The 57,671-nt window shown below is 41.0% G+C and carries 56 protein-coding genes (1 of these 56 running past the window's edge); 50 read left to right on the plus strand and 6 right to left on the minus strand.

The window, feature by feature from the left end; all coding sequences use genetic code 11:
• Positions 1 to 341 precede the first annotated feature (341 nt).
• The 8 genes from AC5W14_RS14295 (at position 342) to AC5W14_RS14330 (ending at position 12,107) form a co-directional block, all read left to right on the plus strand.
• On the plus strand, positions 342 to 2,126 hold the full coding sequence (locus AC5W14_RS14295; RefSeq protein ID WP_496194848.1) for an N-acetylmuramoyl-L-alanine amidase: 1,785 nt from the start codon (positions 342 to 344) through the stop codon (positions 2,124 to 2,126).
• A gap of 80 nt (positions 2,127 to 2,206) precedes the next feature.
• On the plus strand, positions 2,207 to 4,351 hold the full coding sequence (locus AC5W14_RS14300) for a S8 family serine peptidase (RefSeq protein ID WP_496194849.1): 2,145 nt from the start codon (positions 2,207 to 2,209) through the stop codon (positions 4,349 to 4,351).
• Complete coding sequence (locus AC5W14_RS14305) at positions 4,326 to 6,629, plus strand: cell wall-binding repeat-containing protein (RefSeq protein ID WP_496194850.1); 2,304 nt, start codon at positions 4,326 to 4,328, stop codon at positions 6,627 to 6,629. Before AC5W14_RS14300 ends, AC5W14_RS14305 begins: the two co-directional genes overlap by 26 nt.
• 229 nt (positions 6,630 to 6,858) lie before the next feature.
• Positions 6,859 to 7,731 carry a glycosyltransferase family 2 protein gene (locus AC5W14_RS14310; protein WP_496194851.1) on the plus strand — a complete coding sequence of 291 codons (873 nt, stop codon included), beginning with the start codon at positions 6,859 to 6,861 and terminating at the stop codon, positions 7,729 to 7,731.
• A gap of 37 nt (positions 7,732 to 7,768) precedes the next feature.
• Complete coding sequence (locus AC5W14_RS14315) at positions 7,769 to 9,196, plus strand: oligosaccharide flippase family protein (RefSeq protein WP_496194852.1); 1,428 nt, start codon at positions 7,769 to 7,771, stop codon at positions 9,194 to 9,196.
• On the plus strand, positions 9,180 to 10,346 hold the full coding sequence (locus tag AC5W14_RS14320; RefSeq protein ID WP_496194853.1) for a glycosyltransferase: 1,167 nt from the start codon (positions 9,180 to 9,182) through the stop codon (positions 10,344 to 10,346). The genes AC5W14_RS14315 and AC5W14_RS14320 overlap by 17 nt, the downstream gene beginning before the upstream one ends.
• Before the next feature lie 12 nt (positions 10,347 to 10,358).
• On the plus strand, positions 10,359 to 11,306 hold the full coding sequence (locus AC5W14_RS14325; protein WP_496194854.1) for a glycosyltransferase family 2 protein: 948 nt from the start codon (positions 10,359 to 10,361) through the stop codon (positions 11,304 to 11,306).
• A gap of 6 nt (positions 11,307 to 11,312) precedes the next feature.
• Positions 11,313 to 12,107: a glycosyltransferase family A protein gene (locus AC5W14_RS14330; protein WP_496194855.1), complete on the plus strand. Its 795-nt coding sequence runs from the start codon at positions 11,313 to 11,315 to the stop codon at positions 12,105 to 12,107.
• Positions 12,108 to 12,142: 35 nt separating this feature from the next.
• On the opposite strand, the gene AC5W14_RS14335 is transcribed toward AC5W14_RS14330, so the two are convergent.
• Positions 12,143 to 12,511, minus strand: a complete 369-nt coding sequence (locus AC5W14_RS14335; RefSeq protein WP_496194856.1) for a hypothetical protein — start codon at positions 12,509 to 12,511, stop codon at positions 12,143 to 12,145.
• A 144-nt stretch (positions 12,512 to 12,655) separates the two neighbouring features.
• Here AC5W14_RS14335 and AC5W14_RS14340 point away from each other — a divergent pair, with 144 nt between their 5' ends.
• The 6 genes from AC5W14_RS14340 to AC5W14_RS14365 all read left to right on the plus strand — a co-directional run bounded on the left by AC5W14_RS14340 (position 12,656) and on the right by AC5W14_RS14365 (position 18,699).
• Entirely contained in the window at positions 12,656 to 14,053 is a 1,398-nt protein-coding gene (locus tag AC5W14_RS14340; RefSeq protein ID WP_496194857.1) for an O-antigen ligase family protein, read from the plus strand.
• A complete protein-coding gene (locus tag AC5W14_RS14345) occupies positions 14,050 to 14,964 on the plus strand; it encodes an NAD-dependent epimerase/dehydratase family protein (protein WP_496194858.1) in 915 nt (304 codons plus the stop codon). The genes AC5W14_RS14340 and AC5W14_RS14345 overlap by 4 nt, the downstream gene beginning before the upstream one ends.
• A gap of 28 nt (positions 14,965 to 14,992) precedes the next feature.
• Positions 14,993 to 15,514, plus strand: coding sequence for a hypothetical protein (locus AC5W14_RS14350; protein WP_496194859.1), 522 nt, complete (start codon positions 14,993 to 14,995; stop codon positions 15,512 to 15,514).
• A 26-nt stretch (positions 15,515 to 15,540) separates the two neighbouring features.
• Positions 15,541 to 16,302, plus strand: coding sequence for a glycosyltransferase family 2 protein (locus tag AC5W14_RS14355; RefSeq protein ID WP_496194860.1), 762 nt, complete (start codon positions 15,541 to 15,543; stop codon positions 16,300 to 16,302).
• A 66-nt stretch (positions 16,303 to 16,368) separates the two neighbouring features.
• Positions 16,369 to 17,403, plus strand: coding sequence for an acyltransferase family protein (locus AC5W14_RS14360; protein WP_496194861.1), 1,035 nt, complete (start codon positions 16,369 to 16,371; stop codon positions 17,401 to 17,403).
• Positions 17,404 to 17,643: 240 nt separating this feature from the next.
• Positions 17,644 to 18,699, plus strand: a complete 1,056-nt coding sequence (locus tag AC5W14_RS14365) for a glycosyltransferase family 4 protein (RefSeq protein WP_496194862.1) — start codon at positions 17,644 to 17,646, stop codon at positions 18,697 to 18,699.
• 49 nt (positions 18,700 to 18,748) lie between these two features.
• Here AC5W14_RS14365 and AC5W14_RS14370 read toward each other — a convergent pair whose 3' ends face one another.
• Positions 18,749 to 19,825 (minus strand): LCP family glycopolymer transferase, encoded by a 1,077-nt coding sequence (locus AC5W14_RS14370; RefSeq protein ID WP_496194863.1) that lies wholly within the window; start codon positions 19,823 to 19,825, stop codon positions 18,749 to 18,751.
• A 272-nt stretch (positions 19,826 to 20,097) separates the two neighbouring features.
• Positions 20,098 to 20,730: a YigZ family protein gene (locus AC5W14_RS14375; protein ID WP_496194864.1), complete on the minus strand. Its 633-nt coding sequence runs from the start codon at positions 20,728 to 20,730 to the stop codon at positions 20,098 to 20,100.
• Positions 20,731 to 21,008: 278 nt separating this feature from the next.
• On the opposite strand from AC5W14_RS14375, the gene AC5W14_RS14380 reads away from it, so the two are divergent.
• From AC5W14_RS14380 to AC5W14_RS14440, 13 genes are all read left to right on the plus strand, one after another.
• A complete protein-coding gene (locus AC5W14_RS14380; protein ID WP_496057507.1) occupies positions 21,009 to 22,157 on the plus strand; it encodes a sensor histidine kinase in 1,149 nt (382 codons plus the stop codon).
• A gap of 76 nt (positions 22,158 to 22,233) precedes the next feature.
• Positions 22,234 to 22,938, plus strand: coding sequence for a response regulator (locus tag AC5W14_RS14385; RefSeq protein WP_496057506.1), 705 nt, complete (start codon positions 22,234 to 22,236; stop codon positions 22,936 to 22,938).
• A gap of 102 nt (positions 22,939 to 23,040) precedes the next feature.
• Complete coding sequence (locus AC5W14_RS14390) at positions 23,041 to 23,889, plus strand: DegV family protein (RefSeq protein ID WP_496194865.1); 849 nt, start codon at positions 23,041 to 23,043, stop codon at positions 23,887 to 23,889.
• A gap of 344 nt (positions 23,890 to 24,233) precedes the next feature.
• On the plus strand, positions 24,234 to 25,637 hold the full coding sequence (locus tag AC5W14_RS14395) for an ATP-dependent helicase ComFA (RefSeq protein WP_496194866.1): 1,404 nt from the start codon (positions 24,234 to 24,236) through the stop codon (positions 25,635 to 25,637).
• Positions 25,627 to 26,385, plus strand: coding sequence for a ComF family protein (locus AC5W14_RS14400; RefSeq protein ID WP_496194867.1), 759 nt, complete (start codon positions 25,627 to 25,629; stop codon positions 26,383 to 26,385). Before AC5W14_RS14395 ends, AC5W14_RS14400 begins: the two co-directional genes overlap by 11 nt.
• Positions 26,382 to 26,792, plus strand: coding sequence for a TIGR03826 family flagellar region protein (locus tag AC5W14_RS14405; protein ID WP_496057502.1), 411 nt, complete (start codon positions 26,382 to 26,384; stop codon positions 26,790 to 26,792). The genes AC5W14_RS14400 and AC5W14_RS14405 overlap by 4 nt, the downstream gene beginning before the upstream one ends.
• Before the next feature lie 77 nt (positions 26,793 to 26,869).
• Positions 26,870 to 27,130, plus strand: a complete 261-nt coding sequence (gene flgM, locus AC5W14_RS14410; RefSeq protein ID WP_496057501.1) for a flagellar biosynthesis anti-sigma factor FlgM — start codon at positions 26,870 to 26,872, stop codon at positions 27,128 to 27,130.
• 28 nt (positions 27,131 to 27,158) lie between these two features.
• Positions 27,159 to 27,641: a flagellar protein FlgN gene (locus tag AC5W14_RS14415; protein ID WP_496057500.1), complete on the plus strand. Its 483-nt coding sequence runs from the start codon at positions 27,159 to 27,161 to the stop codon at positions 27,639 to 27,641.
• Positions 27,642 to 27,668: 27 nt separating this feature from the next.
• Positions 27,669 to 29,279: a flagellar hook-associated protein FlgK gene (flgK, locus tag AC5W14_RS14420; protein WP_496194868.1), complete on the plus strand. Its 1,611-nt coding sequence runs from the start codon at positions 27,669 to 27,671 to the stop codon at positions 29,277 to 29,279.
• Positions 29,280 to 29,300: 21 nt separating this feature from the next.
• Entirely contained in the window at positions 29,301 to 30,410 is a 1,110-nt protein-coding gene (flgL, locus tag AC5W14_RS14425; RefSeq protein ID WP_496194869.1) for a flagellar hook-associated protein FlgL, read from the plus strand.
• Between the two features lie 60 nt (positions 30,411 to 30,470).
• A complete protein-coding gene (gene fliW / locus AC5W14_RS14430) occupies positions 30,471 to 30,932 on the plus strand; it encodes a flagellar assembly protein FliW (RefSeq protein WP_496194870.1) in 462 nt (153 codons plus the stop codon).
• Positions 30,933 to 31,169: a carbon storage regulator CsrA gene (gene csrA / locus AC5W14_RS14435; RefSeq protein WP_496057496.1), complete on the plus strand. Its 237-nt coding sequence runs from the start codon at positions 30,933 to 30,935 to the stop codon at positions 31,167 to 31,169.
• Positions 31,170 to 31,536: 367 nt separating this feature from the next.
• Positions 31,537 to 32,262: a response regulator transcription factor gene (locus AC5W14_RS14440; RefSeq protein ID WP_496194871.1), complete on the plus strand. Its 726-nt coding sequence runs from the start codon at positions 31,537 to 31,539 to the stop codon at positions 32,260 to 32,262.
• Between the two features lie 75 nt (positions 32,263 to 32,337).
• On the opposite strand, the gene AC5W14_RS14445 is transcribed toward AC5W14_RS14440, so the two are convergent.
• Entirely contained in the window at positions 32,338 to 32,802 is a 465-nt protein-coding gene (locus AC5W14_RS14445) for a competence protein ComK (RefSeq protein ID WP_496194872.1), read from the minus strand.
• A 297-nt stretch (positions 32,803 to 33,099) separates the two neighbouring features.
• On the opposite strand from AC5W14_RS14445, the gene AC5W14_RS14450 reads away from it, so the two are divergent.
• The 22 genes from AC5W14_RS14450 to AC5W14_RS14555 all read left to right on the plus strand — a co-directional run bounded on the left by AC5W14_RS14450 (position 33,100) and on the right by AC5W14_RS14555 (position 55,359).
• A complete protein-coding gene (locus AC5W14_RS14450; RefSeq protein ID WP_496194873.1) occupies positions 33,100 to 33,933 on the plus strand; it encodes a flagellin N-terminal helical domain-containing protein in 834 nt (277 codons plus the stop codon).
• Positions 33,934 to 34,063: 130 nt separating this feature from the next.
• The gene (locus AC5W14_RS14455; protein ID WP_496194874.1) at positions 34,064 to 34,672 is read left to right on the plus strand and encodes a DUF8042 domain-containing protein; all 609 of its coding nucleotides are present in this window, start codon (positions 34,064 to 34,066) and stop codon (positions 34,670 to 34,672) included.
• Positions 34,659 to 36,539 (plus strand): motility associated factor glycosyltransferase family protein, encoded by a 1,881-nt coding sequence (locus AC5W14_RS14460; protein WP_496194875.1) that lies wholly within the window; start codon positions 34,659 to 34,661, stop codon positions 36,537 to 36,539. Before AC5W14_RS14455 ends, AC5W14_RS14460 begins: the two co-directional genes overlap by 14 nt.
• Positions 36,540 to 36,561: 22 nt before the next feature.
• A complete protein-coding gene (gene pseB, locus AC5W14_RS14465) occupies positions 36,562 to 37,545 on the plus strand; it encodes a UDP-N-acetylglucosamine 4,6-dehydratase (inverting) (RefSeq protein WP_496194876.1) in 984 nt (327 codons plus the stop codon).
• Positions 37,546 to 37,572: 27 nt separating this feature from the next.
• Positions 37,573 to 38,763 (plus strand): UDP-4-amino-4,6-dideoxy-N-acetyl-beta-L-altrosamine transaminase, encoded by a 1,191-nt coding sequence (gene pseC, locus AC5W14_RS14470; protein ID WP_496194877.1) that lies wholly within the window; start codon positions 37,573 to 37,575, stop codon positions 38,761 to 38,763.
• An 11-nt stretch (positions 38,764 to 38,774) separates the two neighbouring features.
• The gene (locus tag AC5W14_RS14475; RefSeq protein ID WP_496194878.1) at positions 38,775 to 39,506 is read left to right on the plus strand and encodes a cytidylyltransferase domain-containing protein; all 732 of its coding nucleotides are present in this window, start codon (positions 38,775 to 38,777) and stop codon (positions 39,504 to 39,506) included.
• A gap of 3 nt (positions 39,507 to 39,509) precedes the next feature.
• On the plus strand, positions 39,510 to 40,559 hold the full coding sequence (gene pseG, locus AC5W14_RS14480) for a UDP-2,4-diacetamido-2,4,6-trideoxy-beta-L-altropyranose hydrolase (RefSeq protein WP_496194879.1): 1,050 nt from the start codon (positions 39,510 to 39,512) through the stop codon (positions 40,557 to 40,559).
• Positions 40,560 to 40,606: 47 nt separating this feature from the next.
• Complete coding sequence (pseH, locus tag AC5W14_RS14485) at positions 40,607 to 41,137, plus strand: UDP-4-amino-4,6-dideoxy-N-acetyl-beta-L-altrosamine N-acetyltransferase (protein WP_496194880.1); 531 nt, start codon at positions 40,607 to 40,609, stop codon at positions 41,135 to 41,137.
• Positions 41,137 to 42,189, plus strand: coding sequence for a pseudaminic acid synthase (gene pseI, locus AC5W14_RS14490; protein WP_496194916.1), 1,053 nt, complete (start codon positions 41,137 to 41,139; stop codon positions 42,187 to 42,189). The genes pseH and pseI overlap by 1 nt, the downstream gene beginning before the upstream one ends.
• Positions 42,190 to 42,458: 269 nt before the next feature.
• Positions 42,459 to 42,662 (plus strand): YjfB family protein, encoded by a 204-nt coding sequence (locus AC5W14_RS14495; protein WP_496194881.1) that lies wholly within the window; start codon positions 42,459 to 42,461, stop codon positions 42,660 to 42,662.
• A gap of 176 nt (positions 42,663 to 42,838) precedes the next feature.
• Positions 42,839 to 43,189: a flagellar protein FlaG gene (locus AC5W14_RS14500; protein ID WP_496194882.1), complete on the plus strand. Its 351-nt coding sequence runs from the start codon at positions 42,839 to 42,841 to the stop codon at positions 43,187 to 43,189.
• A gap of 151 nt (positions 43,190 to 43,340) precedes the next feature.
• Entirely contained in the window at positions 43,341 to 45,359 is a 2,019-nt protein-coding gene (gene fliD / locus AC5W14_RS14505; protein WP_496194883.1) for a flagellar filament capping protein FliD, read from the plus strand.
• Between the two features lie 33 nt (positions 45,360 to 45,392).
• Complete coding sequence (gene fliS / locus AC5W14_RS14510; RefSeq protein WP_496194884.1) at positions 45,393 to 45,905, plus strand: flagellar export chaperone FliS; 513 nt, start codon at positions 45,393 to 45,395, stop codon at positions 45,903 to 45,905.
• Positions 45,902 to 46,258, plus strand: coding sequence for a flagellar protein FliT (gene fliT / locus AC5W14_RS14515; protein ID WP_496194885.1), 357 nt, complete (start codon positions 45,902 to 45,904; stop codon positions 46,256 to 46,258). The genes fliS and fliT overlap by 4 nt, the downstream gene beginning before the upstream one ends.
• Positions 46,259 to 46,500: 242 nt before the next feature.
• Complete coding sequence (locus AC5W14_RS14520; RefSeq protein ID WP_496194886.1) at positions 46,501 to 46,881, plus strand: DUF8042 domain-containing protein; 381 nt, start codon at positions 46,501 to 46,503, stop codon at positions 46,879 to 46,881.
• A gap of 242 nt (positions 46,882 to 47,123) precedes the next feature.
• Entirely contained in the window at positions 47,124 to 48,548 is a 1,425-nt protein-coding gene (locus AC5W14_RS14525) for an NAD-dependent succinate-semialdehyde dehydrogenase (protein WP_496194887.1), read from the plus strand.
• Between the two features lie 179 nt (positions 48,549 to 48,727).
• A complete protein-coding gene (gene hpf / locus AC5W14_RS14530; protein ID WP_496057481.1) occupies positions 48,728 to 49,315 on the plus strand; it encodes a ribosome hibernation-promoting factor, HPF/YfiA family in 588 nt (195 codons plus the stop codon).
• Positions 49,316 to 49,550: 235 nt separating this feature from the next.
• Entirely contained in the window at positions 49,551 to 52,085 is a 2,535-nt protein-coding gene (gene secA, locus AC5W14_RS14535; RefSeq protein WP_496194888.1) for a preprotein translocase subunit SecA, read from the plus strand.
• An 89-nt stretch (positions 52,086 to 52,174) separates the two neighbouring features.
• Positions 52,175 to 53,279, plus strand: a protein-coding gene (prfB, locus tag AC5W14_RS14540) for a peptide chain release factor 2 (RefSeq protein ID WP_496194889.1) whose coding sequence is annotated in 2 segments (ribosomal slippage) — positions 52,175 to 52,246 and positions 52,248 to 53,279 — 1,104 coding nt in all. Because the reading frame shifts where the segments join, the coding sequence is not laid out codon by codon here.
• A 15-nt stretch (positions 53,280 to 53,294) separates the two neighbouring features.
• Positions 53,295 to 54,074, plus strand: a complete 780-nt coding sequence (locus AC5W14_RS14545; RefSeq protein WP_496057478.1) for an SDR family oxidoreductase — start codon at positions 53,295 to 53,297, stop codon at positions 54,072 to 54,074.
• An 85-nt stretch (positions 54,075 to 54,159) separates the two neighbouring features.
• Positions 54,160 to 54,453, plus strand: coding sequence for a c-type cytochrome (locus AC5W14_RS14550; protein ID WP_496057477.1), 294 nt, complete (start codon positions 54,160 to 54,162; stop codon positions 54,451 to 54,453).
• Positions 54,454 to 54,705: 252 nt separating this feature from the next.
• A complete protein-coding gene (locus AC5W14_RS14555) occupies positions 54,706 to 55,359 on the plus strand; it encodes a M23 family metallopeptidase (protein WP_496194890.1) in 654 nt (217 codons plus the stop codon).
• A 188-nt stretch (positions 55,360 to 55,547) separates the two neighbouring features.
• Here AC5W14_RS14555 and AC5W14_RS14560 read toward each other — a convergent pair whose 3' ends face one another.
• Together AC5W14_RS14560 and AC5W14_RS14565 are read right to left on the minus strand one after the other, a co-directional pair.
• Positions 55,548 to 55,676, minus strand: a complete 129-nt coding sequence (locus tag AC5W14_RS14560; protein WP_496194891.1) for a hypothetical protein — start codon at positions 55,674 to 55,676, stop codon at positions 55,548 to 55,550.
• Positions 55,677 to 55,713: 37 nt separating this feature from the next.
• On the minus strand, positions 55,714 to 56,829 hold the full coding sequence (locus tag AC5W14_RS14565) for a cysteine desulfurase family protein (protein ID WP_496194892.1): 1,116 nt from the start codon (positions 56,827 to 56,829) through the stop codon (positions 55,714 to 55,716).
• Between the two features lie 212 nt (positions 56,830 to 57,041).
• Here AC5W14_RS14565 and AC5W14_RS14570 point away from each other — a divergent pair, with 212 nt between their 5' ends.
• Positions 57,042 to 57,671: the start of a S41 family peptidase gene (locus AC5W14_RS14570; protein ID WP_496194893.1), read on the plus strand. Its footprint extends 825 nt past the window's final position; only the first 630 of its 1,455 coding nucleotides appear in the window; the start codon lies at positions 57,042 to 57,044; its stop codon lies beyond the right edge, outside the window.

Consider the following 57,671-nt stretch of genomic DNA (forward strand, 5'->3'; position numbering starts at 1 on the left):
TCTACATCATTATAACGAAGAACGAATTCAACAAAAATTAGACTACCTTTCTCCCATGGAATATGGGAGAAAGGCAGCCTAAGAAGGTGTTTTATTAGTGTCTCATTTCGCTAGGTCAGTTCAGTAAAAGGTGGTTTTTTTTGTTTATTGGAATATTAATAGATTTAAAGTATTAGTAGTTTATACCTATCTTTGGAATGTAGGACTATGAATTAGTTTAAAATAGTTATATCTTCATAGTAGCTGTTTCATTTGTATCATTTATTAGTACATATACTCTACATTCCAGCTATTTCTATAATACTTATGAAGCAGACTATACATAAGAAATGGAGAAAAGTATGATAAGAAACCGTTTAAAGATTTTCCTTCCAGTTCTTGTTGCTCTCATTCTGTTCATTCTCGTTCCAATGCAGAGCTTCGCCCAGGATCAACGGCTTAGCGGTTCAGACCGTATTGGTACGGCAATTGAGCTTTCTAAACACGGTTGGGATAAGAGCAACAGCGTCATTATCGCCAGAGCCGATCACCCGGCGGATGCACTGGCTTCAGCAGGATTAGTAGCCAAAACAGGGGCTCCTATATTACTTACTAAAAATGGAAGTATTGATTCAAGAGTCACAAATGAAATTAAGAGACTCGGTGCAAAAGAAGTGTATTTATTAGGCGGTACTAGTGCAATTGGAACTAGTGTAGAAAATAGTTTTAAAAATCAAGGATTGAATGTTAAAAGAGTTGCAGGAAGTACTAGATATAGTACTGCTGAAGCTATAAATAAAGAAGCTGGACTATCTAATGCTTCTACTGCAATTGTTGTAAACGGTGAAACAGTAGCTGATGCTTTAAGTGCATCAGGAGTAGCTGCTAACAAAAATATGCCTATATATTTGGCTCAGAAAAATTGGATGCCTTCTAAATTGCCTTCATCAGTAAAGAATGTTGTTATATTTGGTGGGCCAGATGCTATTAATAATTCTATTGAACAAAATTTAAAAAATAGCGGTAAAAATGTAACTAGGATTCAAGGAGCAGAAAGATATCAAACTAGTGTCGAAGCAGCGAAATACGCTAATTTATCAGGATCTCACAACTTAATTGTTAGAGGAACTTCTGTAAAAAGTGGGTCTGAAGATTATCCAGATGCTGTAGCTGCTGCAGGATTATCTAATAAGTTAAATGCTCCTATTATCTTAACTCATCCAGATAGTCCGAGAAATGAAACAATCAATTATGTGAAAAACTCTAATAAAGGTAACCTTGTTTTAGGCGGACCACAAGCTATTTCAGATGGGGCACTTTCAAAAATGTCTATCTCTCCATCAAGTAACAGCGATTCATCAAATGAAGAAGTTCCAAATGATAGTTCGTTAACCTCAGCTACTGTTACTTCTCCTTATGAGATTAATGTTCGAAGTGTAGCGAATTGGAGCGCCGATATACTTGGTACAGTGAGAAACGGCCAAGGTATTGAAGTATACGAATTGAAAGATGGTTGGGCTAAAATCAAGTACAACAATTCTACTGGGTTTATTCCGGCAAACTATGTCAACCTTACTGGAGGGCAGCCGCAACCGGAACCTTCTATTTTAGCCGGCCAGGTCATCGCTATTGATGCAGGGCACGGTGGAAATGATCCCGGTGCAGTAGCTAATGGTCTTCAAGAAAAAGAACTTAATTTAAATGTAGCGCTTCGTGTCGAGAAAAGGTTAAAAGACCTTGGGGCAACGGTCATTATGACAAGAAAGACAGATACATTTATCGAACTTGGTCAGCGTGCCAGAATTGCAAATGACGCAAAAGCATCTTCATTTATCAGCATTCACGGTAACGCGGCCACTGCTGCGGCAAGTGGAACAGAAACGTTCCATCATCCAACAAGTACAGAAGGCAGAAAGCTTGCAACTGCTCTTCAAACAGAATTGATTGAAGAATTAAGCACTACAAACCGCGGTGTAAAAAACAACAATTTTGCCGTGCTTCGTCTTACAAACATGCCTGCAGCTCTTGTAGAATTAGGATTTCTAACTAACGCTGCTGAAGCACAAAGGTTAAAAACAAATGATTTCAGAGAAAAATCTGCTATTGCGATTGTAAACGGTCTTGAGACGTATTACGGAAGTAAATAAAAGGCAGGAAAAGAGAGAAGCTGTCTGCTTCTCTCTTTTTTTATAATCATAAAGGCAGTATTTAAAAGGGTGGTAATTTATTGAAAAAAACAACTTGGCAAATAAGCGCAGCACTAACGGCAAGTTTCTTTTTTTTCCTAGCGGCAGCCGACGCAGAAGAAAAAGAAATTTACATAGAATATGAAGATCATGGAATAGAAGAATCGATAGGACTTGAATCTGTAGAACAACAAAGAGTAGAAACGGTAAGTGTTCCAGAAGAAGAGTATGAAGAAACGCTGGAAGATTTCGAGAATAGTGAAGAAATAAAATTTGTCGAAGAAGAAATTTACTACGACTATACAAAACTACCCAATGATCCTCTTCTTTCAAAGCAGAAAATTAACTTTGAAAAAATAGGCGGATACGGATCCTGGAAGAACTATACGCCGGCATATACGCCTACAATAGCAGTGCTTGATTCAGGTCTGCAGATTACTCATCCGGATATTAGTAAAGCAGTAGTAAAGCCATTCAATGTGGTAGACCAGTCAACAAATGTTAAAGATTTAGTCGGTCATGGCACTCATGTAGCCGGCACGGCAGGAGCAGCTACTAATAATGGAGTTGGCGTTGCATCATTAGTAAAAAATGCAAAAATTATGCCGATAAAAGTAGGAGAAGCTACTAATATTACAAATATGAATATTGCAAGAGGTATTCACTACGCTATTGATAACAAGGCAGATATTATCAATTTAAGTTTAGGAGGGCCTACTTCATCGGTAGTTATTCAAGAAGCTATATCAAGAGCAAATAGCAAAGGCATACTAGTCATTGCAGCAGCGGGAAACAACAGTTCTTCTAACAAATTTTATCCGGCTGCAAATAAGGGTGTATTATCCGTAGCGGCAGTAGATGATAAAACAAACAACATTGCTGGTTATTCGAATTATGGATCCTGGGTCGACGTTTCAGCTCCGGGCACGAACACCTGGAGCACTTGTACGAAGGGTTCCTTGTTTCCATTTACAAACTGCAGCCAGTCTTCCCCATACATTCAATCCAGTGGAACCAGCATGGCTGCGCCAATGGTATCTTCCATGGCAGGAATGCTTAAATCACAAAACAAAAGCCTTTCAGCCCAACAAATGGAATATGTTATTGAAAATTCTTCTAATATAAATATAGGAAATAACAATAAAACAAAGTTTGGTTTAGTGAATTCTGCGAATCTTCTTGACGTGTATCATGATAATCAGAGGTTACATGGCAAAACCTCTGTTCAAACTTCTAATGCAATTGCAATAGAGGGATGGAGCGACATTCGTACTAATAATTTACAACCTGTAACGCCTGAATTAAATCCAACTTTAGAAAAAAAAGAGGGGAGGTTTGCAGTTCTAGCTAGTAACAAATCTTTTGCAGATAGTCTGGCAGCTAGTTCTTTATCAAGTAATATCGATGCTCCATTGCTATTAACATTTCCAAATTGGTTGAGCAAAAATACTATAGATACTTTAAAAGAATTAGATATAACAGATGTGATAATTTTAGGAGGAAATTCAGCTTTACCCAGTAAAATTGAACAAGATATTGAGAAAAGTGGTTTTAATACAATTCGCTTTCATGGAGATAATAGATATAGTACTGCCACAAATATAAATGAATACGTTGCTAAAGAAAAAGGTGAAGTGATTGTTGTCTCAGGTGAAAATTTCCCTGATGCATTGGCAGTTTCTTCCTATGCAGCCCGTAAAAAACTTCCAATAGTTTTTGTTAAAAAAAATAGTATTCCTCAAAGTACAAAAGACTTTTTGAATAAATATCAATTTAATAAAGTACACGTTATTGGAGGTCCAAATGCTATTGATGAATCAGTAGTTGAAGAGTTACCAAATTCTACTAGAATTTATGGCAATACAAGGTATGACACTACCATTGCTGTAAATAATTATTTTAGCGATACTAAATCAGAAGGTGTACTGGTAGCCACAGGGAGAAATTATCCAGATGCACTTTCTGGAGGTTTATTAGCAGCAAAGTCCAATAAATCTTTAATTTTGGTAGATGAATCATTTATTCCATCAAGTGTTTATAGTTATCTCGAAGATTATTCATATAGTAATAAAGGAGAACAACTTCAAATTTTAGGTGGAGAAATGGCAATTCCTTCTAAAACAAAATGGTTAATAGATAAAAAAATATATCAAAATTATTATGAAAATAAAAATTCAATTAATTGAAAAGGGGAAAATAATGAAAAAAATTTATATTATTTTAACAGTTATGTTTCTAACTTTGGTTGTCTTTCAACCTATTGCAAAAGCTGAAAGTGAAGTAGATGTTTTGGAATCAAAGGAGTTTGATATTGAGAAATCTGGTGAATTCAATACTTCCAGTATAAAAAAAATAGCAGTTGAAAATGAAAATTCAAACGGAAGCTTATATGTGGAAGATGAAGAGGTAATAACCATAGAAAATGGTTATATAGGAGAAGGTCATCTCATAAGTTTTCAAAATGAAAAATACTTTATCTTTTCTGAAGTATTAGATGGAAGTGGTAGTATTTCATCAATCAAAGTAATACATATTGATGAGAGTGGAAGTGACGTAGTTTTAGAAACTGAGAGTATGATAAAAGGAGAAATTATCATTAATAACAGTGAAGTACTATTATCAGAAGCTGTTTATAAAGAAACTGATAGTATGGCAGAACCCACATCTATTAAAATCAAAACATTGAATTTTAAAGAAAGCAATATCTCATTTGTCGATGAAAACACAATATTGTTAGAAGAATACGAAAATAATTATAAAAATGATAGTGGAAATATTAGTACTTTCTCAAGTACAGCAAATATACCTAACCCTTCCGCCAGTGAAATAAATAAAATTATTTCTAAAAAAGCAATTGAAAACGGAGTCCCACCGGAAATTGTAAAAGCAATTGCCTGGCAAGAAAGTACATGGAGACAGTTCCACAATGGAGCACCACTAATTGGTTATGATGGAAAAGGGATAGGGATTATGCAAGTAACTCCAGGGCATTCTGGTTTACCAGAGGAAAATGATCCTAATTTCCAAGAAAAATTAATGAACGATATTGAATACAACATAGATATGGGTATTAAAGTATTACTGCAAAAGTGGAATTGGAATGGAAACATACTTCCAGTAGTTAATGACGGTTCGAAAGATGTAATTGACAATTGGTATTTTGCTATTATGGCATACCATGGGATGTCGAAAGTTAATGATCCTGCTTTTAATTCGCTTCCTTATCAAGATAGAATATTTAATCATATGTCCGATAATAAAGGAAGCCTAGCTCTAGAAAGGTTTCCTATAAATGATTTAAATATTAATTATGTTAATCCATTAAGTCCTAATTTAATGAACTTCAAGTCTAAAATGACTTATTCAACTAAAGCACCCTATACTCGTTCTAAGCATTTTTTCAATAAGAATGATGTAGTAAGTGTAAGAGCGAATGTGAATATAAGAAGAAGTCCAGGAGGAGATATAGTGAGTTCACTTATCCCTTCAGAAGTTGTCACCATTGAAAGAAATATAGAGTATCAAAATAATAACAATGTTCATCATGGATGGTATCAAGTAAAAAAACAAAACGGAGAATCAGGGTATATTCCAGCTTCCTATATTGAAAATAGAAGGCTGGCTGGTGACACAAGATACGATACTGCTATAGAGGTTTCTAAAGAAGGTTGGATGTCTGCTAAAACGGTAGTTATCGCTACTGGTGAAGATTTCCCTGACGCTCTAGCTGGAGCACCTTTAGCATATAAAGAAAATGCACCAATATTATTGACAGCAAAAACATGGATTCCTTCGCAGACTATTAATGAAATAAAACGTCTAGGTGCTGAAAAAGTAATTATTTTAGGAGGGCCTCAAGCAGTTTCTACAAATGTTGAAAATACAATAAAGGGATTGTCAGTAAACGTAGAAAGAATTTCAGGAGATACTAGATATGACACAGCAAAAAAAATAGCTGAAAAAATTGGTAATTCAAACCACTATATAGTAGCAAATGGTCAAAGTTTTGCTGATGCTTTAGCTATTGGACCATATGCGGCGAGAAATGGTATCCCTATCTTGCTCACAGAATCTACATGGACACCAGGAGCAACTAAAAGTCTTTTAACAAGTAACAAAAAAACCACTGTTATTGGAGGAACCACTGTTATAAATAATAATGTATTTAATTCGATGCCCAATGCTGATAGAGTAAGTGGAGAGACGAGATACCATACGGCAGCTGAAATAGTAAATCGACTAAATATCCCTAAAAATAAAGGTTATCTAGTTAATGGGAAAAATTTCCCTGATGCTTTGACAGGTTCTGTTTTAGCAGCTAAAGAAAATGCTCCACTTTTATTAACAGAAAAGACATGGACACCTGCACCTGTAAAAAATTTAAATAACTCAACATCTTTTGGAGAGTTATACACAATTGGTGGTCAAAGTGCAATTGAGGCTAATGTTACTTTAAATTATTAAAAGAATTCTAAAAGTTACACTAATAATTTAAACAAATGAATAAAATGTATAATGAATCATATAATTAAAATAAAGTTATTTAGTTAGTATATGTGCGAATAGGTGAATTTCCTGTTCGCTTTTTTATTTATATTGGTGTGTTGTTCACGAATTTTTATAGAATTCTATAAAAATCCTCCATAGAGTAGTATAATCAATTAATGCGATTGAAAGCATAGGAGGCAAAAATATGAATAATAAACCGTTCTTTTCAATAGTGATTCCAACATATAATAGAATGGAAATCTTAAAGGAAGCGTTAGATAGTGTTTTCGCTCAAACATTTGAAGATTATGAAATCATAATAGTAGATGATCATTCCAGTGATGGAACAGAAAAAATGCTTCAAAGCATTTCTGATAGAAGACTAAAGTACCTTAAAAACATAAGGAAAAAAGGTGGAGGAGGCGCTAGAAACACAGGTGTTTTTGCTGCTAAAGGAAAATGGATTGCTTTTTTAGATGACGATGATATTTGGTTAGAAAAAAAACTAGAACAATTTTATCAAAAAATTATAAAATTAAATGATGATACAAAATTAATTTATTCAGCTTTTACATACTATGATTTTCAAAAAGAGATAGAGAAAAAAACTACTAAACCTAAAATTAAGGGAGAAGTACTAGAGGATCTTTTATATACCAATTGGATAGGAACATACAGCGTAGTGGCAATTGAAACATCTTTACTAATAGAATTAAACGGACTAGATGAAAATTTTTCTTCTTATCAAGATTTAGAACTATATGTGAGAGTAGCGAAAAGAGTAAAAGTAGACTATATTAGTTCTAGTTTGACCATGTATAGAATAGATAATACAGATAACATATCTAAAAATTACGTAAAAAAACTAGAGGGGAACTTAGCATTTTATAAAAAATATAAAACTGATATCGATCAAAATAAGAGATTAAGGCAAAGACACAATGCTCAAATATTTCTAAATGCTATTAAAGCAAAAAAAATAAAAACAGCTGCTAAAGCATTACCTTGGACATTGAGCGGGGTTTTCATAGATCCTAAAAATTTCATTTTTACTATTGTGCAATTAATAAAACGGTAGTAAGAGGTAAAGTCAGCCGTGAAGGAGACAGAAATAAATGCTCTCGAAACATGCAGCGGCCTACTTTTTATCCCATGGAGGGCCTGCACTAATTGGCTTTTTAAGTATTGCTGTGTATAGTTCTTTATTAAGCCCAGCTGAGTACGGAATATATGCAACAATTGTTGCATTAGCTGCAATGATGAACTCTGTTGTATTTGAATGGTTAAGGTTAAGTTTATTACGTTTTTATCCTAAGTATGCCTCTAATGAAAATCTCTTGGAAACAGTTAAATTGTCATTTATAGGACTTCTTTTAGTAACTCTTATTATTGGGACGGGAACTAGCTTTTTCATGCCAGTTTTTGATATACCAGCATATTTCATTATTTTTATTCTATTGTTGTCTTGGACACAATCTTGGAATAATCTTAACCTTTCATTAATGCGTGCAAAGTTAGAACCAAAAGCTTACGGAATCATAGCTTTCACAAGAGCAATTTTAGGTCTCATGATAGGCTCTCTTTTAATTATGGTAGGATGGGGAGAAATAGGTTTAGTTATGGGGATAGTGATTGGTTTTTGGATTGCTTTGCTGCCTCCGACACTAAAATATTGGAAAGTTCATTTAAAGCCATCCGTATTTGATAAAGATATTACGAAGATCTTTGTTAAATATGGTACACCTCTTACAGTTACATTATTACTTGGGGTGATTATTCATAATTCAGATCGTTTAATTATACAGTATTTATTATCGAGTAGTGAGACAGGCATATACTCTGTTACTTATGATTTAACGGAACAGTCGATTTTCACTTTAATGATGATTGTTAATCTTGCCGCATTTCCTATTGCTATAAAGATGATGGAAGAAAAAGGAGATTTTGCGGCTTATGAACAAGTAAAAGATAATATGAGTTTATTGTTTTTAATTGCTTTACCGGCAGCAGGTGGTTTTATAGCAGTAGCTCCTAATGTTGTTTTCTTAATTCTTGGTGAAGATTTTAGAGAACAGGCATTGACACTAGTTCCCATTATAGTCGTAGGTGCCCTATTAAAAGGATTTAAATTTTATGCGGTAGATGTCATGTTTCATATTAAACAAAGAACGAGGCTGCAAATGTATCCAATAGGAATAGCAGCTGTGGTTAATGTTATTTTGAATTTTATTTTTATACCTGAATTTGGAATTATAGGTGCTGCCTATTCGACTGTTATAGCTTACGCATTATCAATTGTTATTAGTTGGATTCTAGTTAATATTCAAATTCATCGTTTACCTTTTCCTTTACTTGATTTTATAAAAACAGTTACAGCAACGACTGTCATGGTTTTTTGTTTATGGCCATTTCGTGAAAATCTGGGTGTCTTGTCGATCGTGTTTCAATTAATATTAGGAGGTTTCATTTTTATTACAGCGACTTTATTATTAAACATCTATAACGTAAGAAATATAGCTATACGATATGTTGCTAGAAAATAACTTGGAAGAAAGGCGGTCTCCTAAATTGTATATAGCTTTTTTTATACCAGAATTAAATGTAGGGGGCGCTGAAAAAGTAATAACTTCGTTAGTAAACGGGCTATCTTCTAAAGGACACCAAGTTGATTTGATATTAGTAAATAAAAGAGGGGCACTAGTTAGAAAAATTAATACTAAAGTAAAAATAATTAATTTAGATTCTAAGAAAACTCTTATGAGTGTTAAACCATTAAGGAAATATCTATTAAGAAATTCTCCTGACATCCTACTATCCGCCTTAGATAATGCCAATATTGTAGCCTCACAAGCTTTAAAAAATAAACAAATTAGTACCAAGCATGTTATATCTTTTCATACAAATTTAGAAAAATCATATCAAAATACAAGACATTTTTTTCAAAAAGCTTATCCATTTTTAATGAAAAAATTATTTAAGAAGGCAGAAGGATATATTGCTGTTTCTGAATGCACTGGAAGAAAAGCAGTGAAATATTTAAATTTAAATAATAGTAAAATGAAAATTATTTATAACCCAGTTATTTCTGAAGAAATACAAGTAAAAGCTGAGGTAGGAGTGAAGCATAGATGGATTGATAATTCTGATGTGAAATTAATCATTGCAGTTGGGAGGATATTTGAAGCAAAAGATTATCCTAACCTTTTAAAAGCGTTCAATATAGTTTCTCATGCTGAATCTAAAGCAAGGTTATTAATCATGGGAAAAGGAAATGAAAAGATTGTTCAAAATTTAAAAAATTATATATCAAACCATGACTTAGAGGATAAAGTAGAGCTGTTTGGTGAATCAGAGAATCCTTATCCATATATTTTAAATTCTTTTCTTCTTGTAATGAGTTCTAAATGGGAAGGTTTTGGGAATGTTATTGCTGAAAGTCTTTATTTGAATATCCCGGTTGTTGCAACGAACTGCGAGTGTGGTCCTTCGGAAATTTTAAAAGGAGGAAAATATGGAAGACTGGCAGAACCAGAAAATCCTTTAAGCCTTGCAGATGCTTTACTGTTGGAGATTAAAAAGCCGTTAGTAGTTAATAGAAATGAAAAACATAAACATTTAAATAAAATGACAATAAAAGAAGTGGTTGAGAGATATGAAAAATATTTTAACGAGATATGTAAAAGCAATAAATAACACGGTGAACAAATGCTAGCTATATCTGTTATTATTACAACTCACAATAGAATCAATACTTTAAGAGAAGCCTTAAAAAGCGTTAATAATCAAACAGAAATACCAAATGAAGTTATTATTGTAAACGATGGAAGTGTATTTACAGATGGTTTAAAGGAATCCTTAATTAACTCTGTTGACAATATCCTTTTAAAAGTAATAGAAACAAAAGGTGATAAAGGGGCTTGTCACGCGAGAAACTTAGGAGCATATGTTTCAACTTCTAGTATTATCATGTTTTTAGATGATGACGATTCATGGGAACCTCAAAAGATAGGTGATCAAAGAAAGATCTTTGATGAGAATCCTAATGTAGGACTAGTATATACCGGAAAAAAAGTAGTATTTGATTCTGATAGAAATACAGTAGTAAGAAAAATATCCGCTAAAAAAAATGGATATCTTTATCCGGAAATATTTAAAGATAATTATATCGGTACTACTTCTAGCGTGGCTCTTAGAAAAAATATTTTTTTTAAGGCCGGAGGATTTGATGAGGTACTTCCAGCCATGCAAGACTATGATTTATGGATACGATGTTGTAAATTAACTAATGTTAAATCAGATGAAGAATATAATATTAGATACACTATTTCAGAATCTTCATCAAATCAAATAAGTATGCAGAGCAGCAAACATAAAACTGCCGTAGAATATATTTTTAAAAAATATGATAATGAAATGAAAAAACTACCTATCAAATTGAAAAGTAATTTCATTTCTACAAGGTATTTGCATTTTGCTAGAGCAACTCATAGGACTAATTATATTGCTTCTCTACCATTATCTTATAAAAGTTTTATTAACTACCCTAATAAAAAATCATTAGCATTGTTTGTTCCAAATAGTGTTATAATTTTCCTGTTAAAAGGGAAATCAAGAATAAAAAGTAAGTTTTATAATAAAGAGAAGGGGGAGTAATTGCCTATGATAAGTGTTGTTATTCCTACGTTAGGTTCAAGACCATTAGATTTTGAAAAACTTCTATCCAGCATTGAAGATCAAACATATAAAGATATTGAAGTGATTGTTTGTTCTCAAGATAACCACGAAGCAATTAATCAATTGTTAAGTAAATCAAATCTAAATGTATATCATATAAAGCTAAATAAAAAAGGCTTGTCATACGCTAGAAACCAAGCAATTCCTTACGTGAAAGGAGATATAGTAACTTTTTCTGATGATGATTGCTGGTACAAGAAAGAAGCATTTGAAACAGTACATGAGGTTTTTATGAAAAAAACTTCAGATATAAGTTGTTACCAAATTTATGATCAAGAAAAAAATCAATATTATAAATCGTATGTTGAAAATGAAATCGAGAATATTCCATTTCGCGATATTTTTAAGAAGTCATCTATAGAAATATTTATTAAACTAGCTAATGTGAACAAAGAAGATTTATGCTTTGATGAGAATTTTGGATTAGGAACAAAATATCCTAGTGGTGAAGAAAATATATTTCTTCTTCATCTGAAAAAGAAGAAATATAAAATTAGTTATATTCCAAAAATAGTAGTTTATCACAAAAAACCGAGTATTGAATCTAGATTAAATTTAAATACATTTAAAAGTAAAGGACCATTATTTAAACGTATGTTTAATACGCCATTAGGCTTTTTATTATTAACTGCATTATTTTTAAAGAAATTTAGTATGTTGGACCGACCACTTTATTTTTATGGCAGTGCAGTTCAGGAGTTAGTAAAATATAAAAAATAAGAACTTCTTCACTTTTTGAAGAAGTTCTTTAAGAGTTAATAGTAATATTCAGGAAACTCAAGTGATTGAAGTTCGTAAGCATTTGTATTATTATCTCCCCAGTGTAAGTAATATAAAAGCTCACCGTCCTGAGTCATTCTAAAAAATTCATCTTCATTTAATATATATCTAGTTTGAGGGTTTTCATCTAAAATGGTCTTTAGTTGGTTGAAATCTTCTTTTGTTATATTACTTTCTGGTGAAATAAGTTGGGAAAAAGTTTTCCATTCCATTTCGTCAATATTATTTCGAATATAGTTATCACCTTCAAGAGGAGAACGTATTTCTAGTGCCTGCTGACCGCAACCTGCCAGTCCGAAAACTAAAATAAATAAAAAAATAGATGATCTTTTGTAGTTGAACATAGTTGAAACCTCCATATAAGATGCTTAACAAATATAAAACCAAATGTTTTTTTGTGGATTCACTGTAAATATAGTACACTAATTTTTGTGATTTTGCATTAACTCTATTAAAATAATAAGTTTAATAAAAAAAGAGGTAATATTGTGAGAAAACTTTCAAAAGTCATTAATCAACACCATGAGATGCTATTTTTAGTCCTTTTAAGCTTCTATATGATAGCAGCTCCTTTTTCTGTATCAAGTCTCGTACAATCTATTATGCCATTTCCTACTTCCGTTGCGCTAACTTTTGTGACAGGAGGAGGAATCTTATTATTGTATTTAAATCAAAAATATTTATTAAACTCTCCATTTTATAAATTAACGAAAGAAAACTCTTGGTTTATTTCAGCTTTTTATATACCAGCTATTTTTTCTATACTAGCCGCTTTTTATAATGCTCAAGTTATTCTATCTAATGAATACCTAAGGTATCTTACAGAGTCCATGCCTAATAGAATTATAAATATGCTTTTATTTCTAATTTTAATTTTTTCAGTGCTTAAAATGATAAAGAAAATATCAGATGAAACGCTGGTGAAAATCAGTAAAGCATATGTGATTAGTGTTGGAATTATTATGTTTATTGGGTTGTGGCAGTTTCTACATTTTCTAATAGGATATCCAATGCCTGAATTAGCAACTAGAGCATTTGTACATAGTGTGGAGAGTGATGTTTTGATTGATTTCAGACTCACTTCCATATTAGATGAACCAAGCTATTTAGTACCGTTCCTTATAGATGCAATGATTATTGGCTTAGCATTTATCAGCACTTATTTTAAATATTTTTGGAGGATTCTCATTCCTGCACTTTTCTTATTGATCTTTTCATTTTCGGTTAGTGGTTATGCCAATTTATTAATTGTACTAAGTGCTGTATTATTTTTACTTTTAACTACTAAATATTTTAATAGAAAAAAAATAATTTTTTTTCTTATTATTTTAGCTATACCTGTTTTGATTGTATCATTATTGAATATAAATTTAATTTTAAGCTTTTTTGGACCAATATTAGGAAGATTTGATACAATTTTTGACATTGAACAACATAGTAGACTATATATGTTAGTGATGCCGATAATTTGGCTTTTTGACTATTCGTTTGTAAATGTTTTATTTGGATTTGGGCCAGGTAGTTACGAATTTTTATCGTATACTAAATTTTTGCATCATCAAGGCTCCCTAAGTGTAACCTCGAACAATATTTTTATTGATCTATTGTTTGAGCATGGAATACTAGGTTTTCTTTTCTTAGTAGTTATGTTCGTTTATGTTGGTATGCGGCTATTTCAGAAAAGAGAAAAGCATTCTTATTATTTCTTTGGATTGGTACTTTGGATACACTTGATAATTACCTCGCTCTATAGATCAGACTTTGTTGCTCCAAGATTTTGGGCAATTGTAATAATAGTATTTATATTAGTAGAACTAGCAGATAGAAAAATTAAAAATAACTCTAATGGTACTACAGCTTTGAAAAGAGAGGAAGTTACAAGATGAAAGTATTAGTTACTGGAGGATCTGGATTTATAGGGAAAAATTTAGTAGAAGAATATTTAAATAAAGATTTTGAAGTGATAGTGGTTGATATAAAAGAATCGATAGAACATCAAAACTTTAACCAAAACGCTAACTATACTTTTTATAATATTGATGTATTAAGTTCTGAATTTATTGAAGTAGTAAACAAAGAAAAACCAGATGTTATAAATCATCATGCTGCCCAAATTGATGTTCAACAGTCTATTAAGAACCCAAAGTTAGATGCCGAAGAAAATATTCTAGGTACCATCAATGTATTAGAAGCCTGTAAACAAGTGAGAGCTAGTATTATCTACCCTTCTTCTGCGGCAATTTATGGAATGCCGGAGTATTTAGGAGTGGACGAAAATCATCCTACTTCTCCCATCTCCTTTTATGGTATTTCAAAATTCACTCCAGAGGCATATATTCGAGTATATAACACTCTATATGATGTTCCGTTTACAATTATGAGATATGCAAACGTTTATGGTAAATATCAGGATCCAAAAGGAGAAGGAGGAGTTATTTCTATTTTGGTAAACACGGTAACAAACAATCAACCATTTACAGTTTTTGGTGATGGAAAACAAACTAGAGACTTTATTCATATTGATGATATAGTTAATGCAAATATAAAAGCGACAACGAATTCAATAAATAATACTATTAATATTGGTACAGAAACAGCTACATCTCTTCAAGAAACTATTGCTTTGTTTGAAAGAATAAGCAGAAACGACATTGAAATTCATTACGGTGAAGATAGAAAAGGAGATATTAAACATAGTTTTTTAACAAATAGTAAAGCGTCCGAATTACTTAATTGGAAACCAATGATTTCCTTAGAACAAGGAATCAGCAAAACAATAGAATATTATAAACTCTAAATATTTAGTTTGGATAGGAGTAGGTAGATTGATAAAAAAATATTGGAAATTAGCGATAGGCTTTGTTTTTTTTATGTTTTTTATTTCCGGTTTTTTTTTCATAGAAGAAGGGAGTACGTATTCAGAAAGAGAGCAGGAAAGACAAGAAATAGAAGCTTCACAAGTTAGTGAAGGAGAAAAGAGAAATAGTATTTCTTCAGTGGAAATATCAAAATTTAAAATAAATAAAGTAGAGGAAAGAAATAATGAATCCGATAATTCACTGTTTGCCACTAGAGAAGATACAAGTGAATATTTATCTTCATTTTTCGAAGATCCAATACTTGAAGAACTGACTGATTATTATTTTAATAATGAAAATGAAGCAGAAATGAGTACGTTATTAGAAGCTTATATTCCTTCAAAGCCGCAAATAGAGGAAACAAACTTCGAAGTAATTGAGGAAGGCAGTATTTCTATGGTGTGGGAAGACGAAGGCAAACAGTTTACTTTATATCTAACTCAAGATGGGCAAGATTTTTTAATAAATGACATTATAATTAGTGAATAAAATTTAACATGGAAAGGGATTTTTAATTGTTAGAATCAAATTCTACTCCATTAGTATCAATAGTAACTCCGGTTTATAACTCAGGAAAGTTTCTAAGAGAAACACTTGATTGTGTGTTAAATCAAAACTATTCAGAATGGGAATTGTTTTTAGTGGATGATTGTTCTAGTGACAACAGTTTGAAGATAGCTAAAGAATATGAAAAAAAAGATAGCAGAATTAATATAATAGCTTTATCTGAAAATAGTGGTGCTGCTGTTGCTAGAAATAAAGGAATAGACGCCTCTAATGGTAAATACCTTGCCTTTTTAGATAGTGATGATAGATGGGTTTCTTCAAAATTAACGGAACAAGTAGCATTTATGATGAAATACGATGTAGCATTTAGTTTTACTTCTTATTATGTAGTAAATGAACAAGGAGTGAAAACAGGTAAAGTTGTACAAGCTCCTTCTTCAGTAACCTATCAAGATATCCTTAAACATTGTATGATTGGATGTTTAACTGTAATGCTTGATATAGAAAAATTAGGTAAAATTAAAATGCAAAATATAAGAACTAGGCAAGATTATGTACTTTGGTTAGATATATTAAAGAAAGAAAAAAAGGCTTATGGAATTGATAAAGAACTATCTATATACAGACGTGTAGAAGGTTCTATTTCCAGCAATAAATTAAAAGCAGCAAAACAAAATTGGCGTGTATATAGAAAGATTGAACAACTCCCATTACCCAAAGCGATTTATATATTTGCTTGTTACGCTTGGAATGGAATAAAAAATAGATAAACTAATTACATTTAAATTGCGTTTCTAAGATTGGTCGGTATTCCAAAAAAAAGGGCGAGTTAGATCATGAAGAATGAAAATGTTCACTACTACTCAATTGATACTTTCAGGTTCATATGTGCAATAGCTGTAGTAGCTGTTCATATTACTTCTAGACTGCAGAGCTATGATGTAGCTTCATGGCAAAACTATTATTTCTACAGATATATTTTAGACATTGGAACTCCATTCTTTTTAATTGCTTCTGGATTTATATTACAAAGAAAATATTTAGAAAAAGGCTCAAATTATTTTATCAATTATTCATTCAAATTATTTAAATACTATGTAATTTTTTCTATTTTTTATATGGTAACTAGAATATTATTTGAAGTACTAGATGCTGCTGTAGTTAACAATTCAATGAAAAGTGCAATAGCTAGTGAATTAAATAATTGGTCTAGTATAAACATATTAAATGGATCTATTGGATCATTTCAACTTTACTTTTTGGTTATGTTAATCTATTCATCATTAACTATTTATTTATTTACAAAAATAAAACTTCCTGCTTCTGCAATTTTTATGATAGCATTATTTTTTTATTTATTAGAAAACGCAGAAGTTTTTTCACTACTAAATTTTTTTGAATACAAAAGTTTTTCATTTGGATTACTTTTTGTAGCAATGGGATATTTTTTAAGCTCCATAAGAAATCAAGTTATTTTTAAATATCCAATCATTTATTTCTTAGGTTTTGGTTTTATATATACTATAAACTATTACTATAGTTTAGGAATAGGAGGCTTATTACTTCCAGTGTTTGCTTTCACCTTAGGAGCATTTTGCCTTCAAAATCCTGAATTTGGAAAAGGTAGTATATTTGCTAAGTTATCTAAATATTCTTTAGGTATATATACATTACATATTTTTGTAGAATTAATAATTATTAAACTAATTAGTTGGATTCAATGGGAGGTTTACTATACTAGTCCTTTATATTATGGTTTAACTATCATATTGTGTGTGATTATTTCAATTTTCATATTTAATCCTATTTATAATAGTATCGAAAATTTAAAAACATTTTTTGTATTTAAATTAAAAACTGAAAAACATTGACTATTAAAAATCAAATTGCTAAATTCTAAATGGTATAATCATTATGTTAGAGTGCTATTATCGTAATAAGATAATTTTAATTAATGATTAGAATTTTTTGTAACATTTTTTAGGATTAAACGTCTAATGATAGTGGAAATGTAAGTTAAAGACATCTGTAAAAATTAATATTCAAAATTTTAATCATGCTATAGTGAGTTTTAAAATAGTTAACAAGATTTATAAGGGGGGTGAGCAATAATGATAACCGCAGTTGCTTTGATCACCACTTTTTTTGTGGCACTTATTGTCACTCCTATAATAAAGAAAATTGCTGTTAAAATAGGAGCCACAGATAGCCCTAATGCTAGAAAAGTGCACAAAGAACCCATGGCAAGGCTAGGTGGTGTTGCGATAATTATAGCTTTTCTAGTTGGAATACTAATCTTAAAACCAGAAAATGATGCACTGCCTTTTATTTTAGTAGCTGCTTTGATTATAGTTGTTACAGGAATATGGGATGACATTTCTGAGCTGTCAGCAAAATGGAAATTGATAGGGCAAATTATAGCGGCTTCCATTGTAATGTCAGGTGGCGTATATATTGATTTTATCAATCTTCCATTTAATGGACAATTTGATTTAGGGTGGATGAGTGTTCCTCTAACGTTATTGTGGATTGTTGGAATTACAAATGCAGTAAATCTTATTGATGGATTGGATGGACTTGCAGCTGGAGTTTCGTCTATTATGTTAGTGACTATTTCAGTTATTTCCATTCTACAAGGTAGTATGTTTATTGTTGCTTTAGCTATCGCTTTATTAGGTGGAACATTGGGTTTTTTAGTTCATAATTTTAATCCGGCAAAGATATTTATGGGTGATACGGGAGCTTTATTTTTAGGATTTATGATTGCTGTAATTTCTTTGCTGGGATTTAAGAACATTACTGTATTTTCTTTAGTAGTTCCTATCATTATACTTGCTGTTCCTATTTCTGATACTTTCTTTGCTATTATAAGGAGAACGCTTAACAAACAAAGTCTTTCAGCTCCGGATAAATCACATTTACATCATTGCTTATTAAGATTAGGTTATTCTCATAAACAAACGGTATTGATAATTTATGCAATAAGCGCTTGCTTTAGTTTATCTGCTGTTGTTTTTACTCTTTCGACACTTTGGGTTTCTGTGGCAATTGTTTTATTATTACTTTTCGTAATTCAACTAATTGCGGAAATGAGCGGATTAGTGAGTTCCAATTACAGACCCATATTGAATTTTTTCAATAAATTATCTAGAACTGGATCTAAATAAAAAATCGTTTCTACAAAATGTAGAAACGATTTTTGTTTTAAAGAAATTTTTATTCGTTTGTTTGGGTTTCAAAATAAGGAGTTTGTTCAGATTGATTATTTTTTGTACTGTTTGCTGAATCATTATTACTTAGAGTAGTCGAAGTTGTAGGTAATTCTAAATGTTCTTTAAGATCATTTGTAATATCTAGTTGGGATTGAGAATCAACCTGATAATAGTATACACCGCTATAATTTGCATCTGTCCCACTTAACTGTATACTTTCTATATCATTTAATGAGCGAGCATAACCTTGTAAAGAAACTAAATTTCCAAATGTTAGATTCATTCTAGTGTTTGACCTTACGCTATCAAATACATCATTATAATTACCTAACGAAGAGAGTGAAGCGGCTCTTTGAATAATAGAATTTATAACTATTTGCTGCCTTTCTCCTCTACCTAAATCACCCCGAGGATCTTGTTTACGCATTCTCACGAAAGCTAGAGCTTCTTCCCCGTTAAGAGTTTGTTCTCCTTCTTCTATTTTTATAGCATCGGGTTTTCCATCCTTGTTGGATTCAGTAAATGCTAAGGGAGAATCTACTTCTATTCCACCTAAAGCATCAATAACTTCAACAAATGCTTCAAAATCCAGTTTAATATAGTAATCAACAGGAATATCAAATAAATTTTCTACTGTTTCAAGAGCGAGGTCCGTATTTCCATATGAGTGAGCATGAGTAATTTTATCTTCTCCGTGCCCGGGAATATTAACTAGCGAGTCTCTAGGAATACTAACTGTTTTAACGGAGTTCTCTTCTTTGTTAAACGTAGCAAGCACCATTGCATCGGTTCGTCCTTCTAAATTACCTTCTCTATCATCTACTCCCATCAAAAGAACTGAAAAGTTATCTTCTTCCAAGTCAACGGCTTCTGTGCGGAGCTCTGATTTTTCCCCGCGGTCCAATTCTTCCTGTGTGTCGGCGGTAACGCTGCTGAGCTGAAAAAGGAAGTAGCCAACGGCTACTGCTACAGCGAGAATGCCAAGTACGCCCAGAACCCCGAAGATTTTGATTATTCTCCGGCGCCGGCGTCCTTTTTTGTTTCGACGCTGCAGCCTTGTTTCTTCATTTATATCTGCCATGTAATTAATTGCTCCCTCATATATAAAGTTCTAATAGTTAATAATGCGTTTTAATAGATGGAGCTTGCTTATCGGTGTCTATTCAAGGCCTGTGCTCCTTTACGGCTTGTTTCAAAGCAAACAGCCAGTGCTCTTCATTCTACAGAAAGAACCTCCGTTAGTAAATATAGGATACTTATATTTAGTCTCCTTTATGTAAGACGTTGTAACAAAATATTTGTTACAAAAAAAAGGAAGAATACTTAAATGAAAAGATAAGTATTCTTCCTTTTTTATAATGCCTTTTCGAGAAAGGCGGTTTCTCCTTCTGTTACAGCAGCCTGGCCGTTCGACAGTTCGGTTATCCAGACAGTAAACGTTTCCGTTTCGTCAATGGGTACATACGTATCGATCAAGACGTTTTCTTCATAGCGGATGTCTTTAAGCTGGTAGGCGGAACGGCGGATATCATTTTCAAGTTTTCCGAGCAGGGTGTAATCTGCGGTGGCCGTCATGATCCGGGTACGGATCCGTTCGACAATCCCGACGGCGGCGATGCCTTCGGTGACGGAAGTGCCGTAAGCGCGGATTAAGCCGCCGGCGCCAAGCTTGATTCCGCCGAAATACCTGGTAACGACCACAACGGTATTTTTCAGTGCCTTTTTCTTCAGGACATCCAGCATGGGAACACCAGCTGTGCCGCTCGGTTCCCCGTCGTCATTGGCTTTCTGGATGTGGTCCTGTTCGCCTATCAGATAGGCCGAGCAGTTGTGATTGGCATTTTTATGCTCCTTTTTAATCTCTTCAATAAAAGACTGCGCCTCCTCTTCTGTATAGGCCCGGCGGACAAAGGTAATAAAGCGGGACTTCTGGATAACAATTTCATGGCTGCCCGGTTTTTTAACGGTGTAATAAGATGTAAGCATATGGTAACTCCTTCTAGTTATGTCATCACACTATAATCATATTGTAAAACAACGTAAAAATAATAAATGTTATGATTTATAAAGACATTTTACGAGAATGTTTATCAAATAGGAACAAATTATTTTTTTAAAACCTGTAATAGGTAATTAAGAATGTGCTAAACTAATCATAGTAAAAGCGTTTTTTCTATTCAGGCTGATAAGTCTGTCAGAAAAAAGGCATGCTAAAAAATCATTCTTTCCCCCTTGTTATACATTAGGTAAAGGATGTAAAAAGGGTGAGGGTATCCTTGGTATGGAAGCCTGCTTTAGATGAAGTAGTAAAGAAAATGCTCGGTACCGTAGACCTAAGCAAACGTCAGCTTTTTGATATCGGCGAGCAGTCGCGGTCCGAATTTGATGCATTGAATGATGAATTAAGAGAGATAAAGAAAAAAGTAGCAGAGACAATTGAAGCTTCAGACAAAATGGAAGTCCGTGCCCGTATTGCAAGAAATAGATTAGCGCAGATGAGCCGGTCATTCAAGGAATACAGCGACAAAGATGTACAGAGTGCCTATGAGAAAGCGAATGCCCTTCAAGTGGAGCTTGCGGTCATACGCCAGGAAGAAAAACAGCTGCGGGAGCGGCGCGATTACATCGAACGCCGGCTCGTGCTCCTGCAGGAGCAGATTGGCAAGGCGGAGACACTCATTCATCAGGTATCGGTCGTGTATAACTTTTTGGATGGAGATTTAAAAGATGTTGGGGAACTGGTGGCAAATGCACAGGAACAGCAGCGTTTCAGCTTAAAGATTATTGAAGCGCAGGAAGAAGAACGGAAGAAAGTCGCCCGTGAAATTCATGACGGGCCCGCCCAGATGCTCGCCAATGTGATGCTTCGCTCCGAACTTGTGGAGCGGGTATACAACGACAAAGGTATAGAACCGGCACTGGAGGAAATAAGGGATGTGCGGTATTTGATCCAGGACAGCCTGGAAGAAGTGCGGCGCATCATTTATGATCTACGTCCTATGGCACTCGACGACCTTGGCTTGATTCCGGCGCTGCGGAAATACCTGCAGACGGTGGAAGAACGAACCGGCATGACGATTTATTTCCGGGAGCTCAGCACAGCGCTGCGCCTCCCGCCGCATCTTGAAATTGCGTTATTCCGCCTGATTCAGGAAGCAGTCCAGAATACGACCAAGCATGCAGAAGCCAGTATGATCCGTGTGAATCTTGAAGTGCGGAACGATTTTGTGACCGCTTTAATTAAAGACAACGGTAAAGGCTTTGAAACGGGCAGGTCAAAAGAAAATTCATTTGGCATTGTCGGCATGAAAGAACGGGTGCTGGCCCTTGATGGGGAAATACGTGTGCAGTCGGAGCCCGGTAAAGGAACTACGGTGATCATTAAGATACCTCTGGAATTAGAAGATGAATAAAAGTTTCGGCTGAAACATGCTGGACACATAGGTCTACTAGACTATGCCGAGGTATGTATTCGAAAGGATGAATGTGATGATACAAGAGCATATTAAATTAGTATTAATAGACGACCACCAGCTGTTCCGCGAAGGTGTGAAGCGAATCTTAAACATGGAAGACCATTTTGAAGTAGTCGGTGAAGGCGACGACGGCGAACAGGCTATTGCCCTTGTAGAAGAAAATGAGCCGGACGTTGTACTTATGGACATTAACATGCCGAACGTAAACGGCGTCGAAGCGACCAGACAGCTTCTCGACCGTTTTCCAAAAGTGAAAGTATTGATTCTTTCGATTCATGATGACGAAACATACGTAACCCACGTCCTGAAATCAGGAGCATCCGGCTATCTGCTGAAAGAAATGGACGCCGATGCCTTGATAGAAGCTGTAAAAGTAGTCGGGTCGGGAGGCGCTTATATTCATCCGAAGGTTACCCAGAACCTGATCAAGGAATACCGCCGTCTCGCCCTTGGCACAGAAGGCGAAATGGAGCCGGAGGAAATCGGCTACCGTGAGGTGGAGTACCGCAAGCCGCTTCATATTTTAACAAGACGCGAGTGCGAAGTGCTTCAGCTGATGACAGACGGCTACAGCAACCGGATGATCGGGGAAGCGCTCTACATCAGTGAAAAAACGGTAAAAAACCATGTAAGTAATATTCTTCAGAAAATGAATGTGAACGACCGCACCCAGGCTGTAGTTGAAGCCATTAAAAAAGGCTGGGTCAAAGTCAGATAAGGCAGCTGCTATAAACAAAAGAAAGCCGGAGGTGTCATGCATCTTCGGCTTTTTTCATCCTGCCGGAGAAATATCCATTCTATAAAAAAGCGAGGAACAAGTATGCCGCAGATTGCAATAGTTACCGACAGCACGGCCTATCTGACAGAAGACGTCAGAAAAGCCAATCACATATCCGTGATTCCGTTAAGCGTCGTTTTTGGCGATAAAGCCTACCGGGAAGAGATCGATATTTCCAAAAACGAATTTCTGGAGAAAATGAAACAGGCGGAAGATCTGCCCACTACATCGCAGCCGCCGATCGGCGAATTCACCGCGCTTTATGAAGAGCTCAGCAAGGACTACGGGGCTGTGATTTCCATTCACTTGTCGAGCGGTATCAGCGGAACGTATCAGACCGCCTGTGCCGCTGCAGAGCAGGTGAGCGATAAAGTGGAGGTCTACTGTTTTGATTCGGAAATCAGCTGTATGCCGCAGGGGTTCTACGCGATCCGGGCTGCGGAAATGAGCGAAGCCGGGCACACCGTGGATGAAATTCTCGATGTGCTGACCGGAATGAAAGAACGCACGAAGGCGTATTTTGTCGTGGATAATTTAAACCACCTGCACCGCGGCGGCCGCCTGAACGGGGCACAGGCTATTGTAGGAAGCCTGCTGCAGATTAAACCCGTGCTCCATTTTGAAGACACGAAAATTGTGCCATTTGAGAAAGTACGGACTTCCAAAAAAGCGATCGCCCGTATTTACGATATTTTTGCCGACGATATTAAAGACAGCCCCTCCGTCCAGGCGACGGTCATTCATTCCAACCGCGCGGAAAAAGCCGCACAAATGAAAGAAGAACTTTCTAAGGCCCATCCCCATGCTGACATTGTAGTTAGTGAGTTTGGGCCGGTCATCGCCACCCACCTCGGCGAAGGTGCGTTAGCACTCGGCTGGTACAGCAGATAATCCAAAACGGCAGGCTTTGAAAAAGGCAAAAAATATGTATAGGCGGCGCTTTCCGCAGGTCATGTCTCAGCTAAAGAGGAAAAGATCGACCTCTTTATCTTCACCAATGGCTGTTCTGCAGGAAACGCCGCCTGTTTACTTTTTCAATATTTAAGCAGCCTTTCTTAAAAAATGGCGCTATATATAAATAGATTGAACGAAACGGTTTTCCTCATCTAAATCCCTCATTTAAGGAGTGACCCCCGATACGTATCCATCCTTTTCTCTCCGGCTCCGGAGAAACACGTTACCTTCCTGTAACAAATGATTCCACCGCTTTACGAAGTATCGATATTCTTCCTGCGGTGTCCACGATTACAGCGGACGCTGATTTTACTCATCCATCTTATGATTCGCTCTGCGGCCAGCTTGCTGGTCGGGAGCTTCTGCTTGAAGAAATCGATGAACCGCTGGAGGTGCTGCTTCCTTTTCTACAGGCAGGTCATATCGTCATGCGCGCTGGTTTATCGAAGCCGGATAAGCACTATCTCTGCCACCGCTGCCTGGAAACAGATCCCGGGTTGTTTGCGGCATTTTTCTGTGCGCGCTGCGGCCGGTCCTGCCACTACTGCCGTACCTGCCTGGATATGGGACGGATCGACACGTGCCGGGTGCTGTTCTCCTGGAATGGCAGAGCGGTCCGTTCAGCAGGAGACGCGTCCCTGCAGTGGCAGGGAGAGCTCTCCATGGACCAGAAGAAGGCATCGGATGCATTATGCCGGGCTGCAGCCAACCGGACGGAGCTGCTTATCTGGGCGGTGTGTGGAGCCGGGAAAACAGAAATCCTCTTTCGCGGCATAGAGGCTGCCTGCCGGAATCGGAAACGGGTGCTGTTGACGACTCCGCGCGCCGATGTCGTCATGGAGCTGCTTCCGCGGATCCGGACTGCTTTTCCGGGACTGATCGTTAAAGGCCTTTACGGCGGAAGTGAAGAACGCTTCGGGTATGCGGATATTCACGTCGCGACGACCCATCAGACGAGACGGTTCCGCGATGCCTTTGATGTGGTAATTATTGATGAAATAGATGCGTTTCCCTTCTCCTACGACCTTTCCCTTAAAGAGGCCGTTAATAAGGCAGCTAAAATGGATGCCGCCCGCATTTACTTAACCGCGACCCCGTCCCGCCTTTTAAAAAAACAGGCGCGGTCCGGGAAGCTGCCCTTTATCCAAATCCCGGTCCGCTACCACGGATTTGCGCTTCCCGTCCCGACGCTCAAGTGGATAGGCAATTGGAAGAAAGCACTGAAAAAAGACCGGCTGCCGTCGGCCCTTCTCACCTGGTGTGAAGAAAAGGTAATGGCATCCATCCCGGTGTTTGTATTTGTGTCCTCCGTCGATCAGGCCGAAACGGTCTCCCGGCTGCTTGCCGAAAAGTGGGAGGGGACGATTGGTGTACATGCAGCTGACCCCATGCGTCATGAAAAGGTGCAGCAGTTCCGTGAGAAACAGGCGCCGATTTTAGTAACGACAACGATTCTGGAGCGCGGCGTTACGATAAAAGGAGCGGAGGCAGCCGTGCTTGGCGCGGAAGAAGATATATTTGACGAAAAGGCGCTCGTCCAGATTGCCGGCCGTGTCGGACGGAGCGCGGACCAGCCGGACGGTGACGTGATCTATTTTCATTACGGCAAAACAACCGCAATGCTCGATGCGGTCCGGCACATCGAATCGATGAACAAACAGGGGAGGACAGAGGATGACAGGTAAGCAGCGCTGTTTATACTGTATGGAACCAAGGCAGGAGCGGCTCTCCTGGCGTGACCTGATCAGCTGTGACGACGATTCGGTCTGTGCGGACTGCCGGGCGCTGTTCACCGCGGTGCGTTCCCGGGACTGCCGCATCTGCGGCCGCGAAAAAGACGAGCGCAGCGCTCCGTTTTTCCGGGATACGTGCTGCGGCGACTGTATTGCATGGGGAAATAAAGACATTGGACAGGCTCTTGCCCATAATGTGTCGCTGTACCATTACGATGAAGCGATGCAGCAGTGGATGGCGCGCTGGAAATACCGCGGTGACCCGGCGCTAACGGCTGTGTTTCAAAAAGAATGGGTGCAGACCTGGAGGCGCGCATTCGCTTCCTGGAAGGTGATGGCACTGCCGGCGGGGAGGGAAAGAATGCAGGAAAGAGGCTTTAATCAAGCGGCGCTGCTGGCAGATCTGCTGCCAGCGGTTAGGATAAACGGACTAGAAAAGAAAGATGAGCCGAAAAAACAGAGCAAAAGTACTAAAAATCAAAGAGAAAGCCTAATCTATCAACCTTTCTATCTTGCCGATCAGAAAAAAGATATATTTCAGGGTGAAAAAATTCTATTGGTAGACGATATATATACTACAGGGACCACCGTCAGAAAAGCAGCGTCTGTTCTGCGCAGTGCAGGGGCTGAGCGGGTTGCTTCGCTCACGCTTGCAAGAAGTACGGGTACCCTTTCCAGAAAAGAGGAGAAAGCCCAATGAACCAGCTTGAAAACTGCAGCGTCTGCGAGCAGCTCTACGTACGAACCGTACGGAATGTCTGCCCGTCCTGCCATAAAAAACGCGAAGACCGGTTTCAAGCCGTCTATACGTTTATTCGTAAAAAACAGAACCGTCAGGCAACAATGGCCGATATTTCTGACGCCGTGAAGGTGGAAGAAAAGGAAATTATTCAATTTATTAAAGAAGGCCGGTTGGAGCTGAAATCTTTTCCACAGCTGTTTTATCCGTGTGCATCCTGCGGAGATGGCATTCGTGAAGGGAAAATCTGCACATCCTGCCACATCCGACTGAAAGCGGATCTGGATCAGGAAACGTACGAACAGGAGCGCTCGGACAGGCTTCGAGAAGACCATGCAAACATCTATCGGTCGAAACCGGTCCGGTAGCCATGTAATAATAGAAATAACAGCCGATATAAGAAAGAGAGCAGTACCGATCGGACTTATCAGAGGAGGCAGCAGTCATGAAAATCAATCCAAGCGGACCAATCAACAACCCATATCAAAAAACGGTAAAAGCGCAGGCCTCGGGACAGGCCGCGCCGCAGAAGACCGACAAACTGGAAATTTCAAAGGAAGCCAAGGACATGCTGAACAGCGATAAAATTGACCCGGCCCGCCAGTCAAAGGTGGACGCGTTAAAGCATAAAGTAGAAAGCGGCGATTACAAAGTAGATGCCGAAGAAACTGCCAGAAAGTTTTATGATTTTTGGACAAAGCAGTAACGAGGAATAGAGAAGGGGAGAAATGAGCATGTCGGTGAAAGAACTGGTAGAAAACATGGAACAATTGGCGGGCCTGCATGAGAAACTGCATGAGCTGAGCCTGGAAAAAACAGAGCTTCTGAAAAACAATGAAGCCAAACAGCTGCAGGAGCTTGTAAAAAAAGAAGCGCTCTGCGTCCGTGCCATTGAAACCGTGGAAGCGGGGCGCGCCGAGCAGGCGGCCGCCGTTGCCGGGGAATACGAGGCAGACGAGGTAACGATCCGCAGCCTGCTGGCCGTTCTTCCAGAAGCCGTGCAAGCAGAGCTCCATCGGCTGCAGGAGCGGCTTGGGGAAACCATCCAGAAGCTCCAGAAGCAGCAGGAACTAAACCGTATACTGCTTGCTGATTCTCTCTACTTTCTTCAGAAAAATATCGAATGGATGCGTCCGGCAACGGATCAGTCCCGCTATACACCGCCCGGACAGAAAAACCAGGCGCAGGCATATTCGTTTTTTGATTCAAAGGCGTAAAAGCCATACTTAAAGGAGGTGTCATGTATGTATTCTACGTTTCACGGGCTGGAAACAGCCAAGCGGGCCATGACGGCCCAGCAGTCTGCACTGCAGACGACAGGGCATAACATAGCCAATGCAAACACTCCGGGATATACCCGCCAGCGGGTAACAATGGAGGCGGCACAGGCCTTCCCGAAAGCGGCCATGAATGCCCCGATGATTGCAGGGCAGATGGGAACAGGGGTCCACACGCCGTTTGTCGAACGAATCCGCGAGCAGTACCTGGACATCCAGTATCGAACGGAAACGAGCAAAACAGAATATTGGAGCACGCATGCCAGCGCGATGGAACGGATGGAAGACATCATGAATGAACCTTCCGAACACGGCCTGGCAAACTCGGTTACCCAGTTCTGGGAAGCAGCCCAGGACATGTCGGTCCAGCCGGAAGATGCAGGGGCCCGTTCAGTTATGCGCCAGCGCGGGGAATCCCTTGCGGAAACGTTCCGCTACATAGGAGATTCGCTTCAGGCGAATAAGCTGGATGTAAGAACAGAGCTCGATATTACCGAAAAAAACGTAAACTCGCTGCTATCACGTATTAACGAAGTAAACACCCAGATTGGAAAAGTGGAGCCGCACGGCCAGATTCCCAATGATTTGTATGATGTGCGCGATAATCTGGTCGATCAGCTCTCCGGTATGCTTTCGATAGAAGTGGTCCGCAACGAAGGCGGCGCCAACGCAATGGCTTCTGCGGAAGGCAAGATGAACATTTACGCTACAGACGGAGAAGGCGGCAGGCTTTTCACACTCGTGGACGGCCAGGCCGGAGCGTTTAAACAGATGGCTGTCACAACGAATCCCGAGCAGCAGCATGATCCAATTGACGGACTTACTTTCACGTGGGCGAACGGGAACGCCGGAACCGAGCCGGAAAACGCAGGCGATCCCGGAGCAGTAGCCGTGCTGAACAGCGACGGCAAGCTCAAAGCACTCGTGGAAACATACGGTTACGTCGATCCAACCACAAACGAAGCCGCAGGCACGTACCCGGATATGATGAACGACCTGGACGTGATGGCGCTCACCTTTATGAACGCGTTCAATGAAGTACACCAGGCCGGCTGGAACCTGCAGGATATTGAAAACAAAACAAAAGGCAGCGATATTCCCTTTTTCACGATTCAAGAGGACCGCGCCGAACTGGGAGCAGCACGTTCCATCGGGCTCAGCGCAGAAATTAAAGGCAACCTCGACCTGATTGCTGCCGCATCGCCGGTTGCAAACGCGGACGGAACGATGGCAGCCTTCAGCGGAGACGGCTCTAATGCCCGTGCGCTGGCAGCACTAAAGGACGTGAAGCTTGGATTCGGCGAAGGCCCGAACACAACACTTCAAAGCTTCTATCAGGGAGTAGTCGGGGAGATGGCGGTTAAAATTTCCGAAGCCGGCCAGAAAGCGAGCACGTCCGACTCCCTGCGCACGAGCGCAGACAATCGCCGCATGCAGGTAAGCAGCGTGTCGCTCGATGAAGAAATGGTCAGCATGATTCAGTTTCAGCACGCCTACAACGCAGCCGCCAGAAATATTACCGCCGTAGATGAAATGCTCGACCGGATTATCAATAACATGGGACTTGTCGGCAGATAACCGAAGAAAAGAGGAACGCGTATGAGAGTTACACAAGGGATGCTTGCCCAGCAGTCGCTGCGCCACGTGACCCAAAACTATAAAAACTTAAGCGAAATGCAGAACCAGCTTTCCACCGGTAAAAAGATCTCGCGTCCGTCCCAGGATCCGGTCGTCGCCGTAAACGGCATGCGCTACCGGGCCCAGACCGCCGAAGTGCAGCAGTTCCAGCGCAACGTCCAGGAAGCCCACACGTGGATGGATGCCGGAGACACTGCCTTAGGCGAAGCCACGCAGGTGCTGCAGCGGTTAAAAGAATTGACGACGCAGGCGGCAAACGATACGTATGAAGCCAGTGAGCGTGGTAACATTGCTAAAGAAGTCAAACAGTTGAAAGAACATATGGCTACAATGGCGAACTCGTCGATTAACGGAAAATATATTTTCAACGGCACGGACACGAAAAACGCGCCGGTTGATTCCGCCCGACTTGGGATTGCGCCGGATGAAATGCTTGCAATGGAAGCAGACGAGCTGGAAACAATCCGCGTGAATGTAGACGGAGCAGTGTACAGCAACGCTGTCCGCGTCGATGAAAACACAGTGCAGTTTACAAATGATACAGACGAAACGGTGACCTTCACCCAGACCGAAGACGGGCTGGAGCTGAATGTAAACGGAACGCCTACAGATCCGCGTGCCGCTTTCGTTTATGACGAATCGGCATTATCTAATAACGAAGCCCAGGTGAACATTGAACTGCTTCATGATACAATGATTCCAGTGAACATTTCACCGGCCAGCGTCTTTAACCAGGAGCTGTTTGCCGACCTGGAACGGCTCGAGCGGACGTTAAGCAATCCGGATGCCGCCTCGGCCGACATAGAGAAATTTTTATCTAAAATAGATAATCATATGAATAACACGGTTAACGAGCGCGCGGAGCTTGGCGCCCGCACAAACAGGATTGAAATGATGGAGAACCGCCTGGGGAGCCAGGAGTTGATTGCTGAAAAAGTCATGAGCAAAAACGAAGACGTGGACCTGGAGAAAGTGATTATTGAACTGATGCTGCTTGAAAATGTGCATCAGGCGTCTCTTGCCACCGGCGCGAGAATTATTCAGCCATCGCTTATGGATTTTCTGCGTTAAAAAGAAAAGCGGGCGGAACACAGCCTGTTTTTCTTTTTTATTTTGTAAAGGAGGATATATATGGAGATACATACGAAATACAGCGGTACAGTAACGATTTCACCAGAGGATAAATTTATTTTTGAGCATGGCCTTCCGGGCTTTGAAGAGGAAAAAGAATTTGCGCTGCTTCCATTTGACGAATCAGGACTTTTATATGTGTTACAATCAATTACAAGAGCGCAGACAGCACTGGTTATTACCGATCCATTTCCATTTTTCAAGGACTATGAGATTATGCTGAACGATTCGCAGACGGCGGAACTTGAGGCAGACAACCGGGAAGATGTGGCCGTATTCACCGTGCTGACCGTGCAGGATCCGTTCCAGGAGACAACCGCAAACCTGCAGGCGCCTGTTGTACTGAACCCCGCAAAGCAGAAAGGCAGGCAGATCATTCTGCCGGATACGGCTTACCGCACAAAGCATAAGCTGTTTCCCAATACCCCGCAGACAGCTTCTGCCGAAAGTGGAGGACGGTAAATGCTTATACTTACGAGAAAAAAAGACCAGACGATTAAAATCGGCGACGACATTGAAATTACCATCACCGCTGTGGAAGGGGAACAGGTAAAGGTAGGCATAAGTGCCCCTAAACATGTCGAAATTCACCGAAAAGAAGTATACGAAATGATTCAAAAAGAAAACAACCAGGCCTCTAATATTGATGTATCAATGCTTTCCCAGATTTCTGAATTAATGCAGAAAAACAAAAAATAAGCCAAACCTCCTTTTTTTGCTGCAAAAGTCTCGGAATTTTAACAAAATACCAAAAACTTCTTGATGCTTAAAAGTATGATACGGTATAATGTGTGTCAAAAGTACCGCGACAAATAATGCTTTTGGCGTTCTACTTAAGCGAACACAAGGTCTTTCGGTCGTTGTAAGAAATCGGCATTCAAGATAAAATTTGAAAGCATAGTCATCTTTACGAAACATAAGGAATTGAAAAGAACAACCGCTTGCATAAACGGCTACATATAGATATAGAGGGAACAGGGCAGCAAGGGGCAGCTTGGTGGAAGTGTAATCATGTACCTGCAAGAAAAAAATCACACTTTCAGAGATAGTTCAGGAGGAATACATAATGCCAAAAATGCTTAGACGTAAAGGTCCAGTCCACCGCCGGCCGGTATTGTTTATTGATACCTCCGGAGAAGCCATGGTTAGACGTGCAGTGGCGTACATGGGAAAATCAGTCGAAGCGGAAACGCCGGAGTCTCTTTCTCTCCTACCGCAGGAAGGAATCGCGAAAGACACGGTCTACTGTACCGAGTGCAAAAACGTAGACCTGCTCCAGCTTATGGAAAAGATAGCCGAAATCGGGCTGCCGGTCCGCCTTGGAGTAAATGTGTCTTCTGAAGACTCCCACTTATTGGAGTATCTAATGAGTAAAGACGTATCCATCATGATGGCGGCAGACCGTTCGATGAAGGAATGGTGCGAGCAGTTTGAAAAGGCGGAAGCTTTTCAGACGTATATGGACCCATACTTCCAGCCGTACTTCATGGAGCGTTACCGCAGCCTTCACCGCCAGCAGGAACAGCCGAAGGAGCAGCAGATGCAGCTTGAAAGCGAGAAAGCCAGATCGGTTCTATCCGATGCGGAAATCCGCATACTGGAGAAAATCATTGAAGGCAAAAGCAACCGCCGCATTGCGGAAGAATGCTACCTCGCTGTGGCGACTGTTAACAACCACGTGAGTCACTTAACGAAGAAAATGAAAGCAAACGACCGCACGCATACGATTAAGCGGGCGATCGAAGAAGGCTGGATCAACATCTCCCAGTCTCCTGACTCGAAACGGTACTAAAAACACATAACGAATCCCCCGGAGGCAACGCCATGGCTCCGGGGGATTTTTCGTTTCATCTAAGTACGACTTTTTTCAGCCGATGTCGGTAAAATGGGACATGCAGTGGCTCGTGCGGAGCAGCTGCTGCTGGATTGAATAGGCGCTGACTTCCGTTGGCATCGTGGAACGGTCGCGGAATTCGATCACGCCTTCTATTTTTACAGGCCGCACATGCGAGTAGAACAGCCAGACGTTATCGGGCGAGCGCTGGGAGTGAATCGGAAAAGCAAAAATACGGCGCTTTTCATCTATTGGTATAGGTTTGCGGCGAATAAAGCCGGTAAGGTGCTTCACCGCGTCTCCCCGTCCCTGCAGGGAAGAGCCGTTTTCCAGGCAGGCGTAGCTGATAATTGCAGCTGGCGTCTGTTTAACGTAATACCGGGCTCCTCCTTCTTCCCGGACAAGAGCCTTTGCTTCCCCTTCGAAGCACGGCTCAATCGCCTGGGTGTTCGTTGTGATCTGATACGATGGTAAAATGTTCTGTAATGTTGTTTTCAAATGTTATTTATCCCCTTTTAAAGTATTGTGGCCGCAAAGCCCACTGCTCCGCGGTCACAAGACTAAATTACCATAATAAGAATAGGTCGTCCATCGATTTTAGGAGGATATACCTAATCGGCATAAAATTTCTAAAAAAACATCTAAAAAAACATTAAACATGTCAAAACCCCTGCCGATATAAACAGTGTAAGCAGGAAAGACAGACCGGTCAGCGATCGTAGCCGGTGTCCGAATGCCTTACATAAACGCTCCACAAGGACGTGGAGTAAAAAAACAATATGGAGGTTTTATATTATGATTATCAACACGAACGTAAGTGCAATGAACGCTCACCGTCAACTTGGAGCAAACCAGGCAAACATGCAGAACTCAATGGAGAAATTGTCTTCCGGTTCAAGAATTAACAAAGCCGGCGATGATGCAGCAGGTCTTGCGATTTCCGAAAAAATGCGTGCACAGGTTAAAGGCTTAGATCAGGCAAGCCGTAACTCACAGGATGGTATCTCGATGATTCAAACAGCCGAAGGTGCTCTTAATGAGACGCATGATATTCTGCAGCGTATGAGAGAGCTTGCAGTGCAGGCTTCTAACGATACAAACGTTGATCAGGATCGAGATGCTTTACAAAATGAATTTAAAGAATTGGGAAATGAAATCGAAAGAATTAAAGATAACACTCAATTTAACAAGCAAAATCTTTTAGATGGTACTGCAGGAGCAAGTGGGACTGTTAGTATCCAAGTAGGGGCTAACGCTGGAGAAATCACTGAACTTGATTTTACCACATCTGGAGTTAACTTATCTGGAACGGTTGCTGCTATTCAATCAGGAGATATTTCTACATTTAGTGGAGCTCAAGCAGCAATTACAGAATTGGAAGACCAAATTAAAACCGTTTCTGAGGGACGTTCTTATCTTGGAGCTATGCAGAATCGATTAGATTACACTATTACAAACCTTGATAATGCTTCAGAAAATCTTTCAGCAGCAGAATCTCGTGTTAGAGACGTAGACATGGCAAAAGAAATGATGGAAATGACTAAAAATAACATTCTTTCCCAAGCTTCTCAATCGATGCTTGCTCAGGCAAACCAGCAGCCGCAATCAGTACTACAGTTGCTTGGATAATAGTTTTAAAAAAGAAGACTTCGATGAAGTCTTCTTTTTTATTTCATATTAATAATAGTTAATGATCCTTTATAATTGCATAGATTGAACCGATACTAATTATAAAGGTATGAATAAAGGGAGGCACATTATGAAATTTGTTATACAAAGAAAAGTCTATGAGTTTAACAATAAAAAAGAAGCATTACAGTCTATGACAGATTTGGTTAATAACGAATTAAAAAATAAAGATTATTATTTTAGTCATTTTAATGTCGATAAAACATCTGTCTTTGATAGTTATGAACAGTACTTTGAAGAAAATTTTCAATCGGTTGAAAGAGTTGAAGCTGTTTTTAAAACTGCTTCTGAATTTGTCATTGAATCATTACATTCAATGGAAAGCTATTTAGAACGATTATTACCAGAAATTAAGATTTTTGTGGATGAACTTTACAGTAGTGAAGCAGATATTGGATCAAATAAGACTCTTCAGCTATTAGAAGGCATTCAATGGATACATAGAGCCATAAAAAATATAGATCAATTAGAAGTGCGTCCTAAAGATTGGAATAACTTACTGATTTCAGTTACAAGTTTAGAAATGGTTGTGAAAGATATGGAAGAAGTATTTGAGAATCAAGATACAATTGTCTTTGCCGATTTACTGCAATATGAAATCGAACCACTATTAATTGATATTCAAAAACAAGTAACGACAATTATCAATGAGGCAGGAGCTAGAAATGGTACAAATTGAAAATATCAATTATCTTAGAAAAAACTTTCCGGAAGTCAGAAAAGTTACTAAAGACCACTATAAAAATAATGATGTAAATGTAATTAATTCTAAAAAAGATCTTCCAACTTTAACTATAAAGAACGAGGGATACACACTTTATTTACACAGTAAATACGATCCTATTCAAGAAGCTGCAAAACTTGTGAAGCAGTATTCTGAAGAATTAAGCGAAAAGAAAAATGTGTTTTTTTACGGAATAGGGTTAGGATATCATGTCGAGGCGATTAGAAAGCAATATCCACATATTTCTATAACATTGTATGAACCAAACGTTGATGTTTTCCAATGTCTTATGGAAACTAAATTAATTAAAAATTTAGCTGATAAATCTATAAAAGACTTATTTGTGGAAACTTCTGAAGAAAATAGAAATCAATTTCTTCGTAATTTTGCAATGGAAGTAAATGACGATGTTCTTTTGATTACTCTGCCAAGCTATGAGCGGATATTTAAGGATAAAAACAAGAAATTTATGGAAATGTTTACTGATGAAATCAAAAATAAAAGAATGAATCTACGAACAAGCTTTGCCTATGAACAGCGCTGGACGATAAATAGTTTGATGAATTTAAAAGAAACTATCAAAACACCGAATATTTTACATAATGAGAACAAACATATATTTCAAGGAAAGCCGGCAATTATTGTCGCAGCAGGCCCATCTTTGAATGTAGAGTTAGAGCATCTTAAGCATATTAAAATGAATGGACTTGCCTATATTTTTTCTGTGGGTTCTGCTATTAATACATTGGTGGAGTATGGTATTTACCCTGATGCTGCATGTACGTATGATCCTCAATCCCACAATTATAGAGTTTTTGAGAAAACAGTCACTAAACAGGCGGATTGGGAAATCCCTATGATATACGGTACGAGTGTTGGTTTTGAAACACTTCAAAAATATCGGGGTCCTAAAGCGCATATGATAACCAGCCAGGATATGGTATCTTCTTATTTTTATCAGCAGGACAGGCAAAATGAATTAGTGAAAGTGTCAGACGCGCCTTCTATTGCTGTAGTAACCACAGAATTGTTAAATAGGCTGGAGTGCGACCCGATTATTTTTGTTGGACAAAATTTTGCTTATTTAAATAATTCCCACTACGCACAGGGGATTGAATATGAAGGAATGTTAAATGCTGTTCCTGAAAAAATTCTGAATAAATCGATAACTGTAGAAAACGTTCAAGGAGAATTTATATTAACAAATGAAGGTTTTTTAAAAATGAAGATGCAAATGGAGCGGGTGATCGAGGCCTTTCAGAAGATAAATAATTGTACGTTCATTAATACAACTCAGGGTGGGGCAAGAATTGACGGAACAACATTTTTATCTTTGCAGCAAGTAATCAAACGTGAATTAACTGAAAAGCAGATTGTTGTAAACTGGTACGAGTTTTTGGAAGAACCTTTAAAGCCATATGAATTTATGAGTGAAAAAAGGGAAATGGATAAGAGTTTGAAGGAATTAATCGTTATCATTGACCATTTGCAGCAAATTACAAGACAAATAAAGAAACTAATTGATGCTCAGTCGATTCAATTGATACATGATCTATTTAGCAAATTTGATAAATTGCTTAAGAAGTTTAAAAGTCTAGATTTTTACAGAGTGTTTATTTTGCCCATGATACGTGTTCAAAATGAAGTGACAGCTAAACAAGTAGAGGAATTTCGTTTTGAACAGGATACATTTAAAAAGGGAGAAAGAATGGTAAAGGTATTCTCGAACTACTTTAACCATATTGAACAAGTTCTTGAGATGGTAGTACCTGTTTATAATAATGTGATGACAGAAATTGAAGAAGAATCCGAAAAATTATAATTGGAAATGAGTTGAGAATTTAGTGGATATTATAAATAAAACTATTTTAATAACAGGTGGTACTGGTTCATTTGGGAAAATGTTTGTTGCCCGGATTCTAAAGCTGGATGTAAAAAAAGTTATTGTGTTTAGTAGAGATGAACTAAAACAATATGAAATGGCCCAGGAATTTTCGGATACACGACTCCGTTTTTTTATAGGTGATGTTAGAGATAAAGAACGCCTTTATCGTGCCTTTGATGGTGTGGATATTGTAGTCCATGCTGCGGCTATGAAACATGTAGAGGCTTGTGAGTATAATCCATTTGAAGCTGTAAAGACGAATATAAATGGTGCTCAAAATATAATTGAAGCTGCCATCGATCGAGGTGTTAATCGAGTTATTGCATTAAGTACAGATAAAGCTTGCAGCCCGGTTAACTTATATGGCGCAACAAAACTGGCCTCAGATAAACTTTTTGTTGCCGCTAACTCCTATGTTGGCGAGAAAGATACTAAGTTCGCAGTGGTGCGGTACGGTAATGTTGTTGGAAGTCGAGGAAGTGTCGTTCCTTTCTTCAAAAAGATTAGGCATACTGGTACAATGCCAATTACTGATGAGCGGATGACAAGGTTCTGGATTACTCTGGAGCATGGCGTACAATTTGTGTTAGACAGCCTTAAGCGTATGCATGGAGGAGAGACTTTTGTACCGAAAATTCCCAGTATGAAAGTGATAGACCTTGCGCAGGCTGTTGCACCGGAATGTAAAATTGAAGTAGTAGGTATCAGACCTGGAGAGAAATTACACGAAGCTATGATTACCGAGGACGATGCAAGGCGTACGTTAGAATATAATACGTATTACGTTATCCAGCCTGAATTCCCTTGGTGGAGAAGTGAAAATGGAATAGATGGAAAACCTGTTTCTGAAGGATTTGGTTACATTAGTAATGTCAATGAGGAGTGGCTGTCTGTCGAAGACTTACAATTATTAATAGAAGATAAAGAGACTATTAAAAAATAAGGTGAGTAAAAATTTGGAGATGGTTTGATGAATTTTAATAGTGATGAGGAAATTAAACCTATTCGCGAAGCTTATCTCCCTTACGGTAAGCAATGGATAGATGATAAAGATATACAAGCGGTTATCGACGTATTAAAGAGTGATTATTTAACAACAGGACCTGCTGTCAAAAAGTTTGAAGAGTTATTTGCACACTATGTAGGGGCAAAATATGCTGTTTCTTTTTCAAGTGGGACGGCTGCTTTACATGGAGCTTGTTTTGCAGCTGATATTGGTGTTGGTGATGAAGTGATTACGACACCAATGACTTTTGCAGCAAGCGCAAATTGTGTATTATATCAAAATGCGACGCCTGTTTTTGCCGATATATGTGAACATACATATAACCTAGACCCGGTTAAAGTAAAAGAACTTATTAATGAGAAGACAAAAGCGATTATTCCTGTAGACTTCACTGGTCAACCAGTCAACTTAGACGAAATCAACAAAATAGCGAATGATCATAACCTTATTGTCATTGAAGACGCAGCTCATGCTGTTGGAGCAGCCTACAAAGATCACAAAATTGGGGCCATCAGTGATATGACCATGTTCAGTCTTCATCCTGTCAAGCATATTACGACGGGGGAAGGCGGCATAATTACGACAGATAATAAAGAGTACTATGAGAAATTGCTGCAGTTTCGTTCTCATGGCATTACCCGTGATCCAGATAAACTAATGGAAAATGATGGTCCATGGTACTACGAAATGCAATTTTTAGGATATAACTATCGAATGACTGATATCCAGGCAGCTCTTGGAATGAGCCAGTTGGAAAAGCTGGATGAATTTGTGGAGTTAAGAAGAAAGTACGTTTCATTGTACAATGAAGCCTTCTCTAAACTAGAACAAATAAAAATACCTTATCAATCACCTGAGGGCAAGTCTAGTTGGCATCTGTATATCATTCGTTTGAAGCTGGAGACACTAACAGTAGGTCGAAAAGAAATTTTTGAAGCTCTCCAAAAGGAAAACATAGGCGTTAATGTACATTATATACCGGTATACTATCAACCGTACTATCAACAACTGGGATATGAAAAAGGTTTATGTTCTAAAGCAGAGCATTTATATGAAGAAATCATTTCATTACCATTATTTCCTTCCATGGATAAAAAAGATGTAAATGATGTTATAAATGCAGTGAAAAAGATCGTCTTATTATATTCAAGGTAGAAGGTGAAAAAATGAAGATTGTCGCAATTATACAAGCTAGGATGGGATCGACTAGGTTACCAGGAAAAGTTTTAAAAGAAATAAATAATAAGCCTTTGTTAGAATATCAATTTGAGCGTTTAAAACAAACAAAAAAAATAGATCAATTAATCATTGCAACAACAACGAACAAGGCCGATGATCCTATTATTGAATTTTGCAAAAAAAATAATCTGTCTTATTTCAGAGGATCAGAAAATGATGTCCTTTCAAGATATTATGAGGCAGCAAAAAAATACAATGCCGATACTGTTGTTCGTTTAACCGCAGACTGTCCAATTATTGATCCGAGTGTTGTAGATAATATTATTTTAACCTTCGAAAATAATGAACATGACTATGTGTCTAATACATTAAAAAGATCCTATCCAAGGGGAATGGATACCGAAGTATTTGCTTTTGATGCACTAGAAAAAGCTCATAAAAATGCGGATAAGCCATTTGAAAGAGAGCATGTTACTCCATACATTTATTTGAATCCTAAAACATTTCACTTACATAACCTGGAGTATGTAACTGATCAAAGTTCCCACCGGTGGACGGTGGATACAGAAGAGGACTTTTTACTAATTGAAAAGATTCTCGTACATTTCCATGCTGAAGCTAATAACTTCAGCATGGAAGATACACTATCTTATATAAATAAACATCCTGAGCTTAAAGAAATAAATGCAGCCATCGAACAAAAAAAGTTAGGATTATAAACGATGAAAACGGCTGTCATAAGAGTTGATGCTTCTATTGAGATCGGGACAGGTCATGTGATGAGGTGCCTCACGCTGGCAGAAGAATTACATGACAATAGTTATGATATAACATTTATAACAAGTGATCATGAAGGTCATTTGGCTGATTTCATCCAATCAAAAGGTTTTCAGGTTATTAAGCTGAAGAAGCCTTCTAAAGAAAATAGTATCAAAGAGGAGCTTCAACATAGCCACTGGCTGGGAACTTCACAAGAAGTGGATGCTAGAGATGTACTTCATGCAATAGCAGATTTTACCACGATTGATTTAATGGTTGTTGATCATTATGCTATTGACTATCGTTGGGAGCTAATAATTAAAGGTAGGGCAAAGAAAATTTTTGTGATTGATGATTTAGCAGATCGATATCATCATTGCGATCTATTATTAGACCAAAATTTTTACTTAGACATGGAGAAAAGGTATGAAGGTTTAGTAGATAAGCATTGTACATTAATGCTGGGGCCCAAATATGCACTGCTCCGAAAAGAGTTCAAGGAAGCTGGAAAAAAGCTAAAAATTCGAAGTGGAGGGATTCAAAGAATACTGGTTTTTTTTGGAGGTAGCGATCCGACTAATGAAACGACAAAAGCCGTAAAGGCTATAGAAAAAATAGATAAACAAAATATGTACGTTGATGTTGTTGTAGGATCATCTAACCCTAATAAAAAAGAAATCGAGAAACTAGTGAATAAACAGCCATTTATGAATTATCACTGTCAGATTTCAAATATGGCAGAGTTAATGTTAAATGCAGATTTAGCCATAGGTGCTGGCGGGAGCACAACTTGGGAGAGGTGCTATTTAGGATTACCGGCTATTACTATTGGAGTAGCCTGCAATCAGATGGAGATACTACGAGCAGTTGAAAAATCAGGAGCTATTATAAATTTAGGGTATTCTTCGCATGTTTCAATAGAGAATTTGGTAGAGCAAATTAAATCATTATTAAGCAATAACAATACTTTAAAGCAAATGTCAATCCAATCCAGCAAGCTAATTAGCCATTAATTTATTTGGAGGAGGCCAGGGTTATTAGAATAGCTGATTTTAAATTAGTGTCCATTGAAGAAAAACATCTAGAAATTGTTTTAAGGTGGAGGAATTCAAATGAGATTCGGACAATGATGTATACTGATAAAATTATTTCATTTGAAGAACATTGGAATTGGTTTAAGTCTTTTAGGGATTCTAATGAAACTATAATTAAAATTTTATTATATTTAGGTGAACCAATAGGTTTAGTTAATTTTAATAAAATAAACGCCTTTGATAATAAGTGTTATTGGGGTTTTTATATTGGAGCCCTGGACGCTCCTAAGGGAGCAGGCACTATCCTAGGTTACCTGGCTCTTAATTATATATTTGAAACTCAAAGCATTAGAAAAGTCTGTTCTGAAATCATTGGATACAACACACAAAGTATTCAATTTCATCAAAGGATAGGTTTTGTTGAAGAAGGACGTTTAGTGGAACACATTAATAAAGAGAACAAATTTATTGACGTTGTGTTAATGGCACAATTTGAGCATCAATGGAGACATAGTAAAAACAACTTGAAGAAAAAATTAGAAGGAGCAGTTAAATGATGAAAAATGGCCTTACAGTGGAAGGTATAAAGATTGGAGAAAATAATCCTCCTTTTATTATTGCTGAAATGTCAGGCAATCATAATCAGTCTTTGGAACGTGCTCTTAAAATTGTAGAAGAAGCAGCAAAAACTGGTGTTCAAGCTTTGAAGTTACAAACTTATACAGCAGATACTTTAACGTTGGATATTGACAATGAAGATTTTCAAATTCAAGATGCAGAGAATTTATGGAAAGGGAATTCTCTCTACAAACTTTATGAGCAGGCTTATACACCTTGGGAATGGCACGAACCGATCTTTAAGAGATGTCGTGAACTTGGTATGGTTCCATTTAGTTCCCCATTTGATGAGACTTCAGTAGACTTTTTGGAATCATTAGATGTTCCAATGTACAAGATTGCTTCTTTTGAAAACAATCATCTTCCGTTAATTAAGAAAGTGGCAGCAACGGGTAAGCCGATGATTATATCAACTGGCATGGCCTCTATTGCTGAATTAGATGAAACAGTCAGAACAGCAAGGGAAGCAGGCTGCAATGATCTTATACTATTAAAGTGTACAAGCACATACCCGGCAGCTCCGGATAATACAAATATTATAACTATACCTCATATGAGAAAGTTGTTTAACTGTCAGGTTGGATTATCTGATCATACGTTGGGAATTGGTGTAGCGATAGCAAGTGTAGCTTTAGGTACAACCGTTGTTGAAAAGCATTTTACCTTATCCAGAGCTGATGGAGGCGTAGACTCTGCATTTTCTATGGAACCAGATGAAATGAGAAGTTTAGTGAAAGAATCAAAAAGCGCGTGGCAGGCACTTGGCAAAGTGACATATGGACCAACAGAAAAAGAAAAAGCATCGTTGAAGTTTAGAAGATCCATTTATGTATCAAAAGATATAACGGCAGGGGAAGCGTTTTCGAAAGAAAACTTGAAAATCGTTAGACCGGGATATGGATTGGAGCCGAAGTATTTTGAGATGTTATTAGGGAAAAATGCAAAAACTGGATTTAAAAAAGGTACTCCGTTAAATTGGGAAAATATTTAGCAAATGCGTGAATGATTTTTAACGCTATTTTAAAACATGACCAGCCCTTTAAGTGAAACTTCACAAACAATATCAGATATTATTTAACCCAAAGTGATAAAACAATTGAAATTGCTACCCAAAGCAAATTTGGTACATAAACCCTATATTTTACATAAGTTGTGTTCCTCTTTCAGTCCAGGCTTATTCCTGATTTAAAAGAGTTAAAGATGAATGAAAATGTTGTTTGATTCGCATATCATTTTTTATTCTAATTGAAAGAAGGTGCTATGATGGATATTGCTGCATTATCTATGACAATGAGTCAAGGAGAAGTGAAACAACAGGCGTCGGTCTCGATGATGAAGAAAGTGATGGGGCAGGCAGGTGAACAAAATGAAGCTCTAAAAAAGCTGATGGAATCAGCGGATGTGCAAAAGATAGAGCAAGCAGCCCAGCCGCATTTGGGAGGAAGTATTGATTTTAAAAAATAATAGAGGATGTGTAGAACAGCCTATGCGAACAAGTATTAACAAGATGCAGAAAAAGAAATAGGATACATGACATATTATTCATTAAATAATACTTTTCAATTAGAAGATTGTCATTTTTGTAGAAAAAAGGTATTTATCTATCTCAAGATAAGACAAAAAGGAAGAAGGAATGACCTATGAGTGAGGGGATTTCAGGATTCAGCGATGCGGTACAGTTTTGGAAGAAAGCAGTCATGGAAGAACAGAAAGTGACTCCTATTGAGCAGGCTGATAAAAAAGTCGTCCGTCCCGGTATTGAAAAGGGCTATGACGCTATTTTATTATCCAATACTGTGAGCGAAGGAAATAAGCTGATGAGGCATACGAGCCTGGAGTTTTCCCTGCATGAAGATCTGCACCGGACGATTGTTAGAATAGTAGACCGTGATACAAAAGAATTGATCCGCGAGATACCGCCCGAAAAATTTATGGATATGGCAGCGGCATTTATGAAACAGGCAGGATTAATTGTGGATGAGAGTGTTTAAAATACAACGAAAACCTCAGCTGATCAGTTGGGGTTTTGTTATATGCGAAATACATAGCCGTCCGAATACTTTTTTTACAGCAAAAGGTTTAGTTTATCGCTGTGCAGACCGATAAAGAGAGTAGAGTTCGAGAACGAGAGGATGAAATGAGATGGCGATGAACCGGGTTACCGGCTTTGGATCCGGAATGGATATTAATCAGATGGTAAAAGATCTTATGCGCGCCGAGCGGATGCCGATGGATAAGCTCACGCAGAAAAAAACAACGATTGCGTACCAAATGGAGGAATACCGCAGCGTAAACCGCATGTTTAACGATTTTCGCACGAGTACCTTCGATACCGTCATGCGTGCTTCCAATATGCAGGCACGTACGGCGGCTTCAACGAACGATACCCGGGTAACATCAACAGCTAACGCCGAGGCCGGAAATTCCAGCTACCAGCTCAGCGAAGTCCGTGAGCTGGCGAAAGCGGCTTCGTTAACAACCTCGGCGCGGGTTGGGGATGAAACGTTTAAAAGCACCGCCAGCCTTGGTTCGCAAAGCTATGCAGCCAATGCGCCGGAATGGAAATCGGGCGTCACGCAGAAAGAAACGCTGCGCGTCGATGGTACCCAAACCACATTTACGGTATCAAAAGACAATCTGAAAACAGATGCAGCCGGCGACATGATTGTAAAAGGAAGAAATCAAAACTACGAAGTCGTTACAGGCGATGCGCCGCTTACAGCTAATCAAGTTCGCGTTACTTTTGCCGGAGACGGCAGCAGCATGGAGCTGGAATTCGGCAAAGCCCCGGCAAGCGGTGATGTCAACGTTGATTATCTTACAACGAGTGCCACGCAGACATTTAATCCGACCGCAGCCCAGTCAACTTTCTCGATTGGAAAAGGTTCAATAGATCCGGCGACTCTTGATATCCGCATAGGCGGCGGAGGGCCGTTAACGATTGTTACGGATCCCGATCAGACGCTCCAGGCAGGTGAAGCCTACTTAAATAGTGCCACCGGACAGATCCGCCTGTCGGAAGCTACGACGGAAGCCTTAGAGGTAAACTACACCCAGCAGTATGAAACCGGGTCGATTTCCACCTTTAACGCGGAAGGCAAAGAAGTGAAGGAACAGTTTATTATCCAGAGCGGCCAGTCGCTTGATCAGGTTATGACGGCGGTACGTAATTCAAAAATAGGCGTGCAGGGCTTTTACGATCAATTTACCGGAAATATTTCCATGAACCGTTCTGAAACCGGGAAATTTAATCCGGAAGGTCCCGAAATGACGTTTGAAGGAAACTTTTTTCAAAATACGCTTGGACTGGGCAGTGCCAACTATACCGATGCCTCAAATGCAAAGTTCACGTTGAATGGAATGGATACAGAGCGCACGTCCAATACATTTACCGTTAATGGCATGACGATGACATTAAAGGATACGTTCACCGCTGCGGAAGGCGCGGTCACGCTTTCTTCCACTGTTAATACGGAAGGAGTGTTTGATACCGTTAAAGGGTTTGTAGATGAATACAATAAAATGCTGGAAACGATCAACGGCAAGCTGAAGGAAACCGTAAACCGAGATTATCCGCCTCTCACCGATGAACAGCGCGCGGAGCTCAGCGAGTCAGAAATTGAGAAGTGGGATAAATTGGCTCAAAGTGGCATGATCCGTAACGATCGCATTATCAGTAATGCGATGACAACGATCCGTAACGATCTCTATGGATCAGTCAACGGCTCGTCTTTTGAAAATTTAACGTCGCTCGGTATTACAACAACGAGAAACTATATGGACGGCGGCAAGCTGGAGATTGATGAAACGAAGCTCCGTGCTGCGATTGAGTCTGATGCTGAAGGTGTGTTTAACGTGTTTGCCGCTAACGGAGAGACGAAGGACGAGCAGGGTGTTGCCCGGAGGATGCGTGACAGCCTCGATACCGCAATCACGCAGATTGCCGAGCGGGCCGGCGGGTTAAAAGGAAAAGTACAAAACAATCAGTTTACGCTCGGGCGGGAGCTTATGAATACGGATGACCGTATCAGCGATTTTGAGCGCAAGCTGACGATGATTGAAGACCGCTACTGGAGGCAGTTCAGCGCAATGGAAAAGGCGATGTCTGCGGCAAATAACCAGTCCAACATGATCTTTTCGATGTTTAACAGCAACCAATAATAAAACAGCACTACGTCTGGGAGGACAGTACACATGGCATTTAACCAAGCACAGGACCTTTATAAAAAAAATATGCAGGCTGCGGGACCCTCTAAGCCGCTTGCTTCCGTCAGTACGATGGCAAGAGAAACAAAAGCCCCGGCTCCGTCTCTGAATGCTCCATCGCAGGCGTATAAAAATCAGTCGGTACAGACCGCATCCAAGGGAGATTTAACGCTGCTGCTGTATAACGGCTGCCTGAAATTTATCAGCCGGGCAGAGACCGCGATCATAGCAAAAAATCCGGAAGAGCGGCACACGTTTATTATGAAAGCCCAGGACATTATCCGCGAGTTGATGATCACACTTAGAACAGACAGCGATGTGGGCAAAAATATGATGCAGCTGTATGACTTTATTTTATCCCGTCTGAAAGATGCCAACGTAAACAATGATCCAAAGGCACTCCAGGAGGCAGCCGGGCTTGTAACGGACTTCCGCGATACGTGGAAGGAAGTAATGAAACTCGACCGCCAGCAGCGTTTCGGCAGCGGAGGCCAGGCATGATTGAGGCTTTGTATGAAGAAACAAAGCAGCTCCACGACTTAGTTACCGGTGAGGCTCCTGAAGGAGAAGCTGACCGCGAAGCTTATTTAGAGCGCGTGAATGAACATTTGTCCAAACGGGATACGCTTCTTGCCAACGTTTCTGCATCGGGAACGTTTACACCAGAAGAACAAAAGCTCGGTGAAGAAATGACAAAAATGAATCAAATCATTGATGCCCATATGGAAAATGTGCTCGAACGCTGGAAAAAAGACGTGCAGCAGCTTAAAGCGAAAAAGCAGTCCAACAAGCTTTACCAGAACCCTTATGCAGAACCGGCTTCTGACGGCGTATTTTTTGACCAGAAGAATTAATAGAATTTTTATAAGTATAAAATAACGAAACAAATAGGCGGCGACTCAGGCAGAACAGCCATCGGTGAAGATAAAGAGGGCTCTTTCCTCTTTAGCTGAGGCATGGCCTGCCGAAAGCGTCCGCCTGAAAAAGTCTATACCTTTCCAACAACACAAAAAACCTGCCCATTCCGGAGCAGGTTTTTTGCTTTTTTTTCAGCAGGCAGGCGTGATAGGGTTAAGGCAAAGGGGGGGATCAGGCGATGGCGAAATCATTGGAACGGGCGGAGCTGGATTTTCTGGCTACATACTCCGCTCTGCTTGATACGTTGGAGGATGGATTCAGTTCGGTAGCGTATTTCTACCGGGAAGAGTTTGAAGAAAGCGGGGACCGCCTTCTGTTGCAAATGCTCGACAGCGTACTGCCTTATTCACCGGAAAACATGACGATGGCGCATATTTTATCCGAACGCGGGGAGCATCAGCACGTATTAAAACAGTTTTATCAGGCGACAGCGGAAGCGGAGAAAAAGCTGGAAGGAAAGAACCGTCATGAAAAGATCACGTACATGAGTACGGTGCTGCTGCCGGTATTCCAGCGCTGGAAGCTGTTAGTGGACGGCCTGCAGACGCAGGAGGATTAATCTATGTATTCGGGGGGAGATAGAGGCGCTGTCTGGTTTTTACTATAACAGGAAACAGAGAGTCTGCCTGTTTCCCTATGTAAAAGAAACGTTCCGCAGTATGCTGCTGGCGTGTCCGTACGTTACGTACGGCATCCGTTCGACGAAATTAAGACTCTTTCTAGAATAAACTTCCATCAATATGGGTATAGAGTACATGTGGTAACGAACGAAAAAACGTGATTTCAAAAGGAGTGTCCGTATTGGATAGTAAACTTTACATCAACGGAGAATGGAAAGAAGGATCCAAGGAACGCTTTGACGTACTTGATCCCGGCACAGGTGAGAAAATCGGCACCGCAGCCAATGGCGGCAGCAAAGAAACAGACGAAGCCATTGAAGCGGCGAATGAAGCATTTAAAACATGGTCCAAAACAACGGCCGGCGAACGGGCTGAATATATGAAGAAAATCCACCAGCTTATGCTTGAAAAGAAAGATGAGCTCGGTGAACTGATTACGAAAGAAATGGGAAAGCCCCTGCATGAAGCAAAAGGGGAAATTGAATACGCCGCTTCCTTTATTGAATGGTTTGCTGAAGAAGCGAAACGCGTATACGGCGAAACAATTCCGGCGAGCTCTACGGAAAAACGGATTATGGTTATCCATCAGCCGGTCGGCGTTGTGGGTGCGATCACGCCGTGGAACTTCCCGCAGGCAATGGTCACCCGTAAAGTGGCGCCGGCGCTCGCTGCAGGCTGCACTGTAGTCTTAAAGCCGGCAGAAGACACACCGCTGTCCGCGTTTAAATTCGCGGAAATCTGCGAAGAAGCCGGACTGCCGAAAGGCGTATTTAACTTAATCAGCGCCGACAGCGGTTCGGAAATCGGCGAAGCGATGATGAGCAATAAAGCTGTCCGCAAAGTAACCTTCACCGGCTCCACCGAAGTCGGCAAAATCCTCATGAAACAGGGTGCGGATCATATGAAGAAACTTTCGCTTGAGCTGGGCGGCCACGCACCGATTATCGTACTCGATGATGCAGATGTGGATAAAGCCGTCACCGGTACACTTGCATCGAAATTCCGCAATGCCGGGCAGACATGTGTGTGCGGCAACCGGGTTTACGTGCAGGAAGGCATTTACGATGAATTCGTAGAAAAATTCCAGAAGAAAGTCGCAGAGCTGAAAGTCGGCAACGGCTTTGACAAAGTCGATATCGGTCCGCTGATTAACAAAGACGGCTATGAAAAAGTAGAGCGTCACGTGAAAGATGCGGTCGAGCAGGGCGCCAAGGTTGTTCACGGCGGCGATGGCTACGAGCAGGACGGCGCTTATTTCTACAACCCGACCGTGCTGAAAGATATTAATCACGATATGGTGATTATGAATGAAGAAACGTTCGGTCCGGTAGCGCCGATCCAGAAAATCTCCACCGATGAAGAAGGCGTGCGTCTTGCCAACGATTCTCCGTTCGGTCTTGCTTCCTACTTCTTTACTGAAAGCATGAGCCGCGGCATGAAAGTAGCCGAAGGACTTGAATTTGGTATTGTCGGCTGGAATGACGGCGCGCCGTCTGCCGCCCAGGCACCATTCGGCGGCTGGAAAGAAAGCGGTATGGAACGTGAAGGCGGCCACCAGGGACTGGAAGCATTTCTTGAAACTAAATATATTTCCATGGGATTGTAAAAAAACCGGGCGCTTCGATCATGAAGCGCCTTTTTCTGTGTATAAGGTCCTGAGCCCTTGTTCCGAAGGGAAATTTTTAAAAAATAAATGCCCTTTTTTTAAAATTTCTTTTGGGTTTAAGAAGGTATATAAGAGTGGAATAGAGAAGTGTAGTAACAACCGAGAGGAGGAGTTTACTAGTGAATTACAACATTCGTGGTGAAAACTTAGAGGTGACTCCCGCATTGAAAACATATGTGGAGAAAAAAGTAAGCAAGCTTGAGAGGTATTTTGATACTACCCCGGTTGCAGATGTTCACGTAAAGCTTCAAAAGCAAAACAGCGACAGCATTATTGAGGTGACGATTCCAATGCCGCAGCTATTACTGCGTGCCGAAGAAAATCATGCCGATATGTACGCGGCTGTGGATCTTGTAGTGGAAAAGCTGGAAAGGCAGATTCGTAAGTACAAAACAAAAGTAAACAGAAAATTCAGACAAAACGGCAGCGTCAAGCAGCTGTTTAATAACAACATGGAAGCCCTGCAGGAGCAGGTATCCCAAAATGGGGACCCGTCCAACGCAGAATTTCCTGAAAATCCGGTCGATGATCTTGAAGTCGTCCGCACGAAGCGCTTTAATTTAAAGCCGATGGATGCAGAAGAAGCGATTCTGCAGATGGACATGCTCGGCCACAATTTCTTCGTTTTCTCCAACGCAGTAAACGGAGACACAAGCGTTGTCTACAAACGTAAAGATGGAAGATACGGGCTGATTGAGCCTGAATAAATAAACAGCCGGACAGCAGACATGCTTCCGCACAGACAGGAGTCCTTTCGGGGGCTCCTTTTTGCATCCCGTTTTTAATTGTAAGCTCCTATTGAAACTGATAGAATAATATAAGGTATGAAGAAAAATAATTGATACTATAAGTACTCGATTTTCCTCTGCTGCACAGGCAGGAAATATATATGGACAATCGATTCTATTTCCCAGAAGGGGAAGAGAGGACGATGATGAACAAATGATGGGCATGCTTAAAAAAGTAATAGGAGACACCGACCAGCGCCACGTAAAGAAAATGCAGAAAACAGTGGAGGCAGTGGAATCCTTTGCTGACGATATGAAAAAACTGAGTGATGACGGCCTCCGTACCAAAACGGAGCAGTTTAAAAAAGACTATGCGGACGGAAAATCGCTTGACGATCTCCTCCCGGAAGCTTATGCCGTTGTCCGGGAAGCAGCAACCCGCGTCTTAAAAATGACGCCGTTCCCGGTACAGATTATGGGTGCGATTGTCATGCACCGCGGCAACATTGCGGAAATGAAAACCGGTGAAGGTAAAACGCTCGTAGCCACCATGCCGGTGTACCTGAATGCGCTCGCAGGAAAAGGCGTGCACGTGGTTACCGTGAACGACTACCTTGCCCGCCGGGACAGCGAAATGATGGCGCCGCTTTATGAATTTCTAGGCATGCAGGTCGGCCTGAACCAGAAAGGCATGACAAAGGACGAAAAGCGCGAAGCGTACAATTTTGATATTACGTACAGCACAAACAACGAGCTCGGCTTTGACTACCTGCGTGACAACATGGTTCTTTACAAAGAGCAGATGGTCCAGCGCCCGCTCAACTTTGCGGTTGTCGATGAAGTCGACTCGATTTTAATTGATGAAGCGAGAACGCCGCTCATTATTTCCGGTACCGCGGAGCAGTCAACGAAAATGTATGCAACCGCCAATACGTTTGTGCGCCGCCTGGAACTGGAGACGGATTACACGTACGATGAAAAAACGAAAAACGTTCAGCTCACAGAAGAGGGCGTGAACAAGGCGGAATCTGCTTTTCAAATTGAGAACCTGTATGACCAGCGCCACGTGCAGCTGATTCACCATATTAACCAGGCGCTTAAAGCACGTGTCGCGATGCACCGCGATTCCGACTATGTGGTCGAAGACGGCAACGTCGTCATCGTTGACCAGTTTACCGGCCGGTTAATGAAAGGCCGCCGCTACAGCGACGGGCTTCATCAGGCAATTGAAGCAAAAGAGGGAATGGAAGTTCAGAAAGAAAGCATGACGCTCGCCTCGATTACGTTCCAGAACTACTTCCGGATGTACCAGAAGCTTGCCGGGATGACCGGTACGGCCAAAACAGAGGAAGAAGAGCTCAAGGACATTTACGGAATGAGCGTTACCTCCATTCCGACAAATAAACCGATCGACCGGACGGACAGCCCGGATCTTATTTTCAAATCCAAAGCCGGCAAGTTCAAAGCGGTTGTGAATAAAATTGAAGAATTGTACAAAACCGGCCAGCCGGTGCTCGTCGGTACGGTAAGCGTGGAAACATCCGAGCTTGTCGCAAACCACCTGCAGAAGCGGCGCGTGCCGCATCACGTACTGAACGCAAAGAACCACGAAAACGAAGCAAGAATTATTGAAAACGCCGGCCAGCGTTCCGCTGTGACCATTGCGACAAACATGGCCGGACGCGGAACCGATATCAAACTCGGTGACGGCGTACGTGAGCTCGGCGGACTGTTTGTGCTTGGTACCGAGCGTCACGAAAGCCGACGGATTGACAACCAGCTGCGCGGACGTGCCGGACGCCAGGGGGATCCGGGTGCATCCCAGTTCTTCCTGTCTATGGACGATGAGCTGATGCGCCGGTTCGGATCCGATAACATGCGAAGCATGATGGACCGCCTCGGCATGGAAGAAGACCAGCCGATTGAAAGCAAGCTCGTCAGCCGCGCGGTGGAACAGGCCCAGAAGCGGGTGGAAGGCTCCAACTTTGATGCCCGTAAACAGGTCCTGCAGTATGACGATGTGATGCGCGAACAGCGTGACGTCATTTACAAGCAGAGAATGGAAGTACTCGAGTCCGATAACCTCAGCGCGATCGTGAAAACGATGATCGGTACGGTCATTGAACGAACCGTCCATATGTACACGCCGGAAAATGAAGTGCATGAAGACTGGGATCTGGAAGGTCTGACGCATTACCTGAGCGGTACCGTGCTTTCCATGGATGATCTGAAAGTAAAAGACATCGAAGGACTGGATTCCGAAGAGATTATTGATAAAGTCAAAGGTATTGTGATGACGAAGTATGATGAAAAAGAAACAGAACTTTCCGCGCCGACGATGCGCGAATTTGAAAAAGTTATAATGCTGCGTGGAGTGGACCGTAAGTGGATGAACCACATTGACCAGATGGACCAGCTCCGCCAGGGTATTCACCTGCGGGCGTATGGCCAGAACGATCCGCTCCGTGAATACAAGTTCGAAGGCTTCAACATGTTTGAAGACATGATTGCTTCAATCGAAGAAGAGGTAGCCACCTACGTAATGAAAGCCCAGGTGAACAACAACCTGGAGCGTAAAGAAGTGGTCTCCCAGAACCAGGCGGTTCACGGAGAAACAGACCGCTCCGCCGCCGCGAAAAAGCGGCCGGCCCGAAACACCGAGGATGTAGGAAGAAACGACCCCTGCCCATGCGGCAGCGGCAAAAAATACAAAAACTGCCACGGCCAGGAAGATACGAAAGCTCAATAAATAATTCAAGGGGAGGAAAGGCGGACGAGTCTCCTCCTCTTTTTTTTCAGGCTTCTATAGAAACAACGATAAGGAAAAGGGGAATTACAATGGAAATCGCAGACATTCGTAACGAATTATCAAAAATGAGCAAGGTGCTCGACGACTTTAGGGGGTCTCTTTGACCTTGCTGCCAAAGAAGAGCGTATAGCAGAACTGGAAGAAAAAATGACGTACCCGGACTTTTGGGACGACCAGAACAATTCGAAAAAAGTCATTGACGACGTGAATGGTTTAAAAGAAACGGTCCATGGTTTTAAAGAGCTCGAAGAGGAGCTTGAAAACCTGGAAGTGTCCTACGGTCTCGTCAAAGAAGAGCCGGAAGAGGATTTAAAAAAAGACCTGGACGACGGCATGAGTGCCCTGCGCCGGGCGATCAGTGATTATGAGCTGCAGATGCTCCTCAGTGAACCGTATGATAAAAATAACGCGATCCTGGAGCTGCATCCAGGCGCAGGCGGAACCGAGTCCCAGGACTGGGCTGCCATGCTGCTGCGGATGTACAAGCGCTGGGCGGACCTGCGTCACTTTTCCGTCGATATGCTCGATTACCAGCCGGGCGACGAAGCCGGCGTGAAAAGCGTGACGCTTCTCATCAAAGGACGCAACGCCTACGGCTACCTGAAAGCGGAAAAAGGGGTGCACCGCCTCGTACGAATTTCGCCGTTTGATTCTTCCGGACGCCGCCACACGTCGTTTGTTTCGTGTGAAGTGATGCCGGAAATGGACGACGATGTAGAAATTGAAATCAACACCGAAGATTTAAAAATAGATACGTACCGCGCGAGCGGTGCCGGCGGACAGCACGTCAATACGACCGATTCCGCTGTCCGGATCACCCACCTGCCGACCAATGCAGTCGTCACCTGCCAGAACGAACGCTCCCAGATCAAGAACCGCGAGCAGGCGATGAAAATGCTGAAAGCGAAGCTCTACCAGTTGAAGCTGAACGAACAGCAGGAGGAAATTGATGAAATCCGCGGCGAACAAATGGAAATCGGCTGGGGCAGTCAGATCCGTTCGTATGTGTTCCATCCGTATAATATGGTCAAAGACCACCGCACCAATTTTGAAGTCGGCAATACCGGCGGCGTGATGGATGGAAAAATAGATCCCTTTATTGATGAATACCTGCGTTACAGCATGAAAGCATAAAGGAGGACATTGGATATGGATTTAGGGCTGAAAGGAAAAGCCGTAGTAGTACTGGCTTCGAGTAAAGGACTTGGGTTTGCAACCGCCTCTTTGTACGCAGCTGAAGGTGCGAACGTTATGCTTGCCGGTCGCACCGAAGACAGCCTTGAAGAAGCGGCTGCCGCTGTAAAAGGAGAAGGTTCCGTATACTGGCAGGTGTGTGACGTGACCAGGCCGGAGGACATTAAGCAGCTGATGAAAGAAGCAGAGATGAAGCTGGGCGGCATTGATGTGCTGATCAATAACACCGGCGGGCCGCCGGCGGGCGACTTCGAAGACATGGAAGATGAAGACTGGCAGTATGCGTTTGAGCTGACGCTGTTCAGCTATATCCGTGCCATACGGGCTGCACTGCCGCTTCTCAAAAAAAGCAGGGGGCGGATCGTCAATATTGCCTCTTCTTCGATTAAACAGCCGGTCGATCACCTGCTGCTGTCCAATACGTTCCGCTCCGGCATTGCCGGTTTTTCCAAAAGCCTGGCGATCGAATTTGCGCCGCACGGCATCTTAATTAATACCGTCGGTCCGGGAAAAATAGAAACCGGCCGGATGAGAAGCCTGCTTGAAAAGAATGCCTCCCGACAGGGCGTGGCGGTTGAAGAAGTGAAAGAAAAAAGCGAAGCCGCGATTCCACTTGGGCGTTTCGGCATGCCGGAAGAGTTTGCCAGGCAGGTCGTGTTTCTCGGTTCGCCGGCCAATACCTATACAACCGGCCAGATCCTTCTCGTCGAAGGCGGAGCGGTCAGCGCTTATTAGTTCATGAAGATCCCCTGCGTTTTTATTATAGAAAAGCAGGGTATAAAGGAAGCAATAAGACAATTGAATAGAGAGGGGTATTATTATGAAAAAAGCATTGCTGGCTGTTGCAGGAGGATCCATGTTTATGCTTGCAGCCTGTGGCGGAGGAGGCGGCGACGAAGAAGATACGACGGCGGCTCCGGAACAGCTGTATCAACAGAGCTGTGCGACCTGTCATGGCGAAAACCTGGAAGGCAATAATGGCCCGGCACTCGATGGCGATCTCGATGAAGGCCACGTACTTACGATGATTGAAAACGGCGGCGACGGCATGCCGGCTGGATTATTGGAGGGCGCGGAAGCAGAAAGTGTTGCAACCTGGGTTGCTGAGCAGTAGTATATAAGTAACGGTTAAAGAATGGAGAGGCCTCTCTCCTTCTTTTTTTGTTTACTTACCAGGTATTTAGACCTGATCTTTACCTCCTTTTTCATCCTCTGCTTTCCCACACGCATTTCTTTCCTGTAAGAAACCCAATGTTGCAACGTACGCAGTATGTATTTTAAAAAGAGGTGAGGCGCTATGTAAGAGGAGCGGCGTATTAAGTATGGCCATTGTTCCTTCGTCCAGTAAAAAATAGGAAGTGACTGCATGGAAAAACGAATCTCCTGCTTTAAACCAAAGGGTCCTTTAAAAAACACAGCGCTGCATAAAAAACGGATCTGCTTCACCGCCGCCGCGGTCTGCCTGTTTGTTTTTGCCGGGCCGGAGCCTGCCGCAGGGAAAAAGGTTATTGTCCGCCCGCCGGTACCGGCAGAGCATGTAAGAACAGAAGCGGCGGTATTTTCCGATTCGACGGTTTCGGTCCAATCCTTTTCCGCCCCTGTCACAGCAGAAGAGTCCTCCGGATTTGTCCGTCCGGCAACCGGCCGGGTCACGTCGGAATATGGTCCGCGTAACGGCCGTATGCATCACGGTATTGATATCGGGCGGGGCGGGCGCATCAATGTCCCTATTACAGCCGCAGCCGCCGGTACGGTAGTGGAAGCCAAATACCGCAACGGGTACGGCAATACCGTGATGGTATCCCATAGGATGAATGGCAGGGAGATGATGACGCTTTATGCCCACCTTGCGTCCATCGGTGTGACAGCCGGCCAGACAATAGACCAGGGAGATACACTCGGCCTAATGGGTAATACAGGCGCTTCGAGAGGGCCGCACCTTCATTTTGAAATTCATGAAGGCTTCTGGGATACGCAGAAATCCCGTTCCGTGAACCCGCGTAAATATGTTACTTTTTAAGCAGAAAGAGAGACTGTCCCAAAATTTACTCTGTAGACTGTATTCTTCGTTTTACCAATAATAAGAGAAGCCGGACGAAAACCCTCGTATTCCTTCCAAAAGGAATACGAGGGTTTTTACATACAGCGAGGGTCCTTTCTTTTGACAACAGGGTAAAACAAAACCATAAAAAAGGACCAGGCGGGGACTCAGGCAGACCAGCCATCGGTGAAGATAAAGAGGTCGACCTTTTCCTCTTTAGCTGAAGCATGGCCTGCCGAAAGCTTCCACCTGGATAAACCTCTGCCTTTTTTTAGATTCTGATAGAGGTGTTTCATTTTTTAACAGTCCGTTTAGGACAGCCCCGCTCTTTTGTTAAGTAAGAATAGCCTTCAATGCTTCAACAACCGTAAACACATCCTCATCGGTGCTGAACGGTCCGAGGCTGAAGCGGACAGATCCTGCACCTTCCTTGTCTGTCAATCCGAGTGCGCGGAGCGTCGCGGATAATTCAACTGAGCCGCTGTGGCAGGCAGCGCCGGTGGAGGCAGCCAGAAACGGCATCTGCTGGAGAAGGTCCTGCCCGGTGATGCCGGTAAAGCGGACATGAAGCGTGTTGGGAAGCGTATGCACCGGATGGCCGTTACGGTGCACTCTTAGCGGGAAGTTCTGCTGCAGCAGTTCCCAGAATAAGTCGCGCCGCCGTTTTACCGCGGTCATATCAAAGGAAGCCGCATCCGTGCAGGCTTCACCGAGCGCGGCGGTAAACAGTACATTTTCCGTCCCGGCCCGACGTCCTTTTTCATGAGGAGCCCCGTGCAGAAGCGGCGGGAGAGCTGCTGTTTTTCGCATATATAATGCGCCTATACCTTTCGGGGCATATATTTTATGACCGGCTATCGTTAAATAGTCAACGCCGAGCTCATCGACATTGACAGGTACTTTGCCGAGCGACTGGGAAGCGTCGCTATGAAACGGAATCCCAAACCGGTGTGCTATTTCGCTGATTTCTTCAATCGGCTGGAGGGTTCCCGTCTCGTTATTGGCATGCATGACGGAAATGAGCGCCGTGTCTTCGGTAATAGCAGCTTCAATATCGAACGGATGAACACGGCCGAAAGAATCTGTTCCGACATAAGTAACGGACGCTCCCTGCTTCTCCAGATACCGGCACGGTTCCAGTATGGCGGGGTGTTCAATCGTCGTCGTAATAATATGGCACGGTTTTGTTCCGCAGCGCTCAAATATCCCTTTTAGCACATGGTTGTTCGCTTCGGTTCCGCCGCTCGTAAATATAAGTTCGTCCGGATCGGCTCCAATAAAGGCAGCCACACGCGTCCGTGCGGTCTCAACCGCCTGTTTCGCTTCGGTTCCAGCCCAGTGGGAGGCGGAAGGGTTGCCGTAGGAACGCTCCATCCAGTAGGAAAGAACGTTTTTTACATTGGGGGAAAGCGGAGTGCTGGCATTGTAATCCATATAAACCTGATGCATGATAGATCCCGCCTTTCTATAATATCTAGTATTCATATTTTAGCATACGCCCTGCAGGCAGATATCTGGAAAGTGGGGATATTTTCATTTGTTACATGCTTCTTTCATGCTAGAATAAAGGAAGTATGTTCATCGTAATGGAGGATACATAGACCGGCCGGCGCGAATACTGCAAAGACAGCACCCACAGCACATAATGGAGTGGATTATATATGGGATGGAATAAAAAAGCGGCCGCGGCGCTCACAGGAGCTGCGCTGGTCGTGGGAGCAGGAGGCGTCGTTATAGGCGCCAATCTGCCGGGTACCGATTCTGGTTCATCCGGCAGCACGAACCAGGCCTCTACCGGAAATGGACACATGGAAGACATGGAGCGGTTCGAGCAGGTGTATAACACAATCAGTGAAGATTACATGGATGAAGTGGACTCCGGCCAGCTGATGGAAGGAGCTATGGAAGGAATGATCGAAGAACTGGGCGATCCCCATTCCTCCTACATGAATCAGGAAATGGCAGATGAATTTACCCAGTCGCTGGAATCTTCTTTTGAAGGAATCGGGGCAGAAGTCAGCCTCGTGGATAATACCGTCACAATTGTGGCGCCATTCAGGGATTCCCCGGCGGAACAGGCAGGCCTGCAGCCTAACGACCAGGTGCTCGAAGTTGACGGGGAGTCGACGGAAGGTGAAACCCTTAACGAAACGGTACTCCGCATCCGCGGCGAGCAGGGGACGGAAGTTACGCTTACCGTGCAGCGTTCGGGAAGCAGTGAACCTTTTGATGTTGTAGTTGAGCGTGATGAGATTCCTGTAGAAACCGTACAATCTGAAATCATAGAAGAA

Source organism: Sinobaca sp. TMA16-18 (assembly GCF_059510535.1).

What these genes read in the sequence shown, in the direction of transcription:
- AC5W14_RS14475 (WP_496194878.1), top strand. Translation starts at nt 38,775, where the DNA reads ATGAAGATTGTCGCAATTATACAAGCTAGGATGGGATCGACTAGGTTA.
- AC5W14_RS14560 (WP_496194891.1), bottom strand. Translation starts at nt 55,676, where the DNA reads ATGAAACACCTCTATCAGAATCTAAAAAAAGGCAGAGGTTTATCCAGG.
- AC5W14_RS14520 (WP_496194886.1), top strand. Translation starts at nt 46,501, where the DNA reads ATGGCGAAATCATTGGAACGGGCGGAGCTGGATTTTCTGGCTACATAC.
- AC5W14_RS14460 (WP_496194875.1), top strand. Translation starts at nt 34,659, where the DNA reads ATGGTACAAATTGAAAATATCAATTATCTTAGAAAAAACTTTCCGGAA.
- secA (WP_496194888.1), top strand. Translation starts at nt 49,551, where the DNA reads ATGATGGGCATGCTTAAAAAAGTAATAGGAGACACCGACCAGCGCCAC.
- flgM (WP_496057501.1), top strand. Translation starts at nt 26,870, where the DNA reads ATGAAAATCAATCCAAGCGGACCAATCAACAACCCATATCAAAAAACG.
- AC5W14_RS14440 (WP_496194871.1), top strand. Translation starts at nt 31,537, where the DNA reads ATGCCAAAAATGCTTAGACGTAAAGGTCCAGTCCACCGCCGGCCGGTA.
- AC5W14_RS14555 (WP_496194890.1), top strand. Translation starts at nt 54,706, where the DNA reads ATGGAAAAACGAATCTCCTGCTTTAAACCAAAGGGTCCTTTAAAAAAC.
- AC5W14_RS14455 (WP_496194874.1), top strand. Translation starts at nt 34,064, where the DNA reads ATGAAATTTGTTATACAAAGAAAAGTCTATGAGTTTAACAATAAAAAA.
- csrA (WP_496057496.1), top strand. Translation starts at nt 30,933, where the DNA reads ATGCTTATACTTACGAGAAAAAAAGACCAGACGATTAAAATCGGCGAC.
- AC5W14_RS14315 (WP_496194852.1), top strand. Translation starts at nt 7,769, where the DNA reads ATGCTCTCGAAACATGCAGCGGCCTACTTTTTATCCCATGGAGGGCCT.
- AC5W14_RS14500 (WP_496194882.1), top strand. Translation starts at nt 42,839, where the DNA reads ATGAGTGAGGGGATTTCAGGATTCAGCGATGCGGTACAGTTTTGGAAG.
- AC5W14_RS14385 (WP_496057506.1), top strand. Translation starts at nt 22,234, where the DNA reads ATGATACAAGAGCATATTAAATTAGTATTAATAGACGACCACCAGCTG.
- flgK (WP_496194868.1), top strand. Translation starts at nt 27,669, where the DNA reads ATGTATTCTACGTTTCACGGGCTGGAAACAGCCAAGCGGGCCATGACG.
- AC5W14_RS14495 (WP_496194881.1), top strand. Translation starts at nt 42,459, where the DNA reads ATGATGGATATTGCTGCATTATCTATGACAATGAGTCAAGGAGAAGTG.
- pseG (WP_496194879.1), top strand. Translation starts at nt 39,510, where the DNA reads ATGAAAACGGCTGTCATAAGAGTTGATGCTTCTATTGAGATCGGGACA.
- pseC (WP_496194877.1), top strand. Translation starts at nt 37,573, where the DNA reads ATGAATTTTAATAGTGATGAGGAAATTAAACCTATTCGCGAAGCTTAT.
- AC5W14_RS14295 (WP_496194848.1), top strand. Translation starts at nt 342, where the DNA reads ATGATAAGAAACCGTTTAAAGATTTTCCTTCCAGTTCTTGTTGCTCTC.
- AC5W14_RS14305 (WP_496194850.1), top strand. Translation starts at nt 4,326, where the DNA reads ATGAAAATAAAAATTCAATTAATTGAAAAGGGGAAAATAATGAAAAAA.
- AC5W14_RS14310 (WP_496194851.1), top strand. Translation starts at nt 6,859, where the DNA reads ATGAATAATAAACCGTTCTTTTCAATAGTGATTCCAACATATAATAGA.
- AC5W14_RS14365 (WP_496194862.1), top strand. Translation starts at nt 17,644, where the DNA reads ATGATAACCGCAGTTGCTTTGATCACCACTTTTTTTGTGGCACTTATT.
- AC5W14_RS14375 (WP_496194864.1), bottom strand. Translation starts at nt 20,730, where the DNA reads ATGCTTACATCTTATTACACCGTTAAAAAACCGGGCAGCCATGAAATT.
- fliS (WP_496194884.1), top strand. Translation starts at nt 45,393, where the DNA reads ATGGCATTTAACCAAGCACAGGACCTTTATAAAAAAAATATGCAGGCT.
- fliW (WP_496194870.1), top strand. Translation starts at nt 30,471, where the DNA reads ATGGAGATACATACGAAATACAGCGGTACAGTAACGATTTCACCAGAG.
- AC5W14_RS14320 (WP_496194853.1), top strand. Translation starts at nt 9,180, where the DNA reads ATGTTGCTAGAAAATAACTTGGAAGAAAGGCGGTCTCCTAAATTGTAT.
- AC5W14_RS14565 (WP_496194892.1), bottom strand. Translation starts at nt 56,829, where the DNA reads ATGCATCAGGTTTATATGGATTACAATGCCAGCACTCCGCTTTCCCCC.
- AC5W14_RS14370 (WP_496194863.1), bottom strand. Translation starts at nt 19,825, where the DNA reads ATGGCAGATATAAATGAAGAAACAAGGCTGCAGCGTCGAAACAAAAAA.
- fliT (WP_496194885.1), top strand. Translation starts at nt 45,902, where the DNA reads ATGATTGAGGCTTTGTATGAAGAAACAAAGCAGCTCCACGACTTAGTT.
- AC5W14_RS14330 (WP_496194855.1), top strand. Translation starts at nt 11,313, where the DNA reads ATGATAAGTGTTGTTATTCCTACGTTAGGTTCAAGACCATTAGATTTT.
- AC5W14_RS14415 (WP_496057500.1), top strand. Translation starts at nt 27,159, where the DNA reads ATGTCGGTGAAAGAACTGGTAGAAAACATGGAACAATTGGCGGGCCTG.
- AC5W14_RS14360 (WP_496194861.1), top strand. Translation starts at nt 16,369, where the DNA reads ATGAAGAATGAAAATGTTCACTACTACTCAATTGATACTTTCAGGTTC.
- AC5W14_RS14405 (WP_496057502.1), top strand. Translation starts at nt 26,382, where the DNA reads ATGAACCAGCTTGAAAACTGCAGCGTCTGCGAGCAGCTCTACGTACGA.
- flgL (WP_496194869.1), top strand. Translation starts at nt 29,301, where the DNA reads ATGAGAGTTACACAAGGGATGCTTGCCCAGCAGTCGCTGCGCCACGTG.
- AC5W14_RS14325 (WP_496194854.1), top strand. Translation starts at nt 10,359, where the DNA reads ATGCTAGCTATATCTGTTATTATTACAACTCACAATAGAATCAATACT.
- AC5W14_RS14335 (WP_496194856.1), bottom strand. Translation starts at nt 12,511, where the DNA reads ATGTTCAACTACAAAAGATCATCTATTTTTTTATTTATTTTAGTTTTC.
- pseI (WP_496194916.1), top strand. Translation starts at nt 41,137, where the DNA reads ATGAAAAATGGCCTTACAGTGGAAGGTATAAAGATTGGAGAAAATAAT.
- fliD (WP_496194883.1), top strand. Translation starts at nt 43,341, where the DNA reads ATGGCGATGAACCGGGTTACCGGCTTTGGATCCGGAATGGATATTAAT.
- AC5W14_RS14545 (WP_496057478.1), top strand. Translation starts at nt 53,295, where the DNA reads ATGGATTTAGGGCTGAAAGGAAAAGCCGTAGTAGTACTGGCTTCGAGT.
- AC5W14_RS14550 (WP_496057477.1), top strand. Translation starts at nt 54,160, where the DNA reads ATGAAAAAAGCATTGCTGGCTGTTGCAGGAGGATCCATGTTTATGCTT.
- AC5W14_RS14390 (WP_496194865.1), top strand. Translation starts at nt 23,041, where the DNA reads ATGCCGCAGATTGCAATAGTTACCGACAGCACGGCCTATCTGACAGAA.
- AC5W14_RS14400 (WP_496194867.1), top strand. Translation starts at nt 25,627, where the DNA reads ATGACAGGTAAGCAGCGCTGTTTATACTGTATGGAACCAAGGCAGGAG.
- AC5W14_RS14345 (WP_496194858.1), top strand. Translation starts at nt 14,050, where the DNA reads ATGAAAGTATTAGTTACTGGAGGATCTGGATTTATAGGGAAAAATTTA.
- AC5W14_RS14450 (WP_496194873.1), top strand. Translation starts at nt 33,100, where the DNA reads ATGATTATCAACACGAACGTAAGTGCAATGAACGCTCACCGTCAACTT.